Raw genomic sequence first — 52,490 nt, 5'->3', positions numbered from 1 at the left:
CGACTGGTAACACACGTCCCGTCCGATTCTTGACGCCTCGGTTACAAGGCTCTCGCATGGAAGAGCGGCAGCGGTTCAACGGCGACGCCTCCGTCCTGCACCACAACGCCGTCAGGACGCCGCTGCCCGACGCCGACGCCGAGCGGCTGTTCCACGAGAACATGATGGCGGTCGCGGAGGGGCGGGAGCGGAAGGCCGAACTGCTCGCGGATCCGGACGTTCCTCTCCTCGAAGCCTACGAGCGGGAACTGGAACGCGTCGCCGAGAGCTTCGAGCGGCGCCTCGAACGATTCGCGGGCGAGGACTACGAGACGGTCGCGAGAGCCGCCCAGCGCGGCGAGCGCGACGACCGGGTCGGGCGACTGGCGTCGTACTATCTCGAGGGACTCTGGCGGATTCAGCAGCGTGCCACCGTCACGGAGATGCTGTTTTTCCCGGTCATCGTCCGGTATCCCAACAGCTTCACCGTGAACATCCGGTTCGCCAGCGGGCACGCGACGACGGAGTCGGTGCTCTACGAGTCGCCGGCCCACCTCTCGGAGGAGCTGGACGACGATCACGTCGAGACCTACTACGAGGAGAGTCGATACTCGCAGAAACAGGCCGCGAAGTACCTCCGGGAGACCGCCCAGATCATCCGCGACGAGTTTCCCGACCCCGACGAGAGTGCGTTCGAGGAGCGAAAATACGGCGGTATCGTCATGGCGGGCGGGCGCCGCGACTCGACGTTCTCGACGATGCTCCGGCGCGTCGAGCCGGACCCCGACAGGTTCTCGGAATCGATCGAGACGCCCCGGCTCGTCGACGCCGGCGCGGAGGCCAGGCGGACCGAGAACGATCTACTCAGGGACGGCGAAGTGATGCTCTGAGCCGCGGACCGAACCGCCGATCGCGACCAAAAAAGCGACGTCGCTACTCCTCGGTCGAGGTCTTGTCGAGGTCCTTCTCGCCCTCGTAGATCTCGTAGCCGTCCTGGGCGACCTTCTCGGCGAGCACGGCGCACTTGACCCGCATCGGGCTGATGTCGACGCCCAGCATCTCGGTGACGTCGTCCCGATCCATCTCCATCAGCTCCTCGATCGACGTTCCCTGGAGTTCCGAGGAGAGCATGCTGGCGCTGGCCTGGCTGATCGCGCAGCCGTCGCCCTGGAACGCGACGCGCTCGATCTCGCCCGACTCCTCGTCGAGCGCGACGTCCATCCGGATCTCGTCGCCGCACATCGGGTTCTCGCCGACGTGCGTGTAGGTGGGGTCCTCGAGCTCCCCGTAGTTCCGGGGGTTCTTGTAGTGGTCGAGGATCTGCTGTCGATACATATCCGAGCCCATTCCCATGATTGGTTCTGGGTAGGTGGTTTCGGCGGAAAAGGGTTCCGGCGCCGGATTTCGGCCGCTCGACTGTCGCCGGTTTCCCCGGGCGACGAGCGGCGACCCGGCACGCTCCGTGGCATCCGAAGCCGCGGCGGGTCGGGGATCGCGCGGATCGAGGCCGAAGCCATCGGCGCGCCGCGTCGATCAGCCCGCTCCGCCGGGAGAGGCAGGAAGAACCGCGAACCGCGGGCGTCGTTCGGACGAGTGGATCTGGAGAGTGCGCCCGCAGTGGCGTCCGCACGTCGGTCGTGGAGTGGTCACTTCGCTCGATCGAACACCTCCGTCGGGTCGTTCGCCACTATCGGCAAAGTATTTTTCCTAGAATGTCGGTATATAGGTTGAATATCTGGTCGTTTGTCGAGTATCTCATCGCGATCTGTGCGTCGCCGAGCTTCGTTCTCCCACCTGCGATCCAGCGTCCGGTCAGTTATCGGGCGTCGCCTCGGCGCGCCGCGGCGACTGACCGCCGCTCGCGCGGCCGTACTCGGCGCGGTAGCGGGCGAGCTTCCGGTACAGCAGGTAGCCGAACAGCCCGTCGTACACGACGATGAACACGAGCAGCGCCGCGAACGACAGCCCCAGGAACCCGACGAGCGTGTTGTACGTGGCGTGGATCAGCGCCGCGATCACAAGCCCCTTGACGACGATCGGGCCGGCGTCGTCTGGGTTGAACTTCGCCAGTCCGAGGTAGTAGCCCGCGAAGCCCGAGTAGATGACGTGGCCCGGGCCGACGAACGCGCGCTGGGTGGCCGTCCCGGCGGCCACCTCCAGTTGCTGGCCCACCCCGCCGGCGCTCGCGGCCGCGAGGAACTCCCGCGTGATGTACAGCGAGTTCTCGATCGTCGCGAAGCCCAGCCCGGCGACGGCGCCGTACACCGCGCCGTCGACGACCGTTCGGAACGCGTCGCCCCGGTAGGCGAACAGCCGGACCGCCAGCAGCTTGACCGTCTCCTCGACCGGCCCGACGATCAGGAAGAAGAACAGTACGGTACCGACGACCGGCACCGCCGAGAAGGGAATACGGAGGATCGTGTTGAGGACGGCGGCGAAGCTCGCGAACAGCACGGCCAGCAAGAACGTCGCGGCGAGCGGTCCCAGCGGCTCCTTGACGGTCGGGTCCGCGCGCCAGAGGAACCCGACCAGCGCCAGCGCCGGGACGGCCGACAGCAGCGTCAGCACGCCCAGCGAGGGATTCCCGATGATCGCGTAGCCGCTCGCGGCGAGCTGCGCTACCAGCAACCCGAGCGCCAGCGCGATCACGACGTAGATCGCGACGAGCTTTATTCCCCGGTGGATCCCGACGGCCGCGCGATCGAGCGCGGACCTGGGCTCCCAGGTGGCGACGTCGTAGAGGTCCTGCTCCCCGTCGGCGGTCTCCTGCAGCGGATCGCGTTTCTCTCCCATGCGCCGACGTTCTTCGTGATCGACCGTGGTGATTCTTGCGGCTCGCTTGCGGGGCAACTACGGCATCCTGCCCGGCAGAACGCCACCGCGCGGCCGACGTTTTTGTACCCGGCGTGCGAGCGACCGCTATGAACGCGACATTCGCGGCCGGCGCCGCGCTGACGGTCGGCGGCGTCGCGGCGTACGTCGTCGGCGTCGCTCGGCCGTTTCCGGGCCGGTCCTTTTCCGTCGCGGCAGTGATGATCGGCATCTCGCTGCTGGCCGTCTCCGGCCGAGAGGGGGTCGAAGCGTGAGGGCGCTCGTCGTCTCCGACGGTGCAACGACCGTCAGGTCGCCCGAGGACCGCGAGAGCCTGGCGGCGGTCAGGGACACGCCCGGCCTGTCGTGGGTCGACGCCACCGGCGCCGATCCGGACGCGCTCGGCGAGCTCGTCGACGTGTTCGACATCCACCCGCTGTCGGCCGAGGACGTCCGCTCGGACCTGCGCGCGAAGGTCGAGACGTTCGAGTCCTACACGTTCGCGCTGCTGAGCGAGCCCGGATTCGGGCCGGACGCCGGGGCGCTGGTCGAACAGATCGAGGCCCGGACCGTCGGCCTGTTCGTCGGCGAGGACTGGCTGGTCACCTACGCGGTCGAGCCGATCGCGGCCGTCGACCAGATCTGGTCGGCGGCGGCCGACTCGCCCGCGCAGTTCACCGATCGCGGTCCCGACTTCACGGCCTACCGCGTCATCCGCCGGCTGATGGAGGAGTACTACCGGGTGATCGACGACGTCGAGGACCACATCGAGGCGATCGAGGACGCCGTCGTCGAGGATCCCTCGCCCGAGACGCTGGCGACGATCAACGAGGTCCGGGCGGACCTGCTCGCGCTCCGGAAGCTGCTGTGGCCCGCGCGGGACGCCGTCGCCGCGCTGGCGTGGGACGAGGGCACCTACGTCCGCGAGGCCAACCGCAAGTACTTCCGGAGCACGTACGACCAGCTGGTCGAACTGGTCGAGCTCATCGAGACGTACCGCGAACTCGCCAGCGGCTCGCGGGACATCTACCTCAACGCGCTGTCGACCTCCACCAACGAGGTGATGAAGCGCCTGACCGTCGTCGCGACGATCATCCTCCCGCTGACGTTCGTCGCCGGTATCTACGGGATGAACTTCGAGGGGAGCCCCTACAACATGCCCGAACTCGGCTGGACCTACGCCTACCCCGCCGTGATGCTGGGGATGCTCGGCGTCACCGCGGTGATGCTGGCGTACTTCCGACAGGAAGGGTGGCTCTGAGCTACGCCGCCCTCGGGAACGCGGGCGTCACGTGCGTCTCGCGCTACAGCCGTTCGAGTAGCTTCGCGCTCGCCGACGTGCCCTCGCGGTTGAACGAGAGCACTTTCGCCCGTAGCATATCGCCCGGTTCGACGTCGTCGGGGATGTCGGTGACGAACACGACGAACCCCTCGACCTTCACGAGGGCGTCCTCGCGGCCGCTGTGGTGATCGGTCAGTTCCTCGACGCCGGCCTCGATCACGTCGCCCTTCTCGACCGGCGGTTCGCGCTCCTGTGCGGCCTCGTGGGCGCGTTTCGACGCCCCAGAGGAGCTGAGCGACCGGAGGCGCCACGCCAACGCCGCGACCAGCAGCCCGAGCACCACGACGCCGATGGCAAGGAGGTAGTTCGTCTCCAGCGGCAGGTTCATGTCGGTCGGCTAGGCCCCGGGGGTAAAAAATGCGCTAGCTTCGGGCTTCGAGAGTCACCTTCTCCCGCGAGAGAACGCTACGAGAAGAGCTCCCGGGCGTCACCGAAGCGGCGCAGCCGCTCCGAGGTCTCGCTCGCTACGCTCGCGAGACCGTCGATCGATCGACGACGCCGGTCGCTCTACGAGAAGAGCTCCCGGGCGTCGTCGATCGCGTCGATCAGCACGTCGATCTCCTCGCGGGTGTTGTAGACGTAGAACGACGCCCGCGCGGAGGCGGCGACGCCGAGCTTGTCGTGGAGCGGCTGCGTGCAGTGGTCGCCCGCCCGGATCGCCACCGCCGAGTCGTTCATGATCGAGGCCAGGTCGTGGGCGTGGACGCTGTCGAGATTAAACGAGACGAGCCCGCCGCGGTCCGGTCCCGGTTCGGGGCCGTAGATCTCGATGTCGTCGAACTCCGAGAGCCGGTCGTAGGCGTACTCGGCGAGCTCCTGTTCGTGCTTCCGAATGTTCTCCATCCCGAGCTCGTCGAGGTAGTCGGCGGCTTCCGCCATCGCGATGCCTTCCGCGATCAGGGGTGTGCCGGCCTCGTACTTCCAGGGGAGTTCGTTCCAGGTCGAGTCCTCGTAGGTGACCTTCGTGATCATGTCGCCGCCGTAGAGGAACGGCTCCATGTCTTCGAGAATCTCCTTCTTGCCGTAGAGGCCGCCGACGCCGGTTGGACCGGCCATCTTGTGGCCCGAGAACGCGTAGAAGTCGGCGTCGATCGCCTCGACGTCGACCGGCCGCGTCGGGACGGCCTGGGCGCCGTCGACGAAGATGTAGGCGTCGTTGTCGTGGGCCAGCTCCGCGAGGTCGGCGACCGGGTTCACGGTGCCGAGCGTGTTCGAGACGTGGACCGCACCGACCATCTGCGTGTCCTCGTCGATGAGTTCGGCGGCGTGGTCCATGTCCAGTCGGCCGTCCTCGTCGACGCGGATGTACTCGACGTCGGCGCCGGTGCGCTTGGCGATCTGCTGCCAGGTGACCAGCGAGGCGTGGTGCTCCATCTCCGTGAGCACGACCCGGTCACCGGGTCCGAGCTCGTTGAGTCCCCAGGCGTAGGCGACGAGGTTGATGCTCTCGGTGGTGTTTTTGGTGAAGATCATCTCCTCGCGGCCGCCCGAGGCGCCGACGAACTCCGCCAGACGGTCGTGGGCCTCCTCGTAGGCGATCGAGGCCTCCTGGCTGAGGTGGTGGATCCCCCGGTGGACGTTGGCGTTGTAGCCGCGGTAGTAGTCGCCGAACACGTCGATGACCTGATTCGGCGTCTGGGTCGTCGCGGCGTTGTCTAGGTAGACGAGTTGGACGTCGTCGCCGACCCGCCGCTGGAGGATCGGGAAGTCCTCGCGGATGCGCTCGACGTCGAGCGGCGCGGACTGTGTCGTTTCCATTACGTGTAGGGAGGAACTGCAGGCAAAACACTCCTTCGGTCCGACGGGCCGTTACCGCATCGCACACCCGAGGAGGCCGACTTCGCGCTATCGGTCCCCCGCGGTCTGAGCGTCCGCCTGCCGCGCCCGCCACTCCGCGAGCAGCGACGGCGGCGTCCGGCTGAGCATCAGCTCAGTATAGCGGGCACAGAGCCACGCAAGCGCGTTGAACAGGTGCAGGACGACCAGCGCAACGAGCACGCCCACCGCGGATATCAGCAGGGCGCCCCAGACCGTGTCGGCGAGCGTCGAGATCACCTCGCCGGCCTGAATCGTCGCATCGAACGGCATCGCGAGCCCGACAGTCCAGCCGTCGTGCTGGTAGATGAGATCCGGGATCTCGACGTGGACGGGTCGGCCGAAGTGAATCCCGACGTGCTCGTTTCCGTAGTGCAGCGGCGCGAGCAGTAGCGTCAGCGCGAACGACGCGCCGGTGACCAGCGCGACGAACGTGGCGATGCCGATGACGAACTTGCTAAAGAGGAACGCGATGCCCTTCCAGGTGCCCAGATTCAGGAGTAATCCCGTGAGCCACTCGATCGGGCCTTCGGCCGGTTCGGCCTCGTCGGCGGGAATATCGGCGTCCAGCAGCACTTCCGCGAGCGTGCGCTCGACCGCCGCGATCTGGCTCGCGACGAACACGACGAACAGGAGGATCGGCAGCCCGACCAGCAGGATCAGCAGGCTGGCGCCGACCGAGAAGCCGACCACCAGGAACACGAAGTACGCGAGCCCGAGCGGGAACGCGAACGCGAGGTAGGCGAGGTTCGCGTACGTTCTGGGCCGCAGCGGGACGCCGAAGAACCATCGCGCGGCGCGCGCCGCGGTCCAGTCGCTCGTCGCTTCGCTCGCAGTTGTGATCCGTTCGTTCATCGCCGTGGCCTCCTGTCGGTGACGTTCCGTTGCGGCGTCTCTCCCGCCGCCGGTCGCAAGCGCGGTTCGTGTCCGGCTTCGAAATCCTCCGGCATAAATATTGTTGCGTTGATGGTTTCGGAGCTTGCCAGTCGTTCGCACCCGTCGAGCGCGGTCATCGCCCCGGCCTCCGCAGTGAGTACGCGATCGCCGTCAGCCCGACGATGTTGCACGTCGTGATCACCAGCACGACGATGCCGTCGGACGCCGACGTCAGCCACTCGACGCCGTAGGACAGGACGAACGGGATCGCGGTGACGAAGGCGACGCCGACCGCCAGGTACAGCATCGGTCCGCTGTCGTTGCGGGCGTAGCCGCGGTACGCCAGCGCCGCGACGAACGCCCCGAGCGCGGCGCTGACCAGCCCCATCAGGAAGATGGTGCCGCCGGCGTCGAGCCCCAGCGCGGCAGCCGCTACAGGCGGCGCCGGCGCCGCGCCGCTCATGCCCTCCACCTCGCGTTCGCCGCCGTCCCGTCGTTCGCCTCTTTCATGGTTTCCCGTAGATCGCGTACAGTATCGCCGTCAGCCCGAGCACCTCGCCGACCAGTGCGACGCCCCTGACCGTGACGACCGGCGCCGACGTGAACGTCGGCAGCAGAACTCTGGCGGCCGTCGGCGCGGCACTCAGCAGCGCGACGCCGACGGCCAGCCACAGCAGCGCCGGCGCCCGCGAGGCGCGGTACCCGGACGCGGCGCGGTAGACGATCCAGCACGCCAGCGCGAACGCGATCGTCTGGCCGATCAGCGCCGCGGCCACCACCGGCACCGAGCCGCCCGTCGCCGACTGGAGTAGCAGGTCCGGCATCGGTATCAGAGCTCCTCGTACAGCCGGGTGAACCGGTCCGCGGCGTTTTCGTCGGTTCTGTCGACGCGGACCTCCATCTCGCCGTCCGAGAGCTCGACGGAGACGCGTTCGAGCCGGGCGCGGTAGGTCTTGTAGTGGTGGCCGTCGGGATCGAGCTCCTGTTCGGCCTCGACCAGGTCGTGCTCGTCGAGCCGGTCGATCCGGCGGTACACCGTCGGGGGCGAGGCGTCGCAGCGCTCGGTGAGCGCGTCGGCGGACATCGGTTCCTTGCTGGTCTCGATGAGGATCGCTCGCGCGTACTCGTCGTCGAGCAGCGAGAGCAGCTCCGCGTCCTCATCGTCGGTCATTCGACCGTTTGTTGCACGACGTGATATAAAAGACCCCGCAGTTTCAGAGCGAGAAAATGCCGCACCGGAGTTAATGGCCTCGGGACGCAAGCCGAAGTCGAGATGACAGCAATCGAGACGGACGGCCTCACCAAGCGGTTCGGCGACGTGGTGGCCGTCGACGACGTGAACTTACAGGTCGAGGAGGGCGAGGTGTTCGGCTTTCTGGGCCCGAACGGCGCCGGGAAGTCGACGACGATCAACATGCTGCTCGACTTCGCGCGACCGACCGAGGGCTCCGCGACCGTCCTCGGGTACGACGCTCAGGACGAATCCGAGCAGATCCACCGCCGCGTCGGCGTCCTCCCGGAGGGGTTCGACCTCTACGAGCGCCTCTCGGGCCGCAAGCACGTCGCCTTCGCCATGAAAACCAAGAATATCGACGGCGACCCCGACGCGATCCTGCGCCGCGTCGGCTTGAGCGACGAGGACGCCCGGCGGCCCGCCGGCGACTACTCGAAGGGGATGCGCCAACGCCTCGCCTTCGGGATGGCGCTGGTCGGCGATCCGGACCTGCTGATCATGGACGAGCCCTCCAGCGGGCTCGACCCGACCGGGATCAACGAGATGCAGGAGCTCGTCCGCGAGGAGACCGAGCGCGGCACGACGGTGTTTTTCTCCAGCCACATCCTCGAACACGTCGAGGAGATCTGCGACCGGGTCGGGATCATGAACCGCGGCGAACTCGTCGCGATCGGGACGCTCGACGAGCTTCACGACCGGATCGGCGGCGACGCCACGCTGGAGCTCGATCTCGACGACGTGCCCCAGCGCGCGGTCGACGACCTGCCGTCGATCGACGGCGTCACCGGCGCCGAGCGCCGCGATGGCACTGTCGAGGTTCGCTGTGCCGCCCCGACCGCCAAGGCCGAGGCGATCAACCGCGTCGAGGCGGCCGGTGCGACGGTGTTGGACATCCGGGTCGAAGATCAGTCGATCGACGAGCTGTTCGAGCAGCTGACCGGAGCCGGCGAGCCAGCGTCCGAAACAGCTGACGGCGATGCGCTCGAAACGGAGGTGACCGCATGAGCCTCGCCGCGGTCGCCCAGAAGGACTTCGAGGACGCCGCCCGGTCGAAGATGCTCTGGTCGCTGACGAGCCTGCTGGTCCTGCTCATCGGCGTCTTCTACGTCGCCGCCTGGTACTTCGCCGACGATCCGGGGGCGACCCAGCTCGTCCAGGGGCTCGCGCTGCCGATGCAGGTGATCGTTCCTCTCGCGGCCCTGATCGCTGGGTACATGTCGATCGTCGGCGAGCGACGATCGGGCAGCATCAAGGTGCTGCTCGGCCTGCCGCCGACCCGAAGCGACGTCGTGTTCGGAAAGCTGCTGGGTCGCAGCGGCGTCGTCGCCACGGCGGTCCTGACGGCGTTCGTCGTCGCGACCGTCCTGAGCGGCTTACTGATCGGCGGCGTCCCGCTCGTCGAGCTCGGCGGCCTGCTGCTGGCCTCGATTCTGCTCGGGCTGGCCTTCGTCGGGATCGCCGTCGGCGTCTCCGCGGCGGTGTCCTCCCGCGGCCGGGCGATGGCCGCCGTCGTCGGCACGTACCTGCTGTTTCTGGGCTTCTGGGACGTCCTGATCGGCGGACTCTACCGGCTCGTTACGGGCGCGTTCCCCCCGTCGCCGATCGTCCCGCAGAACCCCGTCGAACCGTGGGCGCTGCTCCTCCAGCGGCTCAACCCGATGGAGGCCTACGGCATCGTCGCGAGCGCCCTGATCGACACGCGGGTGTTCCCCCTGACGCTGCAGTTCCCGATCGGGATCAATCCGACGGCGAACCCGAACGTCGCGACGGCCGATCTGGTCGCGGGCGAGGCGCCGTTCTACCTGAACGACTGGTTCGCCGGGGTCGTCCTGCTGGCGTGGTTCGTCGTGCCCGTCGTGCTGGGGTACGTTCGGTTCCGCGGCGTCGACCTCGGATGAACCGCGCCGGACGATCTCGCCCGGACCGTTAAGGCCGACCGCCCCCTGGGTCGAGTATGGTCACGAAGCGCTCGCTGGCCGCCAGCCTGCTGTTGCTGGGGTTGGCCTTCGTCGGCATCTTCCACGCGATCCTCGCGATCGCGTTCGACAGCGGGCTGTTCTACATCGGCGCCGTGATCGCGGCGCTGTCGCTTTTGGGTATCGTGCTCGTGAACATCCCCGCCGACGAGTCGTCGCCGGACGATTCGGCTGGCCCCGACGCCGCGGCGAACGACGCGGACGCCGCCGTTCCGAACGGCGGCGACGAAAATACCGAGTGAGAACCGCTCAGGCGACCCGGAGCACCTGGGCGTGCAGCGTCGAACCGACTTCGAGGACGTTCGCCTCCTCGACGAACCCGTGTTCGATCGCGAGTTCGACCGATTCGGTGCCGACGATGTTCGCGACGGTCGCCCGCGCGAGGCTGTCGACGACGTCCTCCGCGTCGACCCGCTCGCCGCCGTAGAACTCCTCGTCGACGGTCAGCGACACGTCGCCGCTCTCGTAGGTTTCGCCGAGCGCGTCCCGGTCGCAGACCGCGACGAGCAACCCCTCGTCGGTCTCGCGCTCGTTGACGATCACTCTATCAGCTCCTGTTCGGCCTCTTCGCGAAGCTCCTCGGCTTCCTCGACGATCTCCTCGGCCTCGTCGTACTTGCCGAGCTCTTCGAGCGCGCGGGCCTTCTCCTCGAGGATGTTCGAGTTGCGAAGCCCCAGGCGGATCGCGTTGTCGAAGCAGTTCACCGCGTCCTCGGCGAGGCCGCGCTCCAGCAGGAAGAAGCCGCGGTTGTACCAGCCCTGCGCGAACCGGCTGTCGATCTCGACGGCGCGCTCGGAGTGGTCCAGCGCCTGCTCGGTGCGGCCCGCCTCCCAGAGCGCGTACGCGAGATTCGTCTCGGCCGTCGCGGCGTGGTCGCTGTCCTCGTCGATCGACAGCGCCTCGCGGTGGGCGCCGATCGCGGCGTCCCACTCCTCGAGCTCGGCGTGGGCCACGCCCTTGTTCACCCACGCCTCCTGCTCGACGCGCTCGTCGTCGGCGTGACGAGCGGTCCGCTCGAACGTCTCGGTGGCCTGTTCGTAGCGGTTGATGCTCATGTAGTTGAGCCCGACGTCGATCAGCGCGTCGGCGTCGATGGCGTCGTCCTGAATCGTCGACTCGTCCAGCATGTCCGGGATCGCCCGGGAGTCGACGGGGTCGACCTGATCGGGATCGACCTCGAGCTCCGGCGGGTCCAGGTCGAACGCGTCGTGAGCGTCGCCGAACCCCTGCCCCTCGGAGAACTGGTGCTCCTCGGGTCGATCGTCGTCGGAGTTAGTCATGCCCAGCGGTACGGCTGCGCGAGTGTTAAGGCCTGCGTTGGCGGCCGCGCCGTGGCGTCTCCCCGGGGTGAAAACGGGATTGCGCGACGGAGCGACCGCTCGGATGCCGATCTGTGGCGAGCAGGCGACGCGAACTGGAGTCCGAAGCGGGGCGTCGCGCTCGTCGCGGATCGCCGTCGGTTCGGCATCGCCGTCGGTTCGACGATCCGCTCGGGGCCGCGCGTGGTGGCGCGACCACAACGAAGCCGCTCCGGGCGCAACTCAGCGCACGTCGGCGCTCGCCGCGGGATCGCACTTGAACCTGTGGCGTGTGGGCCTCCACGTGCGGATCGATCGCGGCGCCACCGTTATTCGTCGCGACGCCGACCGACCGCCATGAGCAGACGACTGTTCGTCAGCGTCGATCTGCCCGACGAACTCGCGGACGACGTCGCCCAGTTGCAGGAGCGCTTCGAGGACGCGAGCGGGCTGAACTTCACTGATCCCGAGCAGGCGCACGTCACGCTGAAATTCCTCGGCGACGTCGCCGACGATCGCGTCGGAGCGGTCGAGGACGCCGTCTCTGAGGCGGTCGATGACGCCGACATTGAGCCGTTCACCGCCCGCTACGAGGGGCTCGGCGTATTCCCGTCGATGGAGTACATCAGCGTCCTCTGGCTGGGCGTCGCCGAGGGCGGCGACGAGCTAACCCGCCTGCACGAGGCGATCGAGGACCGGACGACCGCGATGGGGTTCGACCCGGAGGACCACGAGTTCACGCCCCACGTCACGCTCGCGCGGATGGAACACGCGGGCGGCAAAGAACTCGTCCAGCGCGGCGTCCGCGAGTGGGACGCCGCCGTCGGCGAGACGACCGTCGAGGACGTGCGGTTGACCGAGAGCGAACTGACGAGCGAGGGTCCCGTTTACTCGACCGTCGATCGATTCCCGCTCTGAGCGCTCGACCGTCGTTTCGGGTCGTGCTCAGTGCTCGACGCCGGCGAACAACGTCTCGACGTTGTCGGCCTCGCCGTCGGTCAGCGGCGGGTAGTTCGGGTACGCGCCGACGCAGACGATGAAGTCCTCGTCGTGTTCGATCGGGTTCGTGACGTGCAAGGAGAGGTCGACGGTCTGGCCCGTCCCGGCGAACGTCGCCTCGCCCTCGTACTCGCCGACAGTCGCTTGGCTACCGAGGATACCGGCGGTGTACTCGCCGACGCCGGTGACGCTTTCGAGCCCCTCGTAGCTATCCTGGACCAGTCGCACGAGGTCCCGGTGGTCTCTGTCGCCGACGGGGTTGAACGTCTTGTTCGCGATCTCGACCTTCGGCGTCGAGAAGGCGATGAACTTCGCGCCCTCGAAGCTATCGAACCCCCCGACCTCGACTGCGCGGTCGTACTCGGCCTGCCAGTTGGTCGCCACGACCGTCCGCTCCTGCCCGCCGGCCTCGAAGGTCCGTTCGATCTCGACCTCCTCGACGGTGTTCTCCTCGTACCCGGTGTCGTCGCGCGCGCTCTGGGAGACCGTCGCCTCGCTCGCCGAGACCTCCAGCGCCTCGTTTCCGAGAATGAAACCGACACAGCCCGCGAGCGAGCCGGCCAGCGCCGTCCCGGAGGCGGCGAGAAACCGTCGACGATTTTGTGACATACCCGTGGGGAGTGTCCACGGGTTTGTATATGCTATGGCTTCGAATCGCTGTCGTAAGGCTTCCTTACTGGGGAATTCACTCGATACGATTATACTTTTGGCAGACAGGTTCGGCGCGGGTGCACGTTCGTTTCGGCGCGCTATCCCGTCGGGCGTCGGCGAGCCTGTCGTACGGCGCCGGCGGACTGGCTTCTTGAGCCACCCGCGGATCGGTCGCGCCGGCTTTCGCACGCTTTTTGCGTCCCCGGCCCCAACGACGTTCAACGAATGATCTCGAAGGGCTGCGAGCAGTGCGCCAACGGGGGGAAGATGGTGCTGTTCGTCTACGGATACTGCGACCAGCGCGACTGCTTTTACTGCCCGCTCGGCGAGAACCGCAAGAACGTCACCGACGTGTACGCCAACGAGCGCAAAGTCGAGTCCGACGAGGACGTCATCGCGGAGGCCGAGCGGATGGACGCGCTCGGCACCTCGATCACCGGCGGGGAGCCCCAGGAGGCGCTGGACCGGACCTGCCACTACCTCGAACTGCTGAAAGACGAGTACGGCGAGGACCACCACACCCACCTCTACACCGGTATCACGGGCGGTCGCGAGAATATGCGTCGCCTCTCGGAGGCGGGCCTCGACGAAATTCGCTTCCACCCGCCGTTCGAACAGTGGGGCGACCTCCACGGCACCGAGTGGGAGGACATTCTCTACGTCGCCCGCGAGGAGGGTCTCACGCCCGCCTTCGAGATTCCCGGCATCCGCGCCGAAGAGGAGTTCCTCGAGTTCCTCGACGAGGGCGCCGCCGACTTCTGCAACGTCAACGAGTTCGAGATGAGCGACGGCAACTACCGCCGGATGCAGGAGCAGGGCTTCGAACTCAAGGAGGGCCACATGAGCGCCGTCGAGGGCTCGCGCGACGAGATCCTCGACGTGATGGGCGACCACGAGAAGGTGTACTTCTGCACGAGCGTGTTCAAGGACGCCGCCCAGCACCGCCGCCGCCTGAAGCGGATGGCCAAAAATATCCGCCGAGAGTTCGACGACGTCACCGACGACGGCACGATCGTCTACGGGAAGACCTGGGTCACGGAACGGCGTCTCGACGAGCTGGGCGTCCCCGAGGAGTTCTACACCGTCAAGTCCGACCACGTCGAGCTCGCCTGGTGGCTCCTCGAAGAGATGGTCGAGGACGGCGACGTGCCCGAGGGCGAGATCGTCGAACAGTACCCAACCGTCGACGGGACCGTGGTCGAGCGGACGCCGCTGGCGTAGCAATAGGAAGTAGTACCGCGAGCGAACGCAGTGAGCGAGCGGCTTTTTGGCCGAGCTCTTTTGCCGTGAGCGGTCGCCGTAGGCGACCCGAACGGCAAAAAGGTCGTAGCGTCGTCGTTATTCGTCGCCCGCCGATCGCACGTCGGTCACGTACGTCTGCTCGTGGTCGGGGAACACCTCGCCGATCGCATCGGCGCCGTGTTCCTCCGCCAGCAGCGCCCGAAGTTCGGCCTCGTAGTCCGAGCGGGGGATCTCCTCGCTCGGCCCGACCGTGACGTCGAGCGTCGCGTCGACGAGGCGGTCGACGGCGCCGCGGCCGAACCCCGACAGCGGCGCGATGTAGTCGACGCCGTGGCGGTCTTCGAGGCTCTGGGCCTGTGCCCGCGATACTGATGGGACTCGATCGTCGCGCCGGGTGCCGTCCGCGACCGCCGCGAACTCCATGTCCGCGACGGTTTCCAGCGCGTGCATGTGCACCGACTGGATGGCGTTGCGGGGGTAGCCGTCCTCGAACATCTGCTCGACGGCCTCCGCGGCGACGTCGGCGTCGAGCTCGACGCGCTCGAACTCGTATCCCAGGCGCCGGGCGGTTTCCTCGGCGTGTTCCCAGTCGTCGGTGACGCCGAAGTGGGCGGTGACCAGCGTCACGTCGTAGAACTCGTCGAGGAGCAGCGCCGCCAGCGTCGAGTCCTTCCCCCCGCTGTAGAGCAGCCCGAGCCGCATCTCAGCGTCGGCTGATGTTGAAACTCTGGGAGTCGGGCTTGAGTTCCCGGAGGAGGTCTTTCATCTGGTCCTCGTCGATCTGCCCCTGGACGCGGCCGCTCTGGGCCAGCGCGATCACCTGACGCTCGACCTGCTCGCCGAAGTCGGGCTTGGACATCTTGACGGTGTTGAGCCGCTTGCGCGCGCCGTCGGTGAGGTTCTGGCGGAGGATCGCCTTCTTCTGGGCGTCGGCCTGCTCCTGGCGGGCTTGCTGGGCCTCCTGGGCGCCCTCGCCGCCCTGCTGTTCTTTGAGCTGTTCCATCTTCTTCTGTCGGATCTCCTCGATCTCGTCGTCGTCGGGGCTGCCGCTCATGGTGTTTGCACGTTCCTCCGCTGGCGGGAAAATCATTACGGACGCTGATCGATCGGCCTCGCCGGACAGCTACCGGCGAGAAAAAATGCGGCGGGACGCCGAACTCAGGCGTACTTCTCGAGCTCGGGGCGGTCGAGGTCCTCGAGGACTTCCTCGGCCGTCTCGTCGAGCAGGCTCTGGCCCTCGGGGGTGACGCGGCGGCCCTCGCCCTCGGCGGTCTGGATCAGGTCCTCCTCCTCGAGCTGCTGGAGGATCGTCCGGATGATCTTCTTGCTGCCGTCGACGCGCTTGTCAGGGGCGACGCGGTAGCGGTTCGAACCGTTCTTCGAGCCGCCGTACTGCGTCGAGAGGCGCTCGACGCCGACGGGGCCGTCGACGGCGACCTTGCGGAGCAGGCTGGCCGCGCGGGTCTCCCAGAAGTCGTCCTGTTCGGGTGGCAGTTCGGCCTCGACGCCGGTGGCGGCGAACTCGGCCCAGTCGGGTTCCTCGATGCTGTCCGCGAGGTCCTCCGCGAGCGCGTCGATGAGCGCTTCCGCGGGAACGTCGTAGAGCGTCGTCATAGGGTTCCGTTCCCTGCGGCGGCATTTAAGACCATCGTATCGGACTCGCGCACGGCCGGCTCCGCCGGAGCCGCGGCCGTTCACGGCGTCGACGCGGGCCGTTCGAGATCGTACGTGACGCCGGTGAGCTCCTCGGAGGCCGCCCACAGCTCGGCGGCCAGCGCCCGGTCGTAGGACAGTTCGCTGGAGCGCTGGCGCTCGGGCGCGCCTCGCATGTTCATGAACCCGCCGGGCCCGACGTACTCGCCGCCCTGCACGTCCTCGGCGGTCGCGGCGTACAGCATCGGCAGGGCGCCGTCGTCGGCGCTCTGGGCGAACAGGCGGTTGGCCGCGGTCTGGAGCCAACGCTTGACCGTCGAGCCGGACATCTCCGCGCCGCGAGTCTGCAGATTGGTCGCCGCGTAGCCGGGGTGACACGCCGCGCTCACCACGTCCGCGCCGGTGGCGTCGAGCCGCCGGTCGAGCTCGTAGGCGAACAGCACGTTCGCGAGCTTGCTGCGGGCGTAGGCGTCCCAGCGGTCGTAGTCGTCGGGGTCGCCGTCCCGCCGTGCGCGTCGTCGCACGCGCTCGACGTCGAGTTCGCCCCGCTCGTGGAGGCCGCTGCTCTGGGTAACGACGCGGGACTGCCCCTCCGACTGTCGGAGCGAGTGGAGCAAGTAGCCCGTCAGCGCGAAGTGGCCCAGGTGGTTGACGCCGAACTGGCGCTCGATCCCGTCCGCGGTTTCCCGGTAGGGGATCGCCATCACGCCGGCGTTGTTACACAGAATATCGAGCGCGTCGTGGCGGTCCCGGAACTTCTCGGCGAACGCCCGGATCGACGAGCGGTCGCCGAGGTCGCACTCCACGACCGACAGCGACGCCGCCGGAACCGCCGCCTCGATCTCCGCTCTGGCATCCTCTCCGCGGTCGACGGTTCGGCAGGCCATCACGACGCGGGCGCCCTTGCGGGCGAACTCGCGGGTCGCCGCGAAGCCGAGCCCGCTGTTGGCGCCCGTCACGACGACGGTGTCGCCCGAGAGGTCGGGCATCCGCTCGCTCGTCCACTGGTCGTCCGACATTGCTCACCCGTAAGCGGCCCATCCGCTAAATCGTAGGGGTTCGTTCATCCCCCGCCGATCGGCGTTCCGGGGCCCGGCGGTCGCTTCGGACCCGCCAGCCGACCGGGCGGTTTTTGCCCCATCCGTCCGAACCCCGCGACAATGGACGAGCGCGAGGCGCTGGCGATGCTGGCGTCGGAGCTTCCGGGCGCCGGCGACGACGCTGCCGTGATCGGCGACCAGGTCGTCACGACCGACATGCTCCACGAGACGACGGACTTCCCGGCGGGGACGACCCGCTACACCGCGGGCTGGCGCGCGGTCGGCGCGTCGCTGTCGGACGTCGCCGCGATGGGCGCCCGGGCGACCGCTGCCGTCGCGGCGTACGGCGCTCCAGAACTCGACCGCGAGGAGATCGAAGCGTTCGTCGCGGGCGCGAGCGACGTCTGCGAGGCGGTCGACGCGGCCTACGTCGGCGGCGATCTCGACGGCCACGAGGAGTTCACCGTCGCGACGACCGCGCTGGGCGACGCCGACGACCCGGTGCGCCGATCCGGTGCCCAGCCGGGCGACGCCGTCTGCGTCACGGGAACGCTCGGTCGCAGCGCCGCCGCGCTCGAACTGTTCGATGACGGCAAACCGGAGCGCGCGAACGACCTCTTTCGATTCGAGCCCCGCGTCGCGGCCGGTCGCGCGCTGGCGCCCGACGCCACCGCGATGATGGACTCCAGCGACGGCCTCGCGCGGTCGCTCCACCAGCTCGCGGAAGCCAGCGACTGCGGCGTCGAGATCGACGGCGACGCCGTGCCGATCGACGACGCCGTCGCCGAGGTCGCTACGGACGACGCCGAACGGCGAGAGATGGGCCTGTTCTTCGGCGAGGACTTCGAGCTCGTGGTGGCGATTCCCGAGGATCGGCTGGACGCCGCAATCGAGCGCTGTCCGACGCCGCTCTCGCGCGTCGGAACGGTCACCGGGGCGGGCGTCGAAATCGACGGCGAGCCGCTACCGGATCGCGGCTTCACGCACGGCAAGGAGTAGGGCGACCCTGGTGACGGCGTCAGTTCACGCCCGCGGTACGATCGCGGTAGGTGGCGTACGCGTAGGCCGCGGGAATCACCACGAGAACTGCGGGCGTGGCAAACGCGACCTGCGAGAACGGGTCCGGCGGCGTGACGAGTGCGCCGATCACGAACGTCGCGGCGATTCCGACCGCCGCGGCGCTCAGTGTGCGGTCGAAGCGCGAGGGCGGCTCCCTCCGCGGACCGATTCGCCCCCGTACCAGCGTGTAGATCACGGGAACGATTTGAAAACCGACGACGCTGGCGATCGCCCAGCCGAGCGGGTTCGTGCTCTCCCTGAATGCGGCGTCCCGGTACACCCAGTACCCGACCGCAAGAATCAGCCCGGCGATCAGCACCACCCAAATGCCGATCAGCGCCTGATATCTCGCGGGTAATTCGGTGATGGCACCGACGGGCATACTCCTCCGTTCGCCGTTACGATTCAAATACCTTTCCTCGAAAGCAAGTCGGACGCGACGACTCGCCGCCTACCCGAGCATCTCGATCGGAACCGGCGTGAAACACAGGCCCGCGAGGACGAACGTGACCGCGCCGACGACGAACCGCTTACGGTCCAGCGGCGAGTCGTCGATCGGCCGGACGGCGCCGACGAGCGACATGAACACCGCGATAGCGCCCCAGAAGAACCAGATGCCGACACTGTTGAGTCCCACGTCCCGGACGAAGTGGAGGTACGCGCCCAGCGCGATCAGCGCGCCGGGGACGGCCGCGGCGATCGTCTCCTGGTACTCGCCGAACATCGCGCGGGAGATGTGGCCGCCGTCGAGCTGGCCGACGGGGATCATGTTGAGGAACGTGATGAACATCCCGAGCCAGCCGCCGACGACGACGGGGTGGAACGACGAACGGTCGGCGTGGCCCGTCAGGGCGGCGAGGGCATCCAGCAGCGGCGGGTGGTTCAGGCGGAGCACCACCCCCTCGCCGCTCCGGGCGGCCGGATCGACCGTCGTCACGGGATCTAACTGGAGTCCGACGACGGTGACGACGACCGTCGCGACCAGCCCCGCCAGCGGCCCGGCGACGCCGATGTCGAACAGCGCCTTCCGGTCCGGCATCCGCCCTTTCATCTTGATCACAGCGCCCATCGTGCCGAACAGCGTCGGCACCGGGATGAAGTACGGTAGCGACGCGCGCACGCCGTGGTACCGGCTCATGACGTAGTGACCCATCTCGTGGACGCCGAACACGCCCAGCACGGCGGCCGCGAACGGCCACGCCCGAAGGACTGCGAGAGGATCGCTCGCCAGGTCGATCCGGTACCACGCCGCCCCGACCAGCAGCGTCGATGCGGCCGTCGCGAGAAACAACACGACGTTGGTCCACGGGACGCCCGCGGTCCCGCCGTCCGCGGGCTCCGCCACCAGCACGGTCTCGCCGCCGTCGCGCACGAACTGTAGCTCGTAGCCCGCGTCCCGAAACGCCGGCCAGAGCTCCTCGATCACGCGCTGTCGGGGCACCAGCGGTGTCCCGTAGTACTCGATGCGGTCGCCGCTCGAGCGTACCTCGTAGACGTAAAAGATTTCGGCGAACGCCTCCACTGACGGTCCCCGATCGTCCCACTCCGGCTCGGACATCTACGACACGCTAGTCCGGCCACCGTTAAAGAGGCCACGCACGCGGCGACCGCGCGGCGGGGTCCGGACGCTGCTGGTCGGATTTACTCGTCGCGAGAAAGGAGTACCGCCGCGGCGGGGACCAGCCGCAGTGCGGTGCGGCGTCGCCGCGGCGCGCGCCTGTTCGGGGATTGATTCAGGGGATAGGAGCGGCTTACGCGGGCTCGACGCGCCAGGTCGTCGCGCTCGTGTACGACCACTTCTCGATCTCGAGGTCAGTGCAGGAGTCGCTCAGCTTCACCATCAGGGCGCCGATCTCCTTGGGGGAGAGACCGACCTCGTCGGCGATGAACTTGCTCTTGAAGTAGAGCTCGCCGTCGGTCGCCTTCTCGGCGAGGAAGCCGCGGAGACGCTGTTCCTTGCTCTCGGTCGTGGGCTGCTCGCCGTCCGTGGAGGGTTGTGATGTGGCGCTCATTGATACCACCTGATTCGTCTTATCCGGGGGATTATGTTATAAAGCGAGGATGCTTCGGTCGCTTTCGACTGCGTTTATCGAGAGTGGCGGTTTTTCGAGACCTTTCACGGTGGAGGTTCGACGTTTCACGAACGGCTTAGATCGGTGTAGAAATTTTATAACGGCTGTAGAATCGTTTTATTCGAAAGGCAGTTGCCCATCTCCATCAGCACTGTGTCACTTCGTACCACGGGAAAATCTGGGGCAGATGTTGCCGGATGAGTGCGCGGTCAGAACGATACCTGCCCGGTGCGCGCGGTTCGGAGGTAGGGTCGCGTTACTCACAGGCCGACCAGATAGGCTTCGCGTTCGCTCGCTCAGATGGCGGGATCGTCCCGCTCGGTCGCGCTCGAGCATCTCGTGCAGCCAGAACGACGCGTGGCGGCGTCAGGACGCGCTTCGACGTCGTATCGAGACTGCGACGAGGGCTACGACGGCTCCGACCACGCCCGGCCCCGGCAAGGAATCATCGTTCGGCTCGTCGCCGTCGCGATCGGGGTCGACGGTGTCCGCGGGTTCGACGACGAACTCGTCGCTCGCGCCGTACACCGACGGCTCGTACGTTCCGGGTTGGACGACCTCGTGAGTGAACGTCACCGTGCGCGTCTCGCCCGCGGGTATCGTCGTCTCTGCCTGGTTCGCCACTTCGCCGAACATTCGCAACCGAACGGCGACGGTTCGGTCGCTCTGGGCCCGGTTAACCAGCGTCGCATCGATCCTGGCGGGCTCGCCGGCTCGCACCGAGTCGTCTCTGGCGGAGACGTCGACGACGCCGACGGATGGGGCCTCCGGGTGTCTCGCGACGATCGCCGGCGTCTCGTCATCGCTCTCGTCGTCCGTATCGTCGCCCTCCTCGTCCTCCCCGTCATCTTCGTTACCGTCGTTCTCCTCTTCGTCGTCATCCTCGTCTTCTTCATCCTCATCATCGTCATCGTCGCCGTCATCCTCGTCCTCATCGTCTCCGTCGCTCTCGTCGTCATCGTCGTCGGGCGGTCCTGCATCGTCGGGCGGACCGGCGTCGTCGGGCGGTCCCGGATCGTCTTCCTGTAAGAGGGCTGCCCCGGCGATCGGCGTCGCGACTGCCGCCGCGACCGCCAGCGCGACGCCGACCACGAGCCCGGCTCTCCAGTTCGATCGAAGCACTGTGTGTCAGCTCGATCGGATCGGGAGGGTCCGGACGGTTTGTTAATGAGTGAGTATCCCAACCCCGGTCCGGGCTGTCTGCAGCCGTAGAAGGCGCGCACAGTCGCGACTTGACAACCCTTAAGAGCGCAACCGGGTTACGACGGGGTAGCATGAAAGTCGTCGTTTCTATCGGCGGAAGCGTGCTCGCTCCGGATCTGGGGGCCGAGCGGATCCGGGAGCACGCGGCCGTCATCGAGCAGCTCGTCGAGGACGGCTGCACCGTCGGCGCGGTCGTCGGCGGCGGCACCGTCGCCCGGGATTACATCGGCACGGCGCGGGACCTGGGCGCAAACGAGATGAAACTCGACGAGATCGGCATCGACGTCACGCGGCTGAACGCCCGGCTGCTGATCTCGGCGTTGGGCGAGGAAGCGACGCCCTCCCCGCCCGAGGACTACGAGGCCGCCGGCGCGGCGCTCAAGCGCGGCGACGTCTGCGTGATGGGCGGCGTCGCACCGGCCCAGACCACCGACGCGGTCGGCGCCGCGCTCGCGGAGTACGTCAACGCCGACCTGCTGGTGTACGCCACCAGCGTCCCCGGCGTGTTCAGCGACGACCCCAACGAGACCGACGACGCGACGAAGTACGGCGAGCTGTCGGCCGCCGAGCTGGTCGACGTGATCGCCGGCATCGAGATGAACGCCGGCAGCTCGGCGCCGGTCGACCTGCTGGCCGCGAAGGTGATCCAGCGCTCGGGCATGCGCACGGTCGTCCTCGACGGCACCGAGCCGGAGCGCATCCTCGACGCCGTGAAGTACGGCGACCACGAGGGCACCGACGTGATCCCCGAGGGCGCCGACGACGAGCCGACCTACTGGGCCGACGGCGAGCTATGAGCGCAGGGGGCGACGCCGACGCGAACGGCGACGAGGACGCCGTAGACGACCGCCCTGACCACGGCGTCCCGCCGGAGTACGACCCATACGTCCTCCGCGAGGGCGACGCCGACGATGGGGCGAGCGACCGCCACGTTTTCTGGGCGGATCGCGTCGCGGACGAAATCGAATCCAGCGAGCCCGACGAGCCGATCGTCATCAAGGGCGGCATCTCGCCGTCGGGCATCCCGCATCTCGGCAACGCCAACGAGATCGTGCTGGGCTACTTTGTCGCCGAAGTGCTCCGCGAGCGCGGCCGCGACGTCCGGCAGGTGTTCACCACCGACGACCGCGACCCGCTCCGGAAGCTTCCCCGGAAGCTCGCGGATCTCGACGGCGATATCGTCGATCTGGGCGACGTAAACGCCGGCGCCCTGGGGAAGAACCTCGGACGCCCCTACACCGACATCCCGGACCCCTTCGGTTGCTGTGACTCCTACGGCGAGCACTTCTCGACGCTGATCGCCGGCATCGCCGAGCAGCTCGATGTTCCGATGGACGTCGTCTCGAACACCGACCTGTACGAGCGCGGCGAGCTCGACGACACCGTCGCCGATCTGCTCGCGGACGCCGACCGCGCCCGCGAGGTGCTCTCTGAGTATCAGGACAAGGTCGACGAGGACTACTACCCGTTCAACCCGATCTGCGAGAACTGCGGTAAGATCACCGAGACGGTGACCGGCGTCGACGTCGAGGCCGGAACCGTCTCGTACCGCTGTACCGACATGGAGGCCGGCGACCGCACCATCGAGGGCTGCGGCCACGAGGGCGAGGCCGGCTTCGGCGAGGGCAAGCTCCCCTGGCGCTTCGAGTGGGTCGCCCAGTGGGACCACCTGGGCGTCGACTTCGAGCCGTTCGGCAAGGACCACGCCGAAGGCTCCTGGCCCAGCGGCGTCGACGTCGCGCTGAACGTGATGGACGTCGAGCCGCCGGTGCCGATGGTCTACGAGTGGTTCACGCTCGACGGCCAGCCGTTCTCTTCCTCGGAGGGCCACGTTGCGCTGGTCTCGGACGTCCTCGAGCTGATCGAGCCCGAGGTGCTGCGGTACTTCTTCGCCACCGACCCCTCCAAGGCCCAGGACTTCTCGATCGAGCGGCTCGACCAGCTCGTCAACGAGTTCGACCGGCTCGAACGGGTCTACTTCGGCGAGATCGAGGCCGACGACGCCGAAGCCGAGTTCGCCGAGCGCGTCTACCCGTTCTTGGTCGAGGACGTCGACGAGGAACGCGTCCGCATCCCCTACTCCTTCGCCGCGGTGCTGGGGATGACCGACGACCCCGAGCTGCGCGAGGAGATCGCCCGCCGCGAGGGCCACATCGACGACGACACGCCCGAGTGGGCCGTCGAGGAAGCCCTCGCGCGAGTCGAGCGCGCCCGCGAGTGGGCCCGCAGGACCGACAACGCGTACAACTACGACCTCAAGCGCGACGAACTGCCGGCGGTCGACTTCGACGAGAACGTCGAGGCGGCGCTCGACGAGCTCGCGGACTTCGTCGAGGTCACGGAGGACCCCGACGAGATCCAGGGCGAGATCTTCGAGACCGCACGGCGTCACGACGTCGACGTCGGCGACTTCTTCGCCGCAGGCTACCGGCTGCTATTCGATCAGGATGACGGCCCGAAGCTCGGCCCCTTCCTCGCTAAACTCGACGAGGAGTTCGTGCTGGCGCGGCTGCGCCGCGAACGGTAACCGCCCTTTTTCTCCCGCGTTCACCCGTGTAGCTTCTCGGCGATCCGCTTGAGCGGCCCCAGATCGACGCCGAAGCGCTCCTCGAAGCTCCACAGCAGCAGGATCTCTTCCTCCTCGATGCCGCCGAACCGCAGGATGATGAGCCCGTAGAGACCGAGGAACACGCCGAACATCGCCACCAGCAGCGGGAGCGTCACCGTAAAGAACGTCGTCGTCACCCAGTAGATCAGCCCGACCAGCGCCAGCGCGACGCCGAAGGGCCGGACCATCCCCCTCGTGAACGGCTGAATCCCCGTCTCGCGGTAGAGCTGGTAGGTGTACAGCGCGTTCAGCAGTCCGTACGACATCGACGTCGCGACGGCGGCGCCGAGGATTCCGTAGCGGGGAACCAGCGCAAAATTCAGCGCGACGTTCGTGATCGCGACGGCGACGTTGTCGTACATGATGAGCCGCGTTCGCCCCACCGAGGTCAGCGCGTTGCCGTTCGGCCCGACGATCGCGTGGGTGAAGAAGCCGACCGCGAGCACCGACAGCGCGGCGGCGCCCGGCACGTACTCGTTGCCGAACGTGAGCTTGATCACCATCTCGGGGAACAGCGCGATCACCAGGAACACCGGGAGCGTCGCCAGAAGGATCCACTTCGCGGCGACCTGGTAGGTGCGACGGATCTCGGCCGTCGCGTCGTCGGCGTCCAGCGACGAGATCGTCGGCATCACGATGAAGCCAAAGGCCGAGAGCACGACCGTCAGGAGCTGAGCGAGCCGGTAGACGACGTTATAGACGCCGACGTCGCCGGTCGTGGCGAAGTAGCCGACGATGAACGTGTCGATGTGAGAGAGCACCTGCAGCATCGCGGCGGTGACGACCAGCGGCGCCGAAAAGGCGAGCAGTTCGCGGCGCATCGGCACCGGCTCGACGTCCGCGAGCAGCGGCGTGTGCCGAATCAGGTAGTACGCGCCGATCGACGCCGCGACGACGTACGCGAGACCGTACGCCCACGCGGCCGCCACCGCCCCCAGCCCGAAGGCGAGCACGCCCGCGATCAGCAGGAACCGCGTCGTCGGCAGCGCGACGTTCTGGACGGCGACTTTCGGGAGCGACTGCTGCATCCCCTGGACGCTCCCGACGGTCAGCCGCACGAGCGCGGCGAACGGCAGCGCGACGGCGAACACCCGGATCACCGGGGCGACCGAGGGGTCGCTGAAGATCCGGACGGAGATCGGGCCGGCTGCGAGGAAGATCCCGCCCGCCGCGAGGAGACTGAGCGGGATCGCGATCTGGAAGCCGGAGACGAGCACGCCCCGGCGCGACGCCGCATCCTCGTACCGCGGGAGGAACCTCCCGATGCCGCTGTCGAGACCCACCAGCACGACGATCGAGCTGGCGGTCATGATCGTCACGCCGATCGAGACGGCGCCGAACCCCGTCGGGCCGAGGTAGCGCGCGATCAGGAGCTGTGCGATAAACGAGATGCCCAGCTCCAGGATCGTGCCGGCGAAGACGACGCCGGCGCCCTTGAACACGGTCCGAAATCGGTCCGCCGAGCTGTTCTCCCCCACTCCGTTACCCCCGCTTTCGCATCGTGAACTCCATGAATCCGGTCACGTACGGCAGCTTCACGAGTTCTATCAGCGACGGATTCCGGAGCGAGAGCTGCTTGAGCAGCCAGGACGGCGGCCGCGCGAACCACTCGCCGGAGGTCAGGAAGAGTCGGATCTCCCGGCGTTCGAGCGCGAATTCGAGATCGGCGTCGACCTCGTAGGCCAGCTCGTCGCCGCCCGCGTAGTAGCTCGGCGTCCGCCAGTACCACTCGGACCTGTGGGTGGGATCGTTCTTCGCGCTGCGGCTGTGGGCCAGCGGCACCTCGACGTGGAACCGGCCGCCGGGACGCAGCGTCTCGCTCGCTCGGCGGAACACGCCCGGCAGGTCGTCGTGGGAGACGTGTTCGAGGACGTGGTGGGCCTCGATGCGGTCGAACGACGCCGGTTCGACGGGCCACTCGCCGGTGACGTCCGCGATGATGTCGACCTCCGGCACGTCGGCGATATCCATGTTCACGGCGCCGGGGACCGGATCGCGCCCGCCGCCGAGTTCCAGGATTCGGCGCCCCGCCAGCCGCCGATCGGTCGTCGCGCGGCCGTCGGTCCGGTCCGCGACCGTACGCTCCCCGGTCATTCGGATCGCGCCCGCGAGCGGTCGGCGAGCGGCTCGGCGCTGTCCTCGCGCTCGGTTCCCTCGCTTCCGTACAGCACCTCGTCGTACGCGTCGAGGTACGCGTCCGCGGTCCGCTGCCAGGAGAACCGCCCCGCCCGCTCGATTCCCCGCGCTTCGAGCTCTTGCCGGTACTCGTCGTCCATGATCAGCCGCCGGAGCAAGGCGGCGTGCTCGTGAGCGTCCATCGGATCCTCGACGTACGCGGCGGCGTCGCCACAGACCTCCAGCGGCGATCCGCGCTCGGTCGTCACGACCGCGGTCCCGCAGGCCATCGCCTCCACGAAGGGGAGTCCGAACCCCTCGTACAGCGTCGGGAGGTACAGCGCGGCGGCGCGGTTGTAGTACCCGATCAGCTCCTCCTCGGAGACGTAGCCGGTCACCTCGGCGTTGTCCGGCAACTCGCCGGGGTACTCGCCCCACATCTTCCCCGGCAGGACGAACCGCACGTCGGGCATCTCGGCCATCGTCTCGACGATCGTCGGGACGTTCTTTCTCGGATTTCGGTTGTTGACGACGACGAGCACGAACGGGTCCTCGGTGGCGGTCGGCTCCCGATCGCGGTAGCTCTCGTTCCGCCCGAGCGGGATCACCTGCGTCAGCTCGGCCGGGACGCCGCCGCGCTCGACGGCGAGTTTTCGGGTGTACTCGGTGCTGAAGCCGATTCGCTGCGGGCGCCGCGACGTCACCCGGAAGATCGCCCGCATCAGCGCGAAGATCCGGTGGTCGGGGCGGGCCAGCAACTCGTGCCGCGAGCGCCACCAGTGGTAGCCGCCGTGCTGGGTGACGACCATCGGCTTCGAGGACCACCAAACGCCGAGGTCTCGTCGCCGGAACGGGATCGTGTTGAGGTGGACCAGATCGGCGTCCCGCCAGTCCCGGACCTCAGTCGCGTTGTCGTCGTCCAGCACCCGTTCTTTGATCTGCTCGATGCAGTACAGGCCGCTGCTCTGGCTGTCGTAGTGGGTGTCGAACCAGATTTTCGTCGGTCGGCTGAGCGTCATCTCGAACCCCCCGAGTGTCGTTCCGTCATTCCGCGTACCCCAGGTCCGCGAGCCGTTCGGTCACGTCCGCGTCGATCTCGCGCCGGTCGTCGCTCTGTCCGGTTCCCTCGGCCGTGATCTCTTTCCGGGCGTTGTAGGGCAGCTCGTCCCACGGGACGAGGACGTTCTCGTCGGTGTACAGCCCCTTCCGGTGGCCGTAGTCCCGGACCGGGAACGGCGTCACCCGCTCGCCGAGCATGTTGCCGTGGTCGGCCGTGATGACCGACTTCCCGGGGAGTTCCAGTCCGAGGTCCCGCGCGACCGGGTAGGCGATCCGGAGGTTGTCGGCGTACCCCTCGAGGATGGTCTCCCCGTCGACGGTCCCGTCTTTCAGCGCGTCCCAGGGCGACTCGGAGACGTTCCAGAAACTGCCCGGCAGGTCCCAGTCGATAAAGGGCTGGTGGGGCTGCATGAAGTGGACGATCAGGCGCTTCTCGGGGTACTCCTCGGCGACTTCCCGCGTTCGCTCGGCGAGGTCTTCCGGGAGGACCGTCGCCTCCTCGTCGTCCCACGCGTCCTCCCAGAGGTCGATCCTGGCGTGGAACTCGTCGTCGGTGAGGATCGAGACGTAGGGGTTGGCGGTGACGTACACGATCTCGGGGAACGACCGCTCCTCGAAGTTCTCGGCGACCCACTCCGGCGTCGCGGCGCCGCGCGAGCGAACCGCGCCGGAGTCCTCGTTCGCCACCGCCCGGTACAGGTCCAGCCGGCACGCGTCGAGCACGAGGAGGTTGTCCCAGTCCTTCTCGACGACGTACTCCCCCCGGTTGCCGACGACGTGCCGGAACCAGACGTCGCCGACGACGCGGTGGAGAAATCTGTTCTTCCACCACGTCCTCGACGTACCGTTCTCCCGAATCTCGTCCGCCGCGTAGCGTACCTTGTCGAGCATGTCCAGATCCCGCGCGCTGTCTACTGCGGATCGAGGCGGCGTCGGCCGGTCGTCCCGACCGCTCCCCCGCAGCCTCGATCGCGAGCGCCTCCCCCGGAGGCGCGACTCACACGCGTAGATTCAGGATTCCCGTACAAATACGTCGGGTCGGCACGGGGTGGCACGGTCTGACCTTCACTCGATGCTCACGCCGCCAGACGCCGTGCCGTCGCTGGACGCCGAGCCGCCGTCGGACGCCGACGCTCGGCGTCACGACAGGTAGCCGAGATCCCGTAGCTTCGCCTCCATGTCGGCTTTGTCGACCGTCTCCTCGGGCGGCTCGTACGCCGGGTCGTCCATCGACCGGCCGAAGTAGTCGACGATCGCCGGCGTCACGTCGAGGTGGGTTTCGAGACCCCAGTCGCGCGTCCCGGCCCAGATCCCCGTGGTCTCGTCGTGGACGTGGATCCACTTGCCCCGCGGATCGCGCTTCATGCCGTGGTCGCTGAGGATCATGGTATCGTCGGGATCGATCGCGTCGACGAGCGTCCGGGTCGTCTCGTCGATCGTCCGGTACGCGCGCTCGATCGTCTCGCGGTCGTCGGTGACGTGCAGGAGCCGATCGAGCAGTGTGAACACGACGAACTGTAGCGAGAACTCCCGCTCCTCGGCCAGCTCGAGCACCAGTTCGCGCTCGGCCTCGTGAGTCCGGAAGAGGTCTTCGACGTAGTCGTCGCGAAGCTCGCCGTCCTCGTCGAATTTCTTTGGCTCGCCGTCGTAGCGCTCCCGCACCCGCTCCTGGAGCTCCGGTGGCTCGACGCTGACTTCTGGGCTCGGGAAGCCGCTGACCGTGACGCCGCTGGTCGGCTTCGGCGGGTAGGTCAGCGGGACTGCGAACGCCAGCGAGTCGGGGACGTAGTGCCAGGCGCGCTTGTAGGGCACGTCCTCGTTGGTGGGCTGGCGTCCGAGCATCTTCGTCCGGGCCCAGATTCGAGCGGGGCGTCCAGACAGGTTCCGGGGGATCAGGCGGTCGATCTTCGAGAACCACTCGAACGCGCGCTCGTTCTCGATTATCCCGCCTAGCATCGCCACGCCGTGCTCCCGCATCGGCAGCCCGGTCGTCAGCGTCGTCCACGCGGTGCCGCTGTCGACTTCGCGGGACTGCCAGTACGGCTCGGGCAGGAGCCGGCCGCCGTGGTCGAGGTCGTCGAAGAAGGCCAGGTCCATCGAGTCCAGGTGCGACCGCGTGGCGGCGTCCCACCCGACGACGAGCAGCTGCGTGTCCATACGGGACGGTACGAGAAACTGGCAGAAATGCGTGCGACCCGGCGGCGGCAACCAATCAGAATCGACCCGCAACAACACTTTACTGACAATTTCTCGCCACTCCCGACACGAGTTACTGTGACCCTCCTCGTCACGGGCGCCGACGGGTACGTCGGCTGGCCCACCGCGTTACGAGTCGCCTCGCGAACCGACGACCGCGTCGTCGGCGTCGACAACTTCGCCCGCCGGGAGTGGGTCGAGTCGGTCGGGTCGGTCAGCGCCGTCCCGGTCGCCGACCCCGACGAGCGCGTCGCGGCCGCCGAGGAGGTCCACGGCCTGGACAACCTCTCGCTCGTCGAGGGCGACCTGACCGACCGATCGTTCGTCGATCGGATCCTCTCGGTCCACGAGCCCGACGCCGTCGTCCACGCGGCGGCCCAGCCCTCGGCGCCGTACTCCCAGATCAACGGCGAACGGGCCAACTACACCCAGCACAACAACATGCAGGCGACCCGGAACCTGCTGTGGGGGCTGGCCGAGAACGACCTCTCGGATACCCACTTCGTCGAGACCACGACGACCGGCGTCTACGGCGCCCCCGAGTTCCCGATCCCCGAGGGCGGCGCCGTCATGGAAAATCAGGAGGAGCGAGACGAGGTGCCGTTCCCCGCGATGGCCGGCTCGTGGTACCACCTCACCAAGAGCCACGACGCCGCGAACATGCGGCTGGCCCACGACCAGTTCGACATTCCGATCTCGGACGTCCGCACCGCGATCACGTACGGCACCGCGACGCCCGAGACCGACGCCGATCTGCGGCTGCGCACCCGCTTCGACTTCGACTACTACTTCGGCGTCGTCGCCCACCGATTCTGCGCGCAGGCGGTCTCAGGCTACCCGATGACGGTGTACGGGAAGGGCGAGCAGCGCAAACCGTTCATCGCGCTCGAGGACGCCGTCGAGGGGCTGGCCCAACTCGCGCTCGCCGATCCGGACGACCGGCCCGACGATCACACGGTCTACAACCAGGTCACGCGTCCGATCAGCATCGTCGAGGTCGCCGAGACGATCGCCGAGGTGTCCGGGGAGTTCGGCCTCGACGTGCAGGTCGAGCACTTCGAGAACCCCCGCGACGAGGACGAGACCCACGCGATGGAGATCGAGAACGACCGCTACGCCGAGCTGATCGGCGGACAGTCGACGACGTTCGAGGAGGGCGTCCGGTCGATCCTCGACGACCTCGTCGACTACGAGGACCGGATCGCCGCCCGGGAGGATCGGTTCCTCCCCGGCGTGCTGACGGAAGGGGGTGACTGATTTTGATCTCAAGGAGGGGGTGGTAGCGTGCGCGTGCTCGTTACGGGCGGCTGCGGCTACATCGGCAGCGCGCTCGTGCCCCGCCTCGTCGACGACGAGCGGGTCGACGAGGTCGTCGTTCTCGACTCGCTCGACGGGGGGTCGCCCCGGGCCCTGATGGGCTGCGTCGGCGACGGGCTCGCCTTCCGTCGCGGCGACGTCCGCGAGTACGGCGACGTCGAGAGCGCGATGCGGGGCGCCGATCGGGTGGTCCACCTCGCGGCGATCACCGGCGCGGCGAGCACGCACGGCCGGCGCGAGGAGACGTTCGCGGTCAACCGCGACGGCACCGAGAACGTGCTCACGGCGGCGGGGAAGCTCGGCGTCGAGACGGTCGTGTTCGCCTCCTCGTGCAACAACTACGGCCGCGCGGCGAGCACGGAGATCGACGAGGAAACCGAGCAGAAGCCGCTGAACCCCTACGCCGAGTCGAAGGTCGCCGGCGAAAAGCTGCTCGACGACGCCGCCGACGAGTACGGCTTCGACGCGACGGCGCTCCGGATGAGCACCAACTACGGCTTCGCGCCCGGCGTCCGGTTCAATCTCGTCGTCAACCACTTCGTGTTCCGCGCGCTGACCGACCGGCCCCTGACCGTCTACGGCGACGGCGACAACTGGCGCCCGTTCGTCCACGTCGAGGACGCCGCGCGGGCCTACGCTCACGCCGTCCTGCGGCCCGACAACTGGCCGGAGCGAGCGTACAACGTCGGCGCCGACGCGGAGAACTACCGCATCGCCGACGTCGCCGAGACCGTCCGCGACGAACTGGGGACCGACCTCGAGATCACCTACCTGGAGGACGAGCATCCCGGCCCGTCGTACCACGTCGACTTCGAGCGGCTCGCGACCACCGGATTCGAGCCCGAGTGGACGCTGCGGGACGGCGTCGCCGACCTCGCGGAGCGATTCCGCGATCGACCGACCGAGCGCGCCACCACGCCAGCATGAGCGGCGACGCCGATTCCTCCTCGCCGACGACCGCGGCGAGCGACGACGGAGCGGACCCGCCCACGATCGCGGTGACCGGCGCGGCGGGCTACATCGGCAGCCGCGTGCTGGTCCGACTCCGAGAGGCCCACCCCGACTGGGAACTCGTCGCGCTGGACAACGGGTTCCGCAGCAAGGTCGACGCCGTCGGCGACGTGGCGATCGAGCACGTCGACGTGCGCGACCGCCGCCGGCTCGACGCCGCGCTGGAGGGCGCAGACGTCGTGATCCACCTCGCCGCGGTCAGCGGCGTCGACGACTGCGACGAGCACCCCGACCTGGCGTACGAGGTGAACGTCACCGGGACGAGCAACGTCGCCTGGTTCTGCCGGCGGACGGGCGCCGGGATGATCTTCCCGTTCAGCATGGCGGTCGTCGGCGATCCCGAGACGTTCCCGATCCCGGCCGACCACGAGCGCGACCCGATGAACTGGTACGGGCGCACCAAGCTGCTGGGCGAGGACATCGTGCGGGACTTCGCGGACGGCGCGTTCCCCGCACACCTCTTCTTCAAGTCCAACCTCTACGGCGAGCACGAGGTCGACGGCCGGACCGTCACCAAGTCGACGGTGATCAACTTCTTCGTGAACCGGGCGTTCTCCGACGAGCCGTTGACCGTCTACGAGCCGGGGACGCAGGCGCGCAACTACGTCCACGTCGACGACGTGGCGCGGGCGTACGTCCTGAGCGTCGAGCGGCTGCTGGCCGAGCGCGCCGACGGCCGGACTGGCGCGACGGTGTACCCGATCGCCAGCGAAGAGGACCCGGGCGTGATGATGGTCGCCCGGCTCGTCGAGCTGATCGCCCGCGAGGAAGCCGACGTCGACACCGACGTCGAACTCGTCGAGAACCCCCGAAGCGACGAGACGCTGGTCGAGGAGTTCCCGATCGACGGCTCGCGGACGCGCGCCGACCTCGGGTGGGAGCCGACCCGGACGATCGACGAGTCGGTCCGGCGCCTGATCCGGAAGAAGGTCGAGGAGGTGCGGGCGACGCCGTGACGGGAACTTCCCTGACGAGCGACTCGGTAACTGCCGACGTCGACTCGGAATCGGCGTCCCGCCAGCTGGCGGTCTCGGTCGTCGTCTGCACTCACTCCGAGGACCGGTACGACGACTTCTCGGAGGCCGTCGAGAGCGTCCTCGACCAGACCCACGACCCGGTCGAGGCTGTTCTCGTCGTCGACGGCGACGAGGACCTGTACCGCCGGGTCGACGACGACTACGGCGACGACGATCGGGTCGTGACCCACTGTAACGACCGGAACCGCGGGCTGCTGGAGAGCCGGAACGTCGGCGCAGAGTTGGCGGGCGGCGACGTCGTCGCGTTCATCGACGACGACGCAGTCGCGGACGAGCGCTGGCTGGAACGGCTCGTCGACGCGTACGAGTCGGAGGACGCCGTCGCTGCGGGCGGCAAGATGACGCCGCTGTGGGTCGGCGAACAGCCCGCCTACCTGCCCGCTGAGTTCTACTGGCTCGTCGGGGTGACCCACCGCGGCTTCGCCGACGGCGAGGGCGAGGTCCGAAACACGTTCGGCTCGAACATCTCGTTCCGGCGCGACGCCTTCCTCGAGCTCGGCGGGTTCGACAGCGCGATCGGCGGCCGGAAGGGCGACCGGAACCTGCAGGGTGGCGAAACCGAGCTTTGCGCCCGCCTGCAGGCCGAGTACGGCGAGGGCGTCTGGTACGTCCCCGACGCCGAGGTGGGCCACAAGGTGTTCGAGTACCGCACCGACCCTCTCTGGCTCGTCGAACGGGCGTTCTGGCAGGGCTACTCCAAGCGGGCGATGGAGACGCTCGTCGAGGAGTCGGGCGACGAGGAGGGCGAGTTCCTGGGACGGCTGGTGACCGAGTACCTCCCCGAGCGAGCCCGGCGGCTCGCCCGCTCGCCGTCGGCGTCCGAACTGGTCCAGATCGTCTCGATCGTCGCGTTCACCGGGCTCGTCGGGATGGGCTACGTCTACGGCCTGCTGCGATACCGATGACCGACGCGTCGGTGATCTGGTTCACGCCGGACAAGCCCGAGGACATCAGCGTCGGCCGGCGGATGATCGCCCGCCATCTCCGAGACGAGGGGTTCGACGTCGACCTGCACGGCACGACGCCCGGGACCGTCGCTCGCTGCGCCCGATCCGCGGACTCGTACGACGTTCTCGTGGGGACGACCCGCGCCGGCGCGTTCGCGGCGACCGTCCTCGCGAAGGTCCACGGACTACCCCTCGTCGTCGATCACGTCGATCCGATCCGGCAGTTCGAGACGACCCACCCGCGGTGGCTCTCGACGCCCGTCCGCGCCGCCGAGAACGCGTCCTTCCGGCTCGCCGACCACCTCCTGTACGTCTACGACGAGGAGCGCGAGCGCGTCGAGCGCCGCGCCGACGCGACGAAGACGGCGCTCGGGCTGGAGTACGATCGGTTCGCCTCGCCCGAACCCGATGCGGTCGAGCGAGCGCGCAAGGAACTCGACGCTCGCGGCGTCGACGGCCCGGTCGCGATCTACGTCGGCGGGCTCGAACCGATCTACGGCATCGAGACGCTGCTCGACGCCGTCGCCCGGCTGGAGGAGTGGACGCTCGTGGTGCTGGGCACCGGCTCGCTGGACGAGGCGGTCGAACGCGCCGACCGACGCCGCGACGACGTCGAGCACCTCGGCGTCGTCCCCCACGAGGCGGTGCCGGGCTACCTGCGCGTCGCGGACGTCGGCGTCTCGCTCGTCGACGACCCGCACACGCTAAAAGTGCTGGAGTACGCGGCCGCCGGGATCGCCGTCGTGCAGGCTGCTGGCCGCGCGGAAGCGCGGTTCGGTGACGCCGTCACCTACTGCCAGACCACGCCCGAGGCCGTCGCGGCGGCGATCGAGCGGGCCGACGAGCGCGGCCCCTCCCACGAGTTTCGGGAGTTCGTCCGGCAGTTCGACTGGGCACGGATCGCCGAGACGTACGCGTCCGTGCTGCGGCGGGTAGCCGGAACGCCGGAGAGAACGGCTCCGCACGGCACCGCCGATTAATGAGCGCCCCGGTCGACACCTACCACATGCGCGACATCGTTCTCGTGACGATCGACTCGCTCCGGGCCGATCACGTCGGCTGGCACGGCTACGATCGCGAGACGACGCCGACGCTCGACCGGCGCGCCGCTGACGCGCGGACCTTTTCGAGTGCGTTCGCCCACGCCTGCTCGACGCGACCGTCGTTCCCGAGCATCCTGACCTCCTCGTACGCGCTGGAGCACGGCGGGTTCGAGCGCCTCTCCGAGGGCCGGACGACGCTGGCCGAGGTGCTATCGGGCGCGGGCTACCGGACCGCCGGCTTTCACTCGAACCTCTACCTCTCGGCGGACTTCGGCTACGACCGCGGGTTCGACGCGTTCTACGACTCGCGGACCGACCCCTCGCCGGCGGCGAAGGCGCGCAACGCCGTCAAGCGCCACCTCGACAGCGACGGGCTGGTCTACCGGACGCTCCAGCGCGCGTTCAACGCCACCGAGAAGCGCGCGGGCGTCGAGATCGGCTCGGCGTACGTCGACGCCGCCGACGTGACCGATCTCGCCTTGGAGTGGGTCGGGGAGGCCGCCGGGGATCGCGACGGCCCGCGATTTCTCTGGGTCCACTACATGGACGTCCACCACCCCTACGTCCCGCCCGCCGAGCACCAGCGGCGCTTCCGCGACGAGCCCGTCTCCGAGCGGGACGCGATCCAGCTGCGCCGGAAGATGCTGGAAGCACCTGACGACGTAACCGACCGGGAACTCGACACGATCGTCGACCTGTACGACGCCGAAATCGCCTACGTCGACGCCGAGATCGGGCGGCTGCTCGACGGCATCGAGTCGCGTTGGGGCGACGACGCCGTCGTCGCGGTCACCGCCGACCACGGCGAGGAGTTCCGCGATCACGGCGGGTTCAGCCACAGTGCAACGTTCTACGACGAGGTGTTGCACGTGCCGCTGCTCGTCGACGATGGCTCGGGAAATGACGACCACGACGACCTCGTCGGACTGCTGGATCTCGCGCCGACCCTCGCCGACTACGCCGGCGCCGACCGGCCCGACGCGTTCCGCGGGGAGAGCCTGGCGTCGATGGACGAGCACGACCGCGACGCCGTGATCGCGGAGTGGGCCGACACGAGCGACGATTCTGACGACCGGCGGTTCGCGGTCCGCACCGAGGACTGGAAGCTCGCTCGGCTGGAGAACGGTACCGAGCGGCTGTTCGACCTGTCGGCGGATCCCGACGAGCGCACGAACCTCGTTACGGACGAGCCCGAGGCGGCAGCGCGGCTCTGTGATCGGCTGGACGATCACGAGCAACTACTCGCGGCGTCGGGCGGGGAGATGGCGTCCGTCTCGATGGACGAGGACGTCAAGGAGCGGCTGCGCGATCTAGGGTACCAGGAGTGAGCTCGCCCGTGCCGAGACACGTCTTCTACGGCGGCAAGGGCGGCGTCGGCAAGACGACCTGCGCTGCCGCGACGGCGCTGGGCTACGCCGACCGCGGCGCGGAGACGCTGGTCGTTTCGACCGATCCGGCCCACTCGCTGGCGGACTCGCTGGAAGCCCGCGTCGGGGCCGAGCCCCGCGAAATCGAATCCGGACTGTGGGCCGCAGAGGTCGACCCCGACGAGCGCGCCGACAAGTATCGCGGCGCGTTCGAGGAGCTGTTCGACGACCTCTCGACGCTCGGGCTGGGGCTGGACGACCGCGACGTCGACGCGCTGCTGGACGCCGGACTCGCGCCGGGCGGCGACGAGGTCGCGGCGCTGGACCTGCTCGCGGAGTACGAGTCCGACGACCGCTTCGACCGGATCGTCTTCGACACGGCGCCGACGGGCCACGCGCTGCGCCTCCTGGAACTGCCCGACGTGCTCTCGAAGGGCGCCGAGACGGCCTCCGGCGTCCGCAAGCGCGTTAAGCGGATGTCAGATTCGGTGCGCAGCACGTTCGTCCCCGGCTACTACTACGGCCGCGCGGGTGAGAACGGCGACGAGGGGTTCGACGACATCGCGGCTCGGATGGCCCGCGCCAGCGAGGTCGTCCGCGATCCCGACAGGACCGAGTTCCGGGTCGTGACGATCCCCGAGACGATGGCGATCCACGAGACGCGCCGGCTGGTCGAGCGCCTCGGCGAGATCGGCGTCCCGGTGCAGTCGGTCGTCGTCAACCGCGTTCTGGAGGAGATCGACGAGGACTGTTCTCGGTGCCGCTCCCGCCGAGAGCGCCAGCGCGAGCGGGTCGCGGAGATCCGGTCTCGCTTCGAGAGCCTCGATGTCCGAACGCTTCCCGAACTCGACGGCGAGGCGCGCGGGCGTCCCGCGCTACGCGAGCTGTCGGATCGGCTCGTCGGCGAGCCGTAGCGACCCCGCCGGCCGGACTGTCGTCTCGAGGCTCTCCTGTCCCGGAAACGTCGGCGAGGGCGCGCCGGCCGACGGGTGGGGTAAACCAAACGCATTTCAGAGCGCCTCCCCGATCCTACACCAATGGTTTCGCTGGTCTGGATCGCCGCCGGGGTCCTCGGCTACTGGGTCCTCCTCCAACTGCTCGCCGATCGCGGCTGGCTGCCCGACTACGTCGGGCTGCAGGGCCCGATCACGACGCTGCACACCCAGCGCGGAAAGATCCTCCTGAACCGGCTCGCCCGGTACAAGCGCTTCTGGCGCGCCTGGTCGAACCTCGGCGTCGGCGTCGCTCTCGTGGTGATGGTCGGCTCGTTCGTGATGCTGATCCTGGTGGGGATCACCGCCGTCATGTCGCCCCAGCCGACCGCGGTCAACCAGCCCCGGAACGTGCTGGTGATCCCCGGCGTCAACGACTTCCTCCCCCTCTCGATGGCGCCCGAGATCCTGTTCGGTCTGCTGGTCGCGCTGGTCGTCCACGAGGGCGGCCACGGCCTGCTCTGCCGCGTCGAGGACATCGAGATCTCCTCGATGGGGCTGGCGACGCTCTCGGTCATCCCGATCGGCGCGTTCGTCGAACCCGACGAGGAGAGCCAGCGGGCGGCCAGCCGCGGCGGGAAGACGCGGATGTTCGCCGCCGGCGTCACGAACAACTTCGCGATCACGCTCGTCGCGTTCGCGCTGCTTTTCGGCCCGGTCGCGGGCGCGATCAGCGTCGCGCCGGGCGCCGCGGTCGGCGCGGCGATGCCGGGGTCGGGCGCCGAGGACGCCGACATCGGCGAGGGCGATCGGATCACCGCGCTCGGCGGCCAACCGATCGAGGACAACGACGACCTGCGCGACCGGCTCGCGAACGTCTCGGACCGCGAGGTGTCCGTCACGATCGACGGCGACACCGAGCGGACGGTGAACCGGTCGCTGCTGGTCAGCGGCGTCACCGAGACCGGCCCCGTCAACGTCTCGACGGGTGACACGATCACGGACGTCAACGGCACCGCCGTCTACACCCAGTCCGGCCTGGAGTCGGCACTCGAAGACCGCGAGGTGGCGACGTTCACCGTCGAGGGCGAGGACGAAACCTACGAGACGACCGCGCCCGCCGGCTCGCTCGCCCGGATCAGCGAGGGCGGGCCGCTCGCCGCCGAGGGCGCCGAGCCCGGCGACAGCGTCGTGATCGTCGCGGTCGAGGGCGAGCGGGTCGTCTCGACCGACGATCTCGCGTCGGCGATCGATCGCCACGCCGTCGGCGACTCGGTGTCCGTGGCCCTCTACGAGGGCGGCGAACGGACGACCTACGACGTCGAACTCGCCGAGGGTTCGGACGGCTCGCCGGTCGTCGGCGTCGGGATCGCGCCGGGAATCTCGGGCGTGACGGTCAGCGACTTCGGGATCCAGTTCTACCCCGCGGGCCAGTACCTGACCGCGCTCGGCGGCGACGGCGGCGAGATCGCCGGCGGGCTGGACTCGCTGACCGACACGTTCCTCGGGAAGGCGTTCCTGACGCTGTTCCTTCCGTTCGCGACGATCTCGCTGGGCGCGCTGTTCCCCTTCAACTTCGCGGGGTTCAAGGGGCCGATCACCAACTTCTACGAGATCGGCGGGCCGCTCGGCGCGGTCGACGGCGTCGGCTTCGCGGTCGCGAACGTGTTGTTCTGGATCGGCTGGATCAACGTCCAGGTCGGGTTCTTCAACTGCGTCCCGGCGTTCCCGCTGGACGGCGGGCACATCCTCCGGACCAGCACGGAGGCGGTCGTCTCGCGGCTGCCGATCGACGCCTCCTACCAGCTCACCAAGACCGTCACGACCACCGTCGGCCTGACGATGCTGGCGAGCTTCCTGGTCGTCGTGTTCGGGCCGCAGCTACTGTCCTGATCGTCGGCGATCGGCGTCGACGCCGCTGTTCGGCGTCTCGATGGGCGCGCGAGTCGGAGGTGAAAGCGCTTCGGCGTCGATCCGCGTTCTAAAAAATCGCCTCGTCCGCCGAGCTACGGCCAGTCGTCGCGCTGCTCGTCCTGTTCGGCCGGCTCGGGTTCGGCGTCCTCGTCCAGCGTCCACTCGGCGGCTTCCGCGGCGTCCTCGATCGGCAGGTACTCCCAGCCGGCCGCCTCGGCGAGCTCGCGGTCCTCGTCATTCGTGCCGACGTAGACGTGCCGGGGCGTGTCGAACTGGTCGCCGACGCTCTCCAGGCTCTCGGCCTTGCCGCGCGGCCCCGAGAAGAAGTCCTGGCGGATGCGGTTCTTCCGGGTGAAGTTCGTCACGACGTAGGTCGGCTTCTCCGAGACGACGCCGACGTACTTGCTCCACCGTCGCGCGTCGTCGAACACGCGCTCGGGGTCGGCCAGCTCCTGCAGCGCCGAAAGGTCGAAGGCGAGCGTCATCTCGCCGTCTCCGCCGCCGTTCATGCCACACACTCCGCTCGCGGTGTGGAAAACCGCTTCGATCTGGGGTTCGGCGCGCCGATTGCCGACGACGCGGTGTCGAACGCCGCCGCCAGTCGTTTGTGCCGCGGTGTCGTAGCACGCGTATGACCGACGACACGGTGCTCGTCGCGCTGATCGGGCGCCCGTTCGACGCCGACGCGCTCGCCCGAGCGACCGAGCGGTTCCCCGACGCCGAGCTGGTGGTGCTCGCGGTGGTGACGCCGCTGGACGCTCCCTTCAGCGAGGGCCAACTGCTCTCGCCGACCGACGATCGGTTCCTGCAGGCGCGCCGCCGCGCCGAGAACCTGGTCGAGCGCGTCCGGGAGAGTTCGGGGGCCGGTGATGCGTCGCTCGACGACGTCGAGATCGCCGTCGCGCAGGGCCGCCCCGCCCCGGTCGTCGCCAATCGGGCCGAGCGTCTCGACGCCGATCGGATCGTCGTCGGCGCTCGCGACCAGTCGCGGCTGGCGGACTACCTGCTGGGCGACGGCGTCGGCGACGCGATCGCGGATCGGGCGTCCGTTCCGGTCACCGTCGTCGAGGTCGATCAGGCGACGCCGAGCCCCGCCGACAGCACCCTGTAGAGCCCGAATCCGAGCAACATCGAGCTGACGAGCGTCAGCACCCAGAACAGCAGGGTGACGCCGATCTTCCGCCGGGAGACGCCCGCCGATCCCGCCGAGAGGCCGCCGCCGATCACCCCCGAGAGGATGATGTTGTTGAACGAGATGGGGATGCCGAGCGCGATCGCCAGCTGCGCGATAATGAAGCCGGGCACCAGCGCGGCGATCGAGCGGCGCACCCCGAGCTGGGCGTACTCCCGGGCGGTCGCCTGCAGGAGCCGCGGCGCGCCCATCCAGGCGCCCGCGAGGATGCCCGTCCCGCCCATCACCAGCAGGACGATCCCCGGCAGTCCCAACTGTTCGCTGAACAGGAACTCCAGCGGCCCGGTCGCCAGCCCGACCTGGCTGCCGCCGCTGGAGTACGCGACCACGCTGCCCAGCACGAGCAGGAACGTGCGGATCCCCTGCTCGACCGACCGCTCCATCCGGCGGCGGAGCCAGAGGAACGCTCCGACGCCCAGCGCGACGGTCGCCAGCGCCATCCCCAGGTCGTAGCCCGCAGCGATCTGCGGGCCGCTCCAGGTCCACCGCGCCGCCAGGCGGGCGAGGGTGCCCTGCTCGGCCGTCGGATCGGGAATCACGCCGATCCGGACGTTCGCGAGGATCGCGCCGACGATCGCGGCGAGCAGCGGGACGCCGACGCGGTCGGGCACGTCGTCGCGGCGCAGCAGCGTCGCGGTGCCGTAGGCGACGCTCCCCGACATGACCGGCACCATGACCCAGAACGTCCCGATCCGCCGGTAGGTCGCGTACGCCGGGTCGCCGCCCAGCGAGAGGCCGACGCCGACCATCGCGCCCGTGGTCGCGAACGCCGCGGGAATCGGGTACCCCGAGTAGATGCCGATTCCCATGAACGTCGCGGCGGTCAGGAGTCCCGCCGCGGCGGCCAGCGCGGTGAAGTCGACGCCGAGGATCAGCCCGGCGCCCACGGTTTCGGAGATGCTCCCGCCCTGGGTGACGGCGCCCAGCGCCGCCAGCACGCCGATCAGGAACGCCGCCCGCATCGTCGGGATCGCGTTGGCGCCGATCGCGGGCGCGAACGGCGGCGAGTTGCTGTTGGCGCCGAGCGTCCACGCCGTCACCATCGACGCGACGACGGCGATCCCGACCAGCACGACGAAGGAGAGTTCGAGCCCGGCCTGAGCCGGCGCGAGCGGAACGTCGATCCCGGGGTGGACCAGCGCCCGCAGAGCGTCGATCCGCGTCTGTGAGGGGAGGACGATCGCCGGGCCGCTCATCCGCGGATGCGGGCGACCAGCCGTCTCACGCGCGACAGCTGGGAGCGTCGACTGGCGACGATCACCGGGCAGTCCGCCCGCGCCCCGACGGCTCGCGGCGTCGTCCCGACCACGCGGCGGGTCAACAGCCCCTTGCGGGTCGCCCCCAGTACGATCAGGTCGTGCTCGGCGGCCGCGTCGAGGATCCCCGCGACGGGATCGGCGGCTTCGCCGACGGTCGTCGTTACGGGTGCCGTCCCGGCGAGCCGATCGGCCGTCTCGTCGACGAACGCCGCGGCGTCCGCGCGCTCGCGGTCGGACGCGCCCGGATCGACCAGCGACAGCGCGGCGACCTCGGCGTCGTTGGCCGCCGCGATCGTCCCCGCGACCTCGGCGGCCAGTTCGGCGTGCGCGCCGCCCACCGTCGGAACCAGTACCGAGTCGACGCGGCCGGCGGTCGTCCCGACCTTCTCGACGAGCACGTCGCAGGACGCCTTGCGGACCACCGGGTCGACCGTGGTTCCGAGTACCACGTCGGACGCCCGGCGCTCGCTCCGCCAGCCCAGAATCGCGAGATCGGCGCCCAGCCGGGCGATCGCCGTCGTGATCGCGTCGGCGACGTCGCTGCCGACCAGCAGACTGTCGTCGACCGGGACGTCCGCCTCGGCGGCGACCCGGGCCGCTCGTTCGACGATCTCGTCGCGCCCGCCGGCGAACTCCTCCCTGATACGCTCGTCGGAAAACAGCAGGAACGGCGACGTGTGGTGCTTGTGGATGACGCTCACCACGTGGACCCGGCCGTCGTTGGCCCGCGCGAGATCGACCGCCGTCCGCGTCAACTGCTCGGCGGTGCCCGGGTTGCCGACCGCGACGAGCACGGTGTACTCGCCGGTCGGTTGCAGGCGCTCGCCGGCGACTGTCGAGGCCATCACTGCTAGTTCGGCGGCGACCGCGAAAAAACGTGGGGTGAGTTAACAGATAGAATCTTCGAGTAGAACCGAACGGAACGGGGAGAACCGGGCGGCGAGGTTACTGCTCCTGTGCGGGGGCGTCCAGCTGGTCGAGATCGATCTCCTCTTCGAGCAGCAGTTCCTTCTGGCCGGAGACGTCGCGCTCCTCCCGAATGAGCTGTTTGAGTTTGCTCTGGGGCGCGAGATCGCCGATCAGGACGCCGCCGATCACCTTGCCGTCCTTGAACACGACGCGGCGCCACTCCGTGTCGCTGTACTTGCGCTCGACGGAGTCGTCGCCGATCGTCGGGTGGCCGAAGGAGAGAAACGGGAAGTCGAAGTGCGTGATCGAGTACGAGGAGACCCAGCGGAACGACTCGACCTCGTCGTCGGCCGCCATGTTCTTCGCCGCGACCTGGCCCTGCTCTTTCGCCGAACCCCACGAGCCGTTCTGTGCCTGCTCGTCGAGGATGGTGTCGTAGAACTGGGTGAGGTCGCCCGCGGCGTACACGTCCTCGAGGTTCGTCTGCATGTACTCGTCGACGACGACGCCGTCGTCGGTCTCGAGGCCGGTGCCCTGCATGAACTCGACGTTGAAGTCCAGCCCGATCGCCGCGCCGACGAAGTCGCTCTCGTAGCGCTCGCCGTTCGAGTCGATCGTCGCCACGACGCTGCCGTCGTCGTCGGTGACGAACTCGTCGGCGCCGCTCTGGAAGACGGGCTCGACGCCCTTCTCGCGCAGGCCGTCGTGGATGATCTCGGCGCCCTCCTCGTTGAGCGCGTAGCGCCACCAGCTGTCGCCGCGCATCAGGTACTTGGCGTCGACGTCCTGGGCGCCGCAGATCGCCGCCAGGTCGATTCCCAGCAGGCCGGCGCCGATGATGACGCCGGTGTCGGCCTCGCTGGCGTGTTCCTGGATCGCTCGGGCGTCCTGGAACGTCCAGAAGTGGTGGACGCCGTCGGCGTCGCTGTTGTCGACGGGCAGCTGGGCCGGCGTCCCGCCGGTCGCGACCAGCAGCTTGTCGTACGCCAGAGTGTCGCCCTCGTGGGTGTGGACCTCGTGGGCGTCGACGTCGACGTCGGTGACGTAGGTGTTCAGCGAGAGGTCGATGTCGCGCTCGCCGTACCAGTCTTCCTCGTGGATCGAAATCGGCGCTTCGGGGAGCTTGCCCTTGGCGAACTCCTTGATGAGAATCCGATTGTAAAGCGCCTCTCCTTCATCGGTGACCACGGTGATCTCCGCGTCCGGGGACTCCTCGCGGAGCGTCTCCGCCGCGGAACTGCCGGCGATCCCGTCACCGATGATTACGTACGACTCGGTCATGTACCGGCGCTTCGAAGCCCGGGTTAAAGTGGATTGCTATCTCTGGCGTCTTTTTGCCGCGTCTCGCAGTTTTTGCAACTCCTCGGCGGTTCTTCCTTACGTTCGTAAGGTGGGTGCCGCAAATACGTCAGCCAGGATGACGGGATCGGGTACTATTCAGGGATTTCCGAACAATGTCAACAACGCGTCGTCGAGGTCGGCTGGTTCCTCCGGCGGGCCCCCTCGTCGGACCTCTCGACCGCCGGAGTCCGCTGTGGACACGTTCAAGGACGACGCGTCCCTACGAACGCGGCATGAAGATCCACCAGAACCCCCGCCACTGGGCGACGATGAAGGCCATGACGACGCCCGGTCTGGGCTCTGTCGTCAACTACGGGCTGATCAAGCTCCACACGCGGATCTTCCTCGGGAAGGCCGACGAGGCCCGCGCCGAGGAGCGCCGCGACCACCTCGACGCCTTCTTCGACGCCACGATGGATGCCTACGTCGCGGCGCTCGAGGCGGGCTACTCGGAGGCCGAGGCCCGGGAGATTACCCACATTCAGGCCAACTTCGACTTCTACAACCACGGCTGGACCGAGATGATGGAGTTCCCGGGCGACGAACTCGAAGCCCACTACGAGCGCTACGAGGACTTCTTCGAGCGCCACGGCATCTCCATCGACGATCCGCTCGGCGAGTTCCGGAGCGGGGAGCTCCCCGACGCGCCCTCGACGCCCGAGAAGCTGGAGAATCCCGAGCACCCCCACGCCGAGGGCGGGTTCGCCGACGACGTGTACGTCGAGGACGAGGAGGGCAACCTCCACGTCGGCGGCGGCGAGGCGCCCGAGGACGTGGACGTGAGCAAGGCCGTCGGCGTCGACGACGAGACCACCGAAAGGTCAGAGTAGCAGCGCCCACACCGGTGACTTCGATCGCCGCCGGCGCGATCGTTACCGGGGGAGACGAACCGTGACTGCGGCGCCGCCTTCGCTCGCGTTGTCGCACTCCAAGTCCCCGCCGTAGTCGTCGACGACCACCGACGCCAGGAGGAGGCCGACGCCGCTCCCGTGTCGCAACGGCGTGCTGTCCGTTTCGTCCTCCTCGACGACCACCGACCACTCCTCCGGCGGGATCCCCGGCCCGTCGTCGGCGATCTCGACGCGCACCTCGTCCGCGCTCGCGTTCGCCGTCACCTCGACCCGCGGAGCGTCACAGTCGGAGTGTTCGATCGCGTTTTCGAGCAGCTGCTCGAACAGCGCGTCGAGCCGACGATCACCTTCCAGAACCGCCGAATCGTCGGCCCGCACTCGGATCTCGGCCCGGGGATACCGCCCGCGAAGCTCCTCCGCGATCCGGTCGAGCAACTCCCTCAAATCGACGGTTCTCTGCGTCTCCCGCCGGTTCAGCGAGATGTCGAGCAGCTCCTTTGCCGTCTCGCTCTTTTTGAGCAGATTCGTCGCCGCCGTCTCGATCCGCTCGGCGTACTCGGTTGATTCGCCTCCGGGGAGTTCCTCGCCGAGCGTGTCCGTGTACCCCCTGATCACGTTCAGGTCGTTTCTGAGGTTGTGGCGCAGCAACCGGTGGAGCAGCCGGAGGAGTTGCTCGCGCTGCTTCGAGTCGGTGACGTCCTGGATCGCGCCGCTGAGGCGGACGACTCGCCCGCCGATCGCCGTCGGGCTGCCCCTGACTCGCACCCAGCGTTGTTCGCCGTCGTCGGTCTGTATCCTGAGCGTCCGGTCGAACGGCTCGCCGTCCTCGATGGCGCGCTCGACGGCGGAGCGAATCTCCGGCCGGTCCTCCGGGTGGTAGAACCCGATCGCGTCTTCGACCGTCGGCGACGAGTCGCGCGAAACGCCGTGGATCCGCTTTACCTGATCGGTCCACCGGAGTTCGTCGTTTCGGACGTCCAGCTCCCACCCGCCGACGTCGGCGAGCCGCTGCGTGTTCGTGAACAGCTCGTTCTGGCGCCGGAGCCGTCGCTTCGATTCCTTGCGGTCGGTGACGTCGATCACGATCCCCTCCAGCGCCTCGACGTCGTCGTCCTCGACGACGGGCGCACCGCGCTCGAAGACGTGCCTGACCTCGCCCTCGCGGGTCCGAATCCGGTAGCTCGCCGAAAACTGGGACCGGTACTCGACGCCGTCTCGGATCTCCCGTCGCAACTCCTCGACGTCGGCGTCGAGGACGATGTCGCCGTACGCGATCTCCCCCGACTCGAACGCGGCCGCCGGGTAGCCGGTCGTCGCTCGAACGCGACCGCCGACGAACTCCATCTCCCAGGGCGCCGTCGGCCGGCACCGGTAGGCGATCCCCGGGAGGTTCTCGACGAACCGCTTCAGTCGGCCTTCCGACGCCGGGAGGGATTTATCGTCTGTCATGCTGGCCGTTGTCTCCGGAGACGCCGCTCTCGGCTTGGCATTATCAACCGATATGGATGTTCCTTTCGGCCGCCGAGACCGGCGCACCGCGGCGTCTCGAACTCGTTCGAGGGGCCGCGGCGTCGTCTCAGTCGTCGCTCGACGTCGCGATCAGGTCCGCGCAGCGGCGTCCGGCCCGCACGGCGCCGTCGACCGTCCGGGTCGGGTACTGCGCTGCGCTCGCATCGCCGGCGTAGTAACAGCCCTGGGCGACGGCGTCCGACAGGTCGTGTGAGATCGTTCGCTCCCGATACCCCGTCTCGTAGACCGGCCCGGCGTCGCGCGCTCGCGTCACCGTCGACCAGCGCACCGTCCTGCGGTCGAACGCCGGAAACAGCCCCTCCAGCGCCTCGACCCAGCGGCGGGCCAGCGTCTCGTCGTCGCGCTGCCAACGGTCGTCGCGCGGGGACGTGACCGGCGCGAGGGCGTACAGCAGGTGGTCGCCGCCGTAGTTCTCCGCGGGGACCAGGTTCGTGTGCTCGACGAGCCTGCCGAACGGCGCGTCGTCGGCGACCGTGAGTCCGTACGCGTCCAGCAGCGACTCCGAGAGGCCGAACAGCACCGAGAGCACGTTCCGCGTTTCGCCCGCCCACTCGTAGTCGGTCGCCCGCTCCAGCGCGCGCGGCGGCGTCGCGAACACGACCGCGTCGACGTCGATCGCGGCGCGCTCGCCGTCCCGCTCGACGACGAGGCGGTCGACGCGCTCGGTCGGCGCGGCATCTTGGTCGTCGTCGTCGACGCCGGCGCTCGATTCGCGATCACCGTCGACTCCACCGTCGGCTTCGGTGTCGTTCCAGACGAACCCCGTCTCGTCGGGGTCGCTCGGCGGTTCGCGGGCACCGGGCAGGTCGGTCTCGTCGGACGCCGCGGCGCCCGCGGCGTCATCCTCGCTTTCCGTCTCGACGCCGACGACCCGCGCGCCCGGCGAGACGTTCTCCCGGCCGACGCCCGCGACGAGCGCGTCGATCAGCGTCGCGAGGCCGCCTTCGGGGTAGATTCTGCTGTCCGTTCGCCAGGTGCGGCCGGCGCGTCGGCGCGCGAGGTCGCCGAGCAGCCACGCGGCGCTGACGTCCGCGGCGCGCTCGCCGAACGCGGCGCGCAGGCGCGGGTCAACGATCTGCTCGCGGACCGACGCCGTCGCGTGCTCGTCGACGAACGCGCGGGCGGCGACGTCGTCGTACGCTTCCGGCTCCGCGAACGCCCCGTCCGGCGGTCCCAGCGGGCCGAGCGAGGCGCCGCGGGCCAGCAGGCTCTCGAACAGCTTGTCCTGCAGACTCAGCCGAGGAAAGGCGAGCTTCTCTGCGAATCCAGTTCGGGGGTGAGCGATCCCGTCGACGTAGTAGCCCGTTCGGACGTCGCGCTCCGAAACCCGGTCCGCGATGCCCAGTTCGGCGGCGAGGTCGGCGACGGCGTCGTCGTCGGGCGAGAGCGTCGTCGGGAGCCGTTCGATGGGGTCGCCGTCGGTCGCGGTCACCGCGGCTCGCCCGCCGAGCTCGCGGCCGGCCTCGAACACGCGGACCTCGCGGCCGCGCTCGCGCAGCTCGCGAGCGGCGACGAGTCCGGCGACCGTGCCACCGACTACCCCGATCATGCACCGGGGTTGCGCTCGCGCCGGGATGTGCTTTTCCATCGCGGATCCGTGGGTTTTTAGCCGCGGTCCGGCTACGTCTCGGGTATGCTTACAGTGCGGGCGCCCGCGACGAGCGCGAACCTCGGCAGCGGGTTCGACGTGTTCGGGACCGCACTCGAACGACCCGCCGACGTGGTCCGGGTCGAACGCGCCGAGGAGACCACGATCGAGATGTCCGGCGCCGGCAGCGAGTTCATCCCCGAGGACCCCGAGAAGAACACCGCCGGCGCCGTCGCGGAGGCGCTCGACGCGCCCGCCCGCATCAAGATCGACAAGGGCGTCCGCCCGGCGTCGGGGCTGGGTTCCTCTGCCGCCAGCGCCGCGGGCGCCGCGCTCGCGCTCAACGAACTGTACGACCGCGGGCTCTCCCGATCCGAGCTGGTGCCGATCGCCGCCGAGGGCGAGGCGCTGGTCTCCGGCGAGGCCCACGAGGACAACGTCGCGCCCGCGCTGCTGGGCGGCTTTACGATCGCCGCCGAGGACGGCGTCACCTGCGTCGACGCCTCGCTCCCGCTTGTGGTCTGTCTCCCCGACATCGTCGTTTCGACGCGGGACGCCCGGCGCGTGGTGCCCGACACCGCGGCCGTCGAGGACGTCGTCGACACCGTTGGCCGAGCGGCGACGCTGACGGTCGGCATGCACCGCGACGACCCCGAATTGGTCGGGCAGGGCATGGAAGACCGGATCGTCACGCCCGCCCGCGCGGAGCTGATCGACGGCTACGACCGGGTCCGCGAGGCCGCCCTGGAAGCGGGTGCGACGGGCGTCACCGTCAGCGGCGCCGGACCGGGCGTGATCGCCGCCTGCTACGAATCCGACCGGCGCGAGATCGCCGGCGCGATGCTCGACGCGTTCGACGACGTCGGCGTCGAGAGCCGCGCCTACCAGACCCGGATCGGCGGCGGCGCGACGATTCACTGACGGAACGGGATCTCGCGCTCCCCGACGAATTCTCCGGCCAGAGCTCCTTGCCCCCTGATTTATACTTTCGAGTGGCATATAGTGACACGCTATGGCCGGGCGCCAGCCTGACTGGCTCACCAGCGCACGCGCCGCCCGCGGAACGGCGCCGATCCGCCTGTTCGGACGCCTCTGTGGCCGCGCCGGGCTCCTGTTAGGCGCCCCGTCGCTGCTCGTGCTGCTGGGCTCGGCTCCCCTGCTCGCCGCCGGTTCGATCCCGGCGACCGCGGCGCGGTTCCTCGAAATCGCCGGCGCCGCGCCGCCGACGCTCTCCGGCGTCGAGATCGCCTTGTACGCCGCCGCGCTCGGATTGCTGGCGGCCTGCTGGCTGCTGGGACTCGGCCTGCTGATCGACGGCATCTTCGGGGAGTCCGGATGACCGCCAGGGGCGACGCCTCGCTCGCGGCGGTCGCGCTGTTGGCGTTCGGCGTCGCGCTCGCCCGGCGCGGCGTCGCGCCCGCACCGATCCCGACGATCGTCGGCGCGCTCGGCACGCTCGCGTTCGAGGTCGTCGCCGGTCGCTATCACGAGCGGGTGCGAGCCCTCTGGGACCGTCCGATCGTCCGGGCGATCGCGCTCGCGGCGGCGTTCGCGGGCGCAACGGCGGCGGGACGCCTCGGCGTCCGTCCGATCGCGAGCTTCGCCGTCGGCGCGCTCGCGACGTACCTCTGTCTCCTCGGGCTCGTCGTCGTCGGCGTCCTGGCGCCGCCGCGAGAGTGGTTCGGCGGCCGCGACGGGCAGTGACGGCAGCGAGGTTTCAAGAATCGACCGATCGTACCCACCGCTATGCGACCCGATATCTCAGTGTTCGGCCGGTACACCTACCTGCTGACCGAGGTCGTCTGGGGAACCGTCGCGCTCGCGCTGCTCTCGCGTGCCGGCGCGATTCGTCGCGCGGCCGCGACCGTCGCGGCGCTGTACCCGATCGCCTACGTCTGGGACTGGTACACCCTGGAAGTCGGCGTGTTCGACATCAAGCTGCGGACCGGCCAGGAGCTGCTCGGCATCCCTGTCGAGGAACACCTGTTCATGGTCGTGGTTCCCTCGCTCGTCGTCGGCATCCACGAGACGATCCACGAGTATCGGTCCTGAGACGGGGCGTCGTGCCGTGACGCCGAGTCGGCGCTCAGCGCGGCTCGACGATCACCGAGCTCGACCCCCGGACTCGAACGCGGTAGTCCTCGACCGTGAACTCCAGCACGAGACCCTCCCCCGGACCCTCGCAGAGCCGTTCGAGGGCGTCCAGATCGACGGCCTCGTACAGCGTCATGTCCAGTTCGGTCGGTTCGACGGACTCGACGTCCGCGAGCGCTTCGATCACGGCGGTGCTGACGGAGGAACTGTCGATCGCACGTTCGACGGCAACGTCCCCCCGAGCTGTCGTCGCCATACCAGAGGCGTCAGGATACGATAGTAAATATATTTGTCAGACACGTTTCAGCGATCGGCTACGTGGCGTCAGACACGCGTCAGAAAATAACTATGTGTCGGGGCAGTTTAGGCCCGGCTCACTCCAGCGGGATGACCGTGCCGTCCTCGTCGATCAGTGCCGGCTGGCGGTCGCGCTGCGCGCGGCGGGCGAGCAGATACGCGCCCACCGAGCACGCGGCGACGCCGGAGGCGAACCCGTGGAGCCAGGAACTCGTCTCGTCGTCCATGCTCATCGTACACCCGGTGGATACGCATACTACATTAATCTATCCCCCTCGACTGCGCGTAGTTGCCGGCTGCCTGCGCCTGCAAGTCGGTTGCTTCGCTCGCGCGCGCCGCGAATTGCTCGCTCGGCGCGGTCGTGATCGGATCGGCGACCGATCTGGCGACCGATTCGGTGACCGAATTACCAGACAACGCCCGTCAGACACGGTTGCGACTGTCTCCCCGTCTGGTTGCGACTCGCACCGGCGTGGCTACCGATACGCCCCGGACGCATGTAACGTATTTAACCCGTCTCGCGGACGTCAAACTGTGCGACGACGCACATACCTCTCTACGGTAGCGAGCGGAACCGCACTCGCCGTCGCCGGCTGCACCGGCGGCGACGACACCGACGACTCCGACGATCCCGCGGACGACGACGAGGAGTCCGACGGTAACGTCAGCGACGGCGACGAGGCGGACGACGGGGGGAACAACTCGTCTGACGGCGAAACGGATCAGCAGCTCGACGAGCCGCTGGACGTCGTGATCGAGAACAACTACGACGCGACCTACACCGTCTCGGTCACCGTGACCGACGACGCCGACGAGACCGTCTTCGAGGACGAAGTCACGCTGGAGACCGACACCTCTCAGCGCCTCGAAGACGTCGTGTCGGAAGCCGGCACGTACACCGTCGAGGCGACGAAAGCCGAGGACGTCTCTCGCTCCTTCGAGTGGGAGGTCGACGCCGACGCCGAAGACGTGTACGTCCACGTCGCCGAGAGCGGCGAGTACACGATCGAGGAACGCGACGTCGACGCGTAGCGATCGCTGTCCGCCCCGTCCCCGCTATTTTATCGGCGCGACGCCAATGCTCGTATCGAAAACGTAGTCGTAGAGGCTCGGCACAGTACAGCGTGCCCTGTCCGAGAGTGAACGTCGAGAGAGTCGAAATGGGTTTGGGCAGAGTTGAACCTCGGAGAGACGGTCCGCCTCACGTACGCTCGGCGGCTGCGACTCTCCTGGCTCAAATCTACGACCGCATTTAACGAACGCTGACGACTCGCTTCGCTCGTCGGTTAGCGTTCGGAAAAGTGGGTTTGGGCAGATTTGAACTGCCGGCCTCCTCCATGTCAAGGAGGTGTCATAACCAGACTAGACCACAAACCCTGTCTGGCGCTTCCTTGCTGCACTCACAGGTATCCCGGGGATACAATTGAAGGTTTCGGATTCCGACGCCGTGCGGGGGTTCTCCGCACGCCGCCGTGCAACAGCTTTAAGACATTGTACGGATTTGTACACTACAAGACGAAACCGTTCATCGGTGCTTACTCATGAAGGACTACATCGAACGCGTGACCGAGGGCGAGGATCTGACACAGGACGAAGCGCGCGCGGCCGCCAGCGCCGTGTTCGAGGGCGCGACGGAGGCCCAGATCGGCGCCCTGCTGACGGGGCTGCGAGCGAAGGGCGAGACCGAGACCGAGATCGCCGGCTTCGCCGAGGGGATGCGCGACGCCGCGCGGACGATCGAGCCCGACCGGCGCCCGCTGGTCGACACCTGCGGCACCGGCGGCGACGACTACGACACGATCAACGTCTCGACGACGAGCGCGATCGTCGCCAGCGGCGCCGGCGTGCCGGTCGCCAAGCACGGCAACTACTCGGTGTCCTCGAACTCGGGTAGCGCGGACGTGCTCGAAGAGGTCGGCCTCGACGTCGAGGCCGAACCGCCCGCGGTCGAGGAGGCGATCGAGGACGACGGGATCGGGTTCATGCTCGCGCCCGTGTTCCACCCCGCGATGAAGGCCGTGATCGGCCCGCGCAAGGAGCTGGGCATGCGGACGATCTTCAACGTGCTCGGCCCGCTGACCAACCCCGCCGGCGCCGACGCCCAGATCGTCGGCGTGTACGACCCCGATCTCGTCCCCGTGCTCGCGGAGGCGCTCGCGCACATGGGCGTCGAGAGCGCGCTGGTCGTCCACGGCTCGGGCATGGACGAGATCGCGGTCCACGATCAGACCGTCGTCGCCGAAGTGCAGGACGGCGAGATCGAGGAGTACGTGTTGACGCCCGCCGATCTCGGACTATCGGTTCACGACATCGAGGCCGTCTCGGGCGGCACGCCCGCCGAGAACGCCGCGGACATGCGCGGGATCGTCGAGGGCGAGATCGAGGGCGCGAAGCGCGACATCATCCTGGCCAACGCCGGCGCGGCGATCTACATCGCCGGCGAAGCGGCGTCGCTGGAAGCCGGCGTCGAGGCCGCTCGGCGCGCGATCGACTCCGGCGCCGCGGCCGAGAAGCTCGATGACCTCCGCGGGGGCGTATGAGCGACGACGACGGTTCTGTCACCCGCGACGGCGCCAGGCGCGCTACTCGCGCGAAGATCTGCGGGTCGACCCACGAGACGGACGTCGCGGCGG

59 protein-coding genes and 1 tRNA gene are annotated in these 52,490 nt (G+C 68.6%); 27 read left to right on the top strand and 33 right to left on the bottom strand.

Annotated features, from left to right (window positions below; translation table 11 throughout):
- The first annotated feature begins 56 nt into the window (after window positions 1-56).
- Entirely contained in the window at window positions 57-869 is an 813-nt protein-coding gene (locus tag ABDZ81_RS10260) for a hypothetical protein (RefSeq protein WP_343773871.1), read from the top strand.
- A gap of 43 nt (window positions 870-912) precedes the next feature.
- Here ABDZ81_RS10260 and sufU read toward each other — a convergent pair whose 3' ends face one another.
- Together sufU and ABDZ81_RS10250 are read right to left on the bottom strand one after the other, a co-directional pair.
- A complete protein-coding gene (gene sufU, locus ABDZ81_RS10255) occupies window positions 913-1,332 on the bottom strand; it encodes a Fe-S cluster assembly sulfur transfer protein SufU (RefSeq protein ID WP_343773870.1) in 420 nt (139 codons plus the stop codon).
- A gap of 459 nt (window positions 1,333-1,791) precedes the next feature.
- A complete protein-coding gene (locus tag ABDZ81_RS10250) occupies window positions 1,792-2,772 on the bottom strand; it encodes a PrsW family intramembrane metalloprotease (protein WP_343773869.1) in 981 nt (326 codons plus the stop codon).
- Window positions 2,773-2,900: 128 nt separating this feature from the next.
- Between ABDZ81_RS10250 and ABDZ81_RS10245 the strand changes: the two genes are divergently transcribed.
- Window positions 2,901-3,065 (top strand): hypothetical protein, encoded by a 165-nt coding sequence (locus ABDZ81_RS10245; protein ID WP_343773868.1) that lies wholly within the window; start codon window positions 2,901-2,903, stop codon window positions 3,063-3,065.
- Entirely contained in the window at window positions 3,062-4,051 is a 990-nt protein-coding gene (gene corA, locus ABDZ81_RS10240) for a magnesium/cobalt transporter CorA (RefSeq protein ID WP_343773867.1), read from the top strand. Before ABDZ81_RS10245 ends, corA begins: the two co-directional genes overlap by 4 nt.
- 43 nt (window positions 4,052-4,094) lie before the next feature.
- On the opposite strand, the gene ABDZ81_RS10235 is transcribed toward corA, so the two are convergent.
- From ABDZ81_RS10235 to ABDZ81_RS10210, 6 genes are all read right to left on the bottom strand, one after another.
- On the bottom strand, window positions 4,095-4,460 hold the full coding sequence (locus ABDZ81_RS10235) for a TRAM domain-containing protein (protein ID WP_343773866.1): 366 nt from the start codon (window positions 4,458-4,460) through the stop codon (window positions 4,095-4,097).
- A 179-nt stretch (window positions 4,461-4,639) separates the two neighbouring features.
- On the bottom strand, window positions 4,640-5,890 hold the full coding sequence (locus ABDZ81_RS10230) for an aminotransferase class V-fold PLP-dependent enzyme (RefSeq protein ID WP_343773865.1): 1,251 nt from the start codon (window positions 5,888-5,890) through the stop codon (window positions 4,640-4,642).
- Window positions 5,891-5,977: 87 nt separating this feature from the next.
- Entirely contained in the window at window positions 5,978-6,802 is an 825-nt protein-coding gene (locus ABDZ81_RS10225) for a sensor domain-containing protein (protein ID WP_343773864.1), read from the bottom strand.
- Window positions 6,803-6,956: 154 nt separating this feature from the next.
- Window positions 6,957-7,286 (bottom strand): DUF7521 family protein, encoded by a 330-nt coding sequence (locus ABDZ81_RS10220; RefSeq protein ID WP_343773863.1) that lies wholly within the window; start codon window positions 7,284-7,286, stop codon window positions 6,957-6,959.
- A gap of 43 nt (window positions 7,287-7,329) precedes the next feature.
- Window positions 7,330-7,647: a hypothetical protein gene (locus ABDZ81_RS10215; protein ID WP_343773862.1), complete on the bottom strand. Its 318-nt coding sequence runs from the start codon at window positions 7,645-7,647 to the stop codon at window positions 7,330-7,332.
- Between the two features lie 5 nt (window positions 7,648-7,652).
- A complete protein-coding gene (locus ABDZ81_RS10210; RefSeq protein WP_343773861.1) occupies window positions 7,653-7,994 on the bottom strand; it encodes a helix-turn-helix domain-containing protein in 342 nt (113 codons plus the stop codon).
- 102 nt (window positions 7,995-8,096) lie between these two features.
- On the opposite strand from ABDZ81_RS10210, the gene ABDZ81_RS10205 reads away from it, so the two are divergent.
- The 3 genes from ABDZ81_RS10205 to ABDZ81_RS10195 are packed head-to-tail and all read left to right on the top strand — an operon-like array spanning window position 8,097 to window position 10,275.
- Complete coding sequence (locus tag ABDZ81_RS10205) at window positions 8,097-9,062, top strand: ABC transporter ATP-binding protein (protein ID WP_343773860.1); 966 nt, start codon at window positions 8,097-8,099, stop codon at window positions 9,060-9,062.
- A complete protein-coding gene (locus ABDZ81_RS10200) occupies window positions 9,059-9,955 on the top strand; it encodes an ABC transporter permease (protein ID WP_343773859.1) in 897 nt (298 codons plus the stop codon). The genes ABDZ81_RS10205 and ABDZ81_RS10200 overlap by 4 nt, the downstream gene beginning before the upstream one ends.
- A 56-nt stretch (window positions 9,956-10,011) precedes the next feature.
- Window positions 10,012-10,275, top strand: coding sequence for a hypothetical protein (locus ABDZ81_RS10195; RefSeq protein ID WP_343773858.1), 264 nt, complete (start codon window positions 10,012-10,014; stop codon window positions 10,273-10,275).
- A 7-nt stretch (window positions 10,276-10,282) separates the two neighbouring features.
- Here ABDZ81_RS10195 and ABDZ81_RS10190 read toward each other — a convergent pair whose 3' ends face one another.
- On the bottom strand, window positions 10,283-10,576 hold the full coding sequence (locus ABDZ81_RS10190; RefSeq protein WP_343773857.1) for a DUF424 domain-containing protein: 294 nt from the start codon (window positions 10,574-10,576) through the stop codon (window positions 10,283-10,285).
- The gene (locus tag ABDZ81_RS10185; RefSeq protein WP_343773856.1) at window positions 10,573-11,313 is read right to left on the bottom strand and encodes a tetratricopeptide repeat protein; all 741 of its coding nucleotides are present in this window, start codon (window positions 11,311-11,313) and stop codon (window positions 10,573-10,575) included. The genes ABDZ81_RS10190 and ABDZ81_RS10185 overlap by 4 nt, the downstream gene beginning before the upstream one ends.
- Window positions 11,314-11,688: 375 nt before the next feature.
- Between ABDZ81_RS10185 and thpR the strand changes: the two genes are divergently transcribed.
- Entirely contained in the window at window positions 11,689-12,249 is a 561-nt protein-coding gene (gene thpR, locus ABDZ81_RS10180; RefSeq protein ID WP_343773855.1) for an RNA 2',3'-cyclic phosphodiesterase, read from the top strand.
- Between the two features lie 27 nt (window positions 12,250-12,276).
- On the opposite strand, the gene ABDZ81_RS10175 is transcribed toward thpR, so the two are convergent.
- A complete protein-coding gene (locus tag ABDZ81_RS10175; protein ID WP_343773854.1) occupies window positions 12,277-12,939 on the bottom strand; it encodes a DUF6517 family protein in 663 nt (220 codons plus the stop codon).
- A gap of 267 nt (window positions 12,940-13,206) precedes the next feature.
- Between ABDZ81_RS10175 and ABDZ81_RS10170 the strand changes: the two genes are divergently transcribed.
- Window positions 13,207-14,202 (top strand): radical SAM protein, encoded by a 996-nt coding sequence (locus ABDZ81_RS10170; protein ID WP_343773853.1) that lies wholly within the window; start codon window positions 13,207-13,209, stop codon window positions 14,200-14,202.
- A gap of 117 nt (window positions 14,203-14,319) precedes the next feature.
- Here the strand turns inward: ABDZ81_RS10170 and ABDZ81_RS10165 are convergent, their stop codons facing one another.
- From ABDZ81_RS10165 to ABDZ81_RS10150, 4 genes are all read right to left on the bottom strand, one after another.
- The gene (locus tag ABDZ81_RS10165; protein WP_343773852.1) at window positions 14,320-14,925 is read right to left on the bottom strand and encodes a DUF7411 family protein; all 606 of its coding nucleotides are present in this window, start codon (window positions 14,923-14,925) and stop codon (window positions 14,320-14,322) included.
- A 1-nt stretch (window position 14,926) separates the two neighbouring features.
- Window positions 14,927-15,277 carry a DNA-binding protein gene (locus ABDZ81_RS10160; RefSeq protein WP_343773851.1) on the bottom strand — a complete coding sequence of 117 codons (351 nt, stop codon included), beginning with the start codon at window positions 15,275-15,277 and terminating at the stop codon, window positions 14,927-14,929.
- A gap of 104 nt (window positions 15,278-15,381) precedes the next feature.
- Entirely contained in the window at window positions 15,382-15,837 is a 456-nt protein-coding gene (locus tag ABDZ81_RS10155; RefSeq protein WP_256393400.1) for a 30S ribosomal protein S19e, read from the bottom strand.
- A gap of 80 nt (window positions 15,838-15,917) precedes the next feature.
- Window positions 15,918-16,895: an oxidoreductase gene (locus ABDZ81_RS10150; RefSeq protein WP_343773850.1), complete on the bottom strand. Its 978-nt coding sequence runs from the start codon at window positions 16,893-16,895 to the stop codon at window positions 15,918-15,920.
- Between the two features lie 141 nt (window positions 16,896-17,036).
- Between ABDZ81_RS10150 and thiL the strand changes: the two genes are divergently transcribed.
- Window positions 17,037-17,915 carry a thiamine-phosphate kinase gene (gene thiL, locus ABDZ81_RS10145; RefSeq protein WP_343773849.1) on the top strand — a complete coding sequence of 293 codons (879 nt, stop codon included), beginning with the start codon at window positions 17,037-17,039 and terminating at the stop codon, window positions 17,913-17,915.
- A 19-nt stretch (window positions 17,916-17,934) separates the two neighbouring features.
- Here the strand turns inward: thiL and ABDZ81_RS10140 are convergent, their stop codons facing one another.
- From ABDZ81_RS10140 to ABDZ81_RS10125, 4 genes are all read right to left on the bottom strand, one after another.
- Window positions 17,935-18,357: a hypothetical protein gene (locus ABDZ81_RS10140; RefSeq protein ID WP_343773848.1), complete on the bottom strand. Its 423-nt coding sequence runs from the start codon at window positions 18,355-18,357 to the stop codon at window positions 17,935-17,937.
- Between the two features lie 69 nt (window positions 18,358-18,426).
- Window positions 18,427-19,533 (bottom strand): site-2 protease family protein, encoded by a 1,107-nt coding sequence (locus ABDZ81_RS10135; protein ID WP_343773847.1) that lies wholly within the window; start codon window positions 19,531-19,533, stop codon window positions 18,427-18,429.
- A gap of 193 nt (window positions 19,534-19,726) precedes the next feature.
- Window positions 19,727-19,987: a DUF7123 family protein gene (locus tag ABDZ81_RS10130; protein WP_343773846.1), complete on the bottom strand. Its 261-nt coding sequence runs from the start codon at window positions 19,985-19,987 to the stop codon at window positions 19,727-19,729.
- A gap of 426 nt (window positions 19,988-20,413) precedes the next feature.
- A complete protein-coding gene (locus ABDZ81_RS10125; RefSeq protein WP_343773845.1) occupies window positions 20,414-21,169 on the bottom strand; it encodes a hypothetical protein in 756 nt (251 codons plus the stop codon).
- 152 nt (window positions 21,170-21,321) lie between these two features.
- Between ABDZ81_RS10125 and pyrH the strand changes: the two genes are divergently transcribed.
- Both pyrH and lysS read left to right on the top strand, forming a co-directional pair.
- Entirely contained in the window at window positions 21,322-22,047 is a 726-nt protein-coding gene (gene pyrH / locus ABDZ81_RS10120; RefSeq protein WP_343773844.1) for a UMP kinase, read from the top strand.
- On the top strand, window positions 22,044-23,777 hold the full coding sequence (gene lysS / locus ABDZ81_RS10115; protein WP_343773843.1) for a lysine--tRNA ligase: 1,734 nt from the start codon (window positions 22,044-22,046) through the stop codon (window positions 23,775-23,777). Before pyrH ends, lysS begins: the two co-directional genes overlap by 4 nt.
- A 20-nt stretch (window positions 23,778-23,797) precedes the next feature.
- Here the strand turns inward: lysS and ABDZ81_RS10110 are convergent, their stop codons facing one another.
- The 5 genes from ABDZ81_RS10110 to ABDZ81_RS10090 all read right to left on the bottom strand — a co-directional run bounded on the left by ABDZ81_RS10110 (window position 23,798) and on the right by ABDZ81_RS10090 (window position 29,189).
- Window positions 23,798-25,336, bottom strand: a complete 1,539-nt coding sequence (locus ABDZ81_RS10110; RefSeq protein WP_343773842.1) for a flippase — start codon at window positions 25,334-25,336, stop codon at window positions 23,798-23,800.
- Between the two features lie 4 nt (window positions 25,337-25,340).
- On the bottom strand, window positions 25,341-25,952 hold the full coding sequence (locus ABDZ81_RS10105; protein ID WP_343773841.1) for a class I SAM-dependent methyltransferase: 612 nt from the start codon (window positions 25,950-25,952) through the stop codon (window positions 25,341-25,343).
- Complete coding sequence (locus ABDZ81_RS10100; protein WP_343773840.1) at window positions 25,949-26,992, bottom strand: glycosyltransferase family 4 protein; 1,044 nt, start codon at window positions 26,990-26,992, stop codon at window positions 25,949-25,951. The genes ABDZ81_RS10105 and ABDZ81_RS10100 overlap by 4 nt, the downstream gene beginning before the upstream one ends.
- Before the next feature lie 25 nt (window positions 26,993-27,017).
- On the bottom strand, window positions 27,018-27,923 hold the full coding sequence (locus ABDZ81_RS10095) for a hypothetical protein (RefSeq protein ID WP_343773839.1): 906 nt from the start codon (window positions 27,921-27,923) through the stop codon (window positions 27,018-27,020).
- Window positions 27,924-28,172: 249 nt separating this feature from the next.
- A complete protein-coding gene (locus ABDZ81_RS10090; RefSeq protein ID WP_343773838.1) occupies window positions 28,173-29,189 on the bottom strand; it encodes an alkaline phosphatase family protein in 1,017 nt (338 codons plus the stop codon).
- Window positions 29,190-29,306: 117 nt separating this feature from the next.
- Here ABDZ81_RS10090 and ABDZ81_RS10085 point away from each other — a divergent pair, with 117 nt between their 5' ends.
- The 8 genes from ABDZ81_RS10085 to ABDZ81_RS10050 all read left to right on the top strand — a co-directional run bounded on the left by ABDZ81_RS10085 (window position 29,307) and on the right by ABDZ81_RS10050 (window position 38,775).
- Window positions 29,307-30,485: an NAD-dependent epimerase/dehydratase family protein gene (locus ABDZ81_RS10085; protein ID WP_343773837.1), complete on the top strand. Its 1,179-nt coding sequence runs from the start codon at window positions 29,307-29,309 to the stop codon at window positions 30,483-30,485.
- Window positions 30,486-30,512: 27 nt separating this feature from the next.
- Entirely contained in the window at window positions 30,513-31,472 is a 960-nt protein-coding gene (locus tag ABDZ81_RS10080) for an NAD-dependent epimerase/dehydratase family protein (RefSeq protein WP_343773836.1), read from the top strand.
- Window positions 31,469-32,512, top strand: a complete 1,044-nt coding sequence (locus ABDZ81_RS10075) for an NAD-dependent epimerase/dehydratase family protein (RefSeq protein ID WP_343773835.1) — start codon at window positions 31,469-31,471, stop codon at window positions 32,510-32,512. Before ABDZ81_RS10080 ends, ABDZ81_RS10075 begins: the two co-directional genes overlap by 4 nt.
- 65 nt (window positions 32,513-32,577) lie before the next feature.
- A complete protein-coding gene (aglG, locus tag ABDZ81_RS10070) occupies window positions 32,578-33,498 on the top strand; it encodes a glucosyl-dolichyl phosphate glucuronosyltransferase (protein WP_343773968.1) in 921 nt (306 codons plus the stop codon).
- Entirely contained in the window at window positions 33,495-34,520 is a 1,026-nt protein-coding gene (locus tag ABDZ81_RS10065) for a rhamnosyltransferase WsaF family glycosyltransferase (RefSeq protein ID WP_343773834.1), read from the top strand. The genes aglG and ABDZ81_RS10065 overlap by 4 nt, the downstream gene beginning before the upstream one ends.
- Window positions 34,520-35,911, top strand: a complete 1,392-nt coding sequence (locus ABDZ81_RS10060; RefSeq protein WP_343773833.1) for a sulfatase family protein — start codon at window positions 34,520-34,522, stop codon at window positions 35,909-35,911. Before ABDZ81_RS10065 ends, ABDZ81_RS10060 begins: the two co-directional genes overlap by 1 nt.
- Window positions 35,912-35,919: 8 nt before the next feature.
- Window positions 35,920-36,864 (top strand): ArsA family ATPase, encoded by a 945-nt coding sequence (locus tag ABDZ81_RS10055; RefSeq protein ID WP_343773832.1) that lies wholly within the window; start codon window positions 35,920-35,922, stop codon window positions 36,862-36,864.
- A 123-nt stretch (window positions 36,865-36,987) separates the two neighbouring features.
- Window positions 36,988-38,775 (top strand): site-2 protease family protein, encoded by a 1,788-nt coding sequence (locus tag ABDZ81_RS10050; protein WP_343773831.1) that lies wholly within the window; start codon window positions 36,988-36,990, stop codon window positions 38,773-38,775.
- Between the two features lie 113 nt (window positions 38,776-38,888).
- Here ABDZ81_RS10050 and ABDZ81_RS10045 read toward each other — a convergent pair whose 3' ends face one another.
- Window positions 38,889-39,305 carry a DUF7124 domain-containing protein gene (locus tag ABDZ81_RS10045; RefSeq protein ID WP_343773830.1) on the bottom strand — a complete coding sequence of 139 codons (417 nt, stop codon included), beginning with the start codon at window positions 39,303-39,305 and terminating at the stop codon, window positions 38,889-38,891.
- 122 nt (window positions 39,306-39,427) lie between these two features.
- Between ABDZ81_RS10045 and ABDZ81_RS10040 the strand changes: the two genes are divergently transcribed.
- Window positions 39,428-39,907 carry a universal stress protein gene (locus ABDZ81_RS10040; RefSeq protein WP_343773829.1) on the top strand — a complete coding sequence of 160 codons (480 nt, stop codon included), beginning with the start codon at window positions 39,428-39,430 and terminating at the stop codon, window positions 39,905-39,907.
- Here the strand turns inward: ABDZ81_RS10040 and ABDZ81_RS10035 are convergent.
- The 3 genes from ABDZ81_RS10035 to ABDZ81_RS10025 all read right to left on the bottom strand — a co-directional run bounded on the left by ABDZ81_RS10035 (window position 39,871) and on the right by ABDZ81_RS10025 (window position 43,437).
- Window positions 39,871-41,031, bottom strand: a complete 1,161-nt coding sequence (locus ABDZ81_RS10035; RefSeq protein WP_343773967.1) for an inorganic phosphate transporter — start codon at window positions 41,029-41,031, stop codon at window positions 39,871-39,873. The two genes, ABDZ81_RS10040 and ABDZ81_RS10035, sit on opposite strands and share 37 nt — an antisense overlap.
- 149 nt (window positions 41,032-41,180) lie before the next feature.
- Entirely contained in the window at window positions 41,181-42,092 is a 912-nt protein-coding gene (locus ABDZ81_RS10030) for a universal stress protein (protein ID WP_343773828.1), read from the bottom strand.
- A 100-nt stretch (window positions 42,093-42,192) separates the two neighbouring features.
- A complete protein-coding gene (locus ABDZ81_RS10025; protein WP_343773827.1) occupies window positions 42,193-43,437 on the bottom strand; it encodes an NAD(P)/FAD-dependent oxidoreductase in 1,245 nt (414 codons plus the stop codon).
- Window positions 43,438-43,730: 293 nt separating this feature from the next.
- On the opposite strand from ABDZ81_RS10025, the gene ABDZ81_RS10020 reads away from it, so the two are divergent.
- The gene (locus tag ABDZ81_RS10020; protein ID WP_343773826.1) at window positions 43,731-44,327 is read left to right on the top strand and encodes a DUF6149 family protein; all 597 of its coding nucleotides are present in this window, start codon (window positions 43,731-43,733) and stop codon (window positions 44,325-44,327) included.
- 42 nt (window positions 44,328-44,369) lie between these two features.
- Here ABDZ81_RS10020 and ABDZ81_RS10015 read toward each other — a convergent pair whose 3' ends face one another.
- A complete protein-coding gene (locus ABDZ81_RS10015) occupies window positions 44,370-45,797 on the bottom strand; it encodes a sensor histidine kinase (protein WP_343773825.1) in 1,428 nt (475 codons plus the stop codon).
- Between the two features lie 127 nt (window positions 45,798-45,924).
- Window positions 45,925-47,427 carry an FAD-dependent oxidoreductase gene (locus ABDZ81_RS10010; RefSeq protein WP_343773824.1) on the bottom strand — a complete coding sequence of 501 codons (1,503 nt, stop codon included), beginning with the start codon at window positions 47,425-47,427 and terminating at the stop codon, window positions 45,925-45,927.
- Window positions 47,428-47,511: 84 nt separating this feature from the next.
- Here ABDZ81_RS10010 and ABDZ81_RS10005 point away from each other — a divergent pair, with 84 nt between their 5' ends.
- The 4 genes from ABDZ81_RS10005 (at window position 47,512) to ABDZ81_RS09990 (ending at window position 49,518) form a co-directional block, all read left to right on the top strand.
- Window positions 47,512-48,387, top strand: a complete 876-nt coding sequence (locus ABDZ81_RS10005; protein WP_343773823.1) for a homoserine kinase — start codon at window positions 47,512-47,514, stop codon at window positions 48,385-48,387.
- A gap of 91 nt (window positions 48,388-48,478) precedes the next feature.
- Window positions 48,479-48,805: a hypothetical protein gene (locus tag ABDZ81_RS10000; protein ID WP_343773822.1), complete on the top strand. Its 327-nt coding sequence runs from the start codon at window positions 48,479-48,481 to the stop codon at window positions 48,803-48,805.
- Window positions 48,802-49,170 carry a hypothetical protein gene (locus ABDZ81_RS09995; RefSeq protein ID WP_343773821.1) on the top strand — a complete coding sequence of 123 codons (369 nt, stop codon included), beginning with the start codon at window positions 48,802-48,804 and terminating at the stop codon, window positions 49,168-49,170. Before ABDZ81_RS10000 ends, ABDZ81_RS09995 begins: the two co-directional genes overlap by 4 nt.
- A 42-nt stretch (window positions 49,171-49,212) precedes the next feature.
- Window positions 49,213-49,518: a lycopene cyclase domain-containing protein gene (locus ABDZ81_RS09990; RefSeq protein ID WP_343773820.1), complete on the top strand. Its 306-nt coding sequence runs from the start codon at window positions 49,213-49,215 to the stop codon at window positions 49,516-49,518.
- A gap of 34 nt (window positions 49,519-49,552) precedes the next feature.
- Here the strand turns inward: ABDZ81_RS09990 and ABDZ81_RS09985 are convergent, their stop codons facing one another.
- On the bottom strand, window positions 49,553-49,816 hold the full coding sequence (locus ABDZ81_RS09985) for a HalOD1 output domain-containing protein (RefSeq protein ID WP_343773819.1): 264 nt from the start codon (window positions 49,814-49,816) through the stop codon (window positions 49,553-49,555).
- A gap of 118 nt (window positions 49,817-49,934) precedes the next feature.
- Entirely contained in the window at window positions 49,935-50,090 is a 156-nt protein-coding gene (locus ABDZ81_RS09980; RefSeq protein WP_343773818.1) for a hypothetical protein, read from the bottom strand.
- 301 nt (window positions 50,091-50,391) lie between these two features.
- On the opposite strand from ABDZ81_RS09980, the gene ABDZ81_RS09975 reads away from it, so the two are divergent.
- Window positions 50,392-50,889: an Ig-like domain-containing protein gene (locus ABDZ81_RS09975; protein ID WP_343773817.1), complete on the top strand. Its 498-nt coding sequence runs from the start codon at window positions 50,392-50,394 to the stop codon at window positions 50,887-50,889.
- 270 nt (window positions 50,890-51,159) lie between these two features.
- Here the strand turns inward: ABDZ81_RS09975 and ABDZ81_RS09970 are convergent.
- Window positions 51,160-51,234: transfer RNA gene (locus tag ABDZ81_RS09970), tRNA-Val, on the bottom strand.
- A 164-nt stretch (window positions 51,235-51,398) separates the two neighbouring features.
- Here ABDZ81_RS09970 and trpD point away from each other — a divergent pair.
- The gene (gene trpD, locus ABDZ81_RS09965; protein ID WP_343773816.1) at window positions 51,399-52,397 is read left to right on the top strand and encodes an anthranilate phosphoribosyltransferase; all 999 of its coding nucleotides are present in this window, start codon (window positions 51,399-51,401) and stop codon (window positions 52,395-52,397) included.
- Window positions 52,398-52,490 lie beyond the last annotated feature (93 nt).

The sequence above is a fragment of the Natronoarchaeum mannanilyticum genome, from assembly GCF_039522665.1.
Classification (GTDB): Archaea; Halobacteriota; Halobacteria; order Halobacteriales; family Natronoarchaeaceae; genus Natronoarchaeum; species Natronoarchaeum mannanilyticum.
The sequence above is the reverse complement of the archived record's forward strand: the minus strand, read 5'-3'. Positions and strand labels throughout refer to the sequence as shown.

What these genes read in the sequence shown, in the direction of transcription:
- ABDZ81_RS10260 (WP_343773871.1), top strand. Translation starts at nt 57, where the DNA reads ATGGAAGAGCGGCAGCGGTTCAACGGCGACGCCTCCGTCCTGCACCAC.
- sufU (WP_343773870.1), bottom strand. Translation starts at nt 1,332, where the DNA reads ATGGGAATGGGCTCGGATATGTATCGACAGCAGATCCTCGACCACTAC.
- ABDZ81_RS10250 (WP_343773869.1), bottom strand. Translation starts at nt 2,772, where the DNA reads ATGGGAGAGAAACGCGATCCGCTGCAGGAGACCGCCGACGGGGAGCAG.
- ABDZ81_RS10245 (WP_343773868.1), top strand. Translation starts at nt 2,901, where the DNA reads ATGAACGCGACATTCGCGGCCGGCGCCGCGCTGACGGTCGGCGGCGTC.
- ABDZ81_RS10235 (WP_343773866.1), bottom strand. Translation starts at nt 4,460, where the DNA reads ATGAACCTGCCGCTGGAGACGAACTACCTCCTTGCCATCGGCGTCGTG.
- ABDZ81_RS10230 (WP_343773865.1), bottom strand. Translation starts at nt 5,890, where the DNA reads ATGGAAACGACACAGTCCGCGCCGCTCGACGTCGAGCGCATCCGCGAG.
- ABDZ81_RS10225 (WP_343773864.1), bottom strand. Translation starts at nt 6,802, where the DNA reads ATGAACGAACGGATCACAACTGCGAGCGAAGCGACGAGCGACTGGACC.
- ABDZ81_RS10220 (WP_343773863.1), bottom strand. Translation starts at nt 7,286, where the DNA reads ATGAGCGGCGCGGCGCCGGCGCCGCCTGTAGCGGCTGCCGCGCTGGGG.
- ABDZ81_RS10215 (WP_343773862.1), bottom strand. Translation starts at nt 7,647, where the DNA reads ATGCCGGACCTGCTACTCCAGTCGGCGACGGGCGGCTCGGTGCCGGTG.
- ABDZ81_RS10210 (WP_343773861.1), bottom strand. Translation starts at nt 7,994, where the DNA reads ATGACCGACGATGAGGACGCGGAGCTGCTCTCGCTGCTCGACGACGAG.
- ABDZ81_RS10205 (WP_343773860.1), top strand. Translation starts at nt 8,097, where the DNA reads ATGACAGCAATCGAGACGGACGGCCTCACCAAGCGGTTCGGCGACGTG.
- ABDZ81_RS10200 (WP_343773859.1), top strand. Translation starts at nt 9,059, where the DNA reads ATGAGCCTCGCCGCGGTCGCCCAGAAGGACTTCGAGGACGCCGCCCGG.
- ABDZ81_RS10195 (WP_343773858.1), top strand. Translation starts at nt 10,012, where the DNA reads ATGGTCACGAAGCGCTCGCTGGCCGCCAGCCTGCTGTTGCTGGGGTTG.
- ABDZ81_RS10185 (WP_343773856.1), bottom strand. Translation starts at nt 11,313, where the DNA reads ATGACTAACTCCGACGACGATCGACCCGAGGAGCACCAGTTCTCCGAG.
- thpR (WP_343773855.1), top strand. Translation starts at nt 11,689, where the DNA reads ATGAGCAGACGACTGTTCGTCAGCGTCGATCTGCCCGACGAACTCGCG.
- ABDZ81_RS10175 (WP_343773854.1), bottom strand. Translation starts at nt 12,939, where the DNA reads ATGTCACAAAATCGTCGACGGTTTCTCGCCGCCTCCGGGACGGCGCTG.
- ABDZ81_RS10170 (WP_343773853.1), top strand. Translation starts at nt 13,207, where the DNA reads ATGATCTCGAAGGGCTGCGAGCAGTGCGCCAACGGGGGGAAGATGGTG.
- ABDZ81_RS10165 (WP_343773852.1), bottom strand. Translation starts at nt 14,925, where the DNA reads ATGCGGCTCGGGCTGCTCTACAGCGGGGGGAAGGACTCGACGCTGGCG.
- ABDZ81_RS10160 (WP_343773851.1), bottom strand. Translation starts at nt 15,277, where the DNA reads ATGAGCGGCAGCCCCGACGACGACGAGATCGAGGAGATCCGACAGAAG.
- ABDZ81_RS10155 (WP_256393400.1), bottom strand. Translation starts at nt 15,837, where the DNA reads ATGACGACGCTCTACGACGTTCCCGCGGAAGCGCTCATCGACGCGCTC.
- ABDZ81_RS10150 (WP_343773850.1), bottom strand. Translation starts at nt 16,895, where the DNA reads ATGTCGGACGACCAGTGGACGAGCGAGCGGATGCCCGACCTCTCGGGC.
- thiL (WP_343773849.1), top strand. Translation starts at nt 17,037, where the DNA reads ATGGACGAGCGCGAGGCGCTGGCGATGCTGGCGTCGGAGCTTCCGGGC.
- ABDZ81_RS10140 (WP_343773848.1), bottom strand. Translation starts at nt 18,357, where the DNA reads ATGCCCGTCGGTGCCATCACCGAATTACCCGCGAGATATCAGGCGCTG.
- ABDZ81_RS10135 (WP_343773847.1), bottom strand. Translation starts at nt 19,533, where the DNA reads ATGTCCGAGCCGGAGTGGGACGATCGGGGACCGTCAGTGGAGGCGTTC.
- ABDZ81_RS10130 (WP_343773846.1), bottom strand. Translation starts at nt 19,987, where the DNA reads ATGAGCGCCACATCACAACCCTCCACGGACGGCGAGCAGCCCACGACC.
- pyrH (WP_343773844.1), top strand. Translation starts at nt 21,322, where the DNA reads ATGAAAGTCGTCGTTTCTATCGGCGGAAGCGTGCTCGCTCCGGATCTG.
- lysS (WP_343773843.1), top strand. Translation starts at nt 22,044, where the DNA reads ATGAGCGCAGGGGGCGACGCCGACGCGAACGGCGACGAGGACGCCGTA.
- ABDZ81_RS10105 (WP_343773841.1), bottom strand. Translation starts at nt 25,952, where the DNA reads ATGACCGGGGAGCGTACGGTCGCGGACCGGACCGACGGCCGCGCGACG.
- ABDZ81_RS10100 (WP_343773840.1), bottom strand. Translation starts at nt 26,992, where the DNA reads ATGACGCTCAGCCGACCGACGAAAATCTGGTTCGACACCCACTACGAC.
- ABDZ81_RS10095 (WP_343773839.1), bottom strand. Translation starts at nt 27,923, where the DNA reads ATGCTCGACAAGGTACGCTACGCGGCGGACGAGATTCGGGAGAACGGT.
- ABDZ81_RS10090 (WP_343773838.1), bottom strand. Translation starts at nt 29,189, where the DNA reads ATGGACACGCAGCTGCTCGTCGTCGGGTGGGACGCCGCCACGCGGTCG.
- ABDZ81_RS10075 (WP_343773835.1), top strand. Translation starts at nt 31,469, where the DNA reads ATGAGCGGCGACGCCGATTCCTCCTCGCCGACGACCGCGGCGAGCGAC.
- ABDZ81_RS10065 (WP_343773834.1), top strand. Translation starts at nt 33,495, where the DNA reads ATGACCGACGCGTCGGTGATCTGGTTCACGCCGGACAAGCCCGAGGAC.
- ABDZ81_RS10060 (WP_343773833.1), top strand. Translation starts at nt 34,520, where the DNA reads ATGAGCGCCCCGGTCGACACCTACCACATGCGCGACATCGTTCTCGTG.
- ABDZ81_RS10050 (WP_343773831.1), top strand. Translation starts at nt 36,988, where the DNA reads ATGGTTTCGCTGGTCTGGATCGCCGCCGGGGTCCTCGGCTACTGGGTC.
- ABDZ81_RS10045 (WP_343773830.1), bottom strand. Translation starts at nt 39,305, where the DNA reads ATGAACGGCGGCGGAGACGGCGAGATGACGCTCGCCTTCGACCTTTCG.
- ABDZ81_RS10040 (WP_343773829.1), top strand. Translation starts at nt 39,428, where the DNA reads ATGACCGACGACACGGTGCTCGTCGCGCTGATCGGGCGCCCGTTCGAC.
- ABDZ81_RS10035 (WP_343773967.1), bottom strand. Translation starts at nt 41,031, where the DNA reads ATGGTGACGGCGTGGACGCTCGGCGCCAACAGCAACTCGCCGCCGTTC.
- ABDZ81_RS10030 (WP_343773828.1), bottom strand. Translation starts at nt 42,092, where the DNA reads ATGGCCTCGACAGTCGCCGGCGAGCGCCTGCAACCGACCGGCGAGTAC.
- ABDZ81_RS10025 (WP_343773827.1), bottom strand. Translation starts at nt 43,437, where the DNA reads ATGACCGAGTCGTACGTAATCATCGGTGACGGGATCGCCGGCAGTTCC.
- ABDZ81_RS10020 (WP_343773826.1), top strand. Translation starts at nt 43,731, where the DNA reads ATGAAGATCCACCAGAACCCCCGCCACTGGGCGACGATGAAGGCCATG.
- ABDZ81_RS10015 (WP_343773825.1), bottom strand. Translation starts at nt 45,797, where the DNA reads ATGACAGACGATAAATCCCTCCCGGCGTCGGAAGGCCGACTGAAGCGG.
- ABDZ81_RS10010 (WP_343773824.1), bottom strand. Translation starts at nt 47,427, where the DNA reads ATGATCGGGGTAGTCGGTGGCACGGTCGCCGGACTCGTCGCCGCTCGC.
- ABDZ81_RS10005 (WP_343773823.1), top strand. Translation starts at nt 47,512, where the DNA reads ATGCTTACAGTGCGGGCGCCCGCGACGAGCGCGAACCTCGGCAGCGGG.
- ABDZ81_RS10000 (WP_343773822.1), top strand. Translation starts at nt 48,479, where the DNA reads ATGGCCGGGCGCCAGCCTGACTGGCTCACCAGCGCACGCGCCGCCCGC.
- ABDZ81_RS09995 (WP_343773821.1), top strand. Translation starts at nt 48,802, where the DNA reads ATGACCGCCAGGGGCGACGCCTCGCTCGCGGCGGTCGCGCTGTTGGCG.
- ABDZ81_RS09990 (WP_343773820.1), top strand. Translation starts at nt 49,213, where the DNA reads ATGCGACCCGATATCTCAGTGTTCGGCCGGTACACCTACCTGCTGACC.
- ABDZ81_RS09985 (WP_343773819.1), bottom strand. Translation starts at nt 49,816, where the DNA reads ATGGCGACGACAGCTCGGGGGGACGTTGCCGTCGAACGTGCGATCGAC.
- ABDZ81_RS09980 (WP_343773818.1), bottom strand. Translation starts at nt 50,090, where the DNA reads ATGAGCATGGACGACGAGACGAGTTCCTGGCTCCACGGGTTCGCCTCC.
- trpD (WP_343773816.1), top strand. Translation starts at nt 51,399, where the DNA reads ATGAAGGACTACATCGAACGCGTGACCGAGGGCGAGGATCTGACACAG.